The 56,443-nt window shown below is 58.9% G+C and carries 59 protein-coding genes and 1 other RNA gene (2 of these 60 running past the window's edge); 7 read left to right on the top strand and 53 right to left on the bottom strand.

Translation table 11 applies throughout. The annotated features are described in order from the left end of the window. The 22 genes from JFN90_RS08750 to JFN90_RS22625 all read right to left on the bottom strand — a co-directional run. Positions 1 to 35 carry the 5' end (the start) of a CBS domain-containing protein gene (locus JFN90_RS08750; protein ID WP_199394732.1) on the bottom strand. It extends 2,587 nt beyond the left edge of the window, so only the first 35 of its 2,622 coding nucleotides appear in the window; it begins with the start codon at positions 33 to 35; its stop codon lies beyond the left edge, outside the window. Then, positions 35 to 835, bottom strand: coding sequence for an AmmeMemoRadiSam system protein B (amrB, locus tag JFN90_RS08745; protein ID WP_199394731.1), 801 nt, complete (start codon positions 833 to 835; stop codon positions 35 to 37). The genes JFN90_RS08750 and amrB overlap by 1 nt, the downstream gene beginning before the upstream one ends. 65 nt (positions 836 to 900) lie before the next feature. Then, positions 901 to 1,560, bottom strand: a complete 660-nt coding sequence (scpB, locus tag JFN90_RS08740; RefSeq protein WP_236018917.1) for an SMC-Scp complex subunit ScpB — start codon at positions 1,558 to 1,560, stop codon at positions 901 to 903. Between the two features lie 52 nt (positions 1,561 to 1,612). Further along, on the bottom strand, positions 1,613 to 2,461 hold the full coding sequence (locus JFN90_RS08735; protein WP_199394730.1) for a segregation and condensation protein A: 849 nt from the start codon (positions 2,459 to 2,461) through the stop codon (positions 1,613 to 1,615). Positions 2,462 to 2,615: 154 nt separating this feature from the next. Then, positions 2,616 to 3,599, bottom strand: a complete 984-nt coding sequence (trpS, locus tag JFN90_RS08730; RefSeq protein ID WP_199394729.1) for a tryptophan--tRNA ligase — start codon at positions 3,597 to 3,599, stop codon at positions 2,616 to 2,618. A gap of 34 nt (positions 3,600 to 3,633) precedes the next feature. Beyond that, on the bottom strand, positions 3,634 to 4,317 hold the full coding sequence (locus tag JFN90_RS08725) for a site-2 protease family protein (protein WP_199394728.1): 684 nt from the start codon (positions 4,315 to 4,317) through the stop codon (positions 3,634 to 3,636). A gap of 381 nt (positions 4,318 to 4,698) precedes the next feature. Further along, positions 4,699 to 5,595 (bottom strand): DMT family transporter, encoded by an 897-nt coding sequence (locus JFN90_RS08720; RefSeq protein WP_199394727.1) that lies wholly within the window; start codon positions 5,593 to 5,595, stop codon positions 4,699 to 4,701. Positions 5,596 to 6,345: 750 nt separating this feature from the next. Continuing rightward, an RNA gene (locus tag JFN90_RS08715) (hammerhead ribozyme type II) lies at positions 6,346 to 6,411 on the bottom strand. 81 nt (positions 6,412 to 6,492) lie between these two features. After that, entirely contained in the window at positions 6,493 to 8,100 is a 1,608-nt protein-coding gene (locus JFN90_RS08710; RefSeq protein ID WP_199394726.1) for an IS630 family transposase, read from the bottom strand. A 409-nt stretch (positions 8,101 to 8,509) separates the two neighbouring features. After that, the gene (locus JFN90_RS08705; protein WP_199394725.1) at positions 8,510 to 8,680 is read right to left on the bottom strand and encodes a hypothetical protein; all 171 of its coding nucleotides are present in this window, start codon (positions 8,678 to 8,680) and stop codon (positions 8,510 to 8,512) included. A gap of 25 nt (positions 8,681 to 8,705) precedes the next feature. Next, positions 8,706 to 9,029 (bottom strand): hypothetical protein, encoded by a 324-nt coding sequence (locus JFN90_RS08700; protein WP_199394724.1) that lies wholly within the window; start codon positions 9,027 to 9,029, stop codon positions 8,706 to 8,708. A gap of 171 nt (positions 9,030 to 9,200) precedes the next feature. Beyond that, the gene (locus tag JFN90_RS08695; RefSeq protein ID WP_199394723.1) at positions 9,201 to 9,998 is read right to left on the bottom strand and encodes a Mor transcription activator family protein; all 798 of its coding nucleotides are present in this window, start codon (positions 9,996 to 9,998) and stop codon (positions 9,201 to 9,203) included. Beyond that, positions 9,999 to 10,595, bottom strand: a complete 597-nt coding sequence (locus tag JFN90_RS08690; RefSeq protein ID WP_199394722.1) for a hypothetical protein — start codon at positions 10,593 to 10,595, stop codon at positions 9,999 to 10,001. It lies immediately after the preceding gene. Between the two features lie 2 nt (positions 10,596 to 10,597). After that, a complete protein-coding gene (locus tag JFN90_RS08685) occupies positions 10,598 to 10,756 on the bottom strand; it encodes a hypothetical protein (RefSeq protein ID WP_199394721.1) in 159 nt (52 codons plus the stop codon). Between the two features lie 310 nt (positions 10,757 to 11,066). Next, positions 11,067 to 11,576 carry a regulatory protein GemA gene (locus tag JFN90_RS08680; RefSeq protein ID WP_199394720.1) on the bottom strand — a complete coding sequence of 170 codons (510 nt, stop codon included), beginning with the start codon at positions 11,574 to 11,576 and terminating at the stop codon, positions 11,067 to 11,069. Between the two features lie 15 nt (positions 11,577 to 11,591). After that, the gene (locus JFN90_RS08675) at positions 11,592 to 12,011 is read right to left on the bottom strand and encodes a S24 family peptidase (RefSeq protein WP_199394719.1); all 420 of its coding nucleotides are present in this window, start codon (positions 12,009 to 12,011) and stop codon (positions 11,592 to 11,594) included. Continuing rightward, on the bottom strand, positions 12,011 to 12,136 hold the full coding sequence (locus JFN90_RS22385) for a hypothetical protein (protein ID WP_268898644.1): 126 nt from the start codon (positions 12,134 to 12,136) through the stop codon (positions 12,011 to 12,013). Before JFN90_RS22385 ends, JFN90_RS08675 begins: the two co-directional genes overlap by 1 nt. After that, a complete protein-coding gene (locus JFN90_RS08670; protein ID WP_199394718.1) occupies positions 12,133 to 12,393 on the bottom strand; it encodes a hypothetical protein in 261 nt (86 codons plus the stop codon). The genes JFN90_RS22385 and JFN90_RS08670 overlap by 4 nt, the downstream gene beginning before the upstream one ends. Then, the gene (locus tag JFN90_RS08665; RefSeq protein WP_199394717.1) at positions 12,393 to 13,340 is read right to left on the bottom strand and encodes an AAA family ATPase; all 948 of its coding nucleotides are present in this window, start codon (positions 13,338 to 13,340) and stop codon (positions 12,393 to 12,395) included. The genes JFN90_RS08670 and JFN90_RS08665 overlap by 1 nt, the downstream gene beginning before the upstream one ends. A gap of 101 nt (positions 13,341 to 13,441) precedes the next feature. Beyond that, positions 13,442 to 15,436, bottom strand: a complete 1,995-nt coding sequence (locus JFN90_RS08660; RefSeq protein ID WP_199394716.1) for a transposase domain-containing protein — start codon at positions 15,434 to 15,436, stop codon at positions 13,442 to 13,444. Then, positions 15,436 to 15,882 (bottom strand): hypothetical protein, encoded by a 447-nt coding sequence (locus JFN90_RS08655; protein ID WP_199394715.1) that lies wholly within the window; start codon positions 15,880 to 15,882, stop codon positions 15,436 to 15,438. Before JFN90_RS08655 ends, JFN90_RS08660 begins: the two co-directional genes overlap by 1 nt. A 151-nt stretch (positions 15,883 to 16,033) precedes the next feature. Beyond that, positions 16,034 to 16,318, bottom strand: coding sequence for a helix-turn-helix domain-containing protein (locus JFN90_RS22625; protein ID WP_199394714.1), 285 nt, complete (start codon positions 16,316 to 16,318; stop codon positions 16,034 to 16,036). A gap of 210 nt (positions 16,319 to 16,528) precedes the next feature. Here JFN90_RS22625 and JFN90_RS08645 point away from each other — a divergent pair, with 210 nt between their 5' ends. Next, on the top strand, positions 16,529 to 17,458 hold the full coding sequence (locus JFN90_RS08645) for a helix-turn-helix domain-containing protein (protein ID WP_199394713.1): 930 nt from the start codon (positions 16,529 to 16,531) through the stop codon (positions 17,456 to 17,458). Between the two features lie 455 nt (positions 17,459 to 17,913). On the opposite strand, the gene JFN90_RS08640 is transcribed toward JFN90_RS08645, so the two are convergent. From JFN90_RS08640 to JFN90_RS08630, 3 genes are all read right to left on the bottom strand, one after another. Continuing rightward, on the bottom strand, positions 17,914 to 20,877 hold the full coding sequence (locus tag JFN90_RS08640) for an AAA family ATPase (RefSeq protein WP_199394712.1): 2,964 nt from the start codon (positions 20,875 to 20,877) through the stop codon (positions 17,914 to 17,916). Further along, positions 20,868 to 22,133: a metallophosphoesterase family protein gene (locus JFN90_RS08635; RefSeq protein ID WP_199394711.1), complete on the bottom strand. Its 1,266-nt coding sequence runs from the start codon at positions 22,131 to 22,133 to the stop codon at positions 20,868 to 20,870. The genes JFN90_RS08640 and JFN90_RS08635 overlap by 10 nt, the downstream gene beginning before the upstream one ends. Positions 22,134 to 22,402: 269 nt before the next feature. Further along, entirely contained in the window at positions 22,403 to 23,188 is a 786-nt protein-coding gene (locus tag JFN90_RS08630) for a dienelactone hydrolase family protein (RefSeq protein ID WP_199394710.1), read from the bottom strand. Between the two features lie 253 nt (positions 23,189 to 23,441). Between JFN90_RS08630 and JFN90_RS08625 the strand changes: the two genes are divergently transcribed. Then, complete coding sequence (locus tag JFN90_RS08625) at positions 23,442 to 24,107, top strand: hypothetical protein (RefSeq protein WP_199394709.1); 666 nt, start codon at positions 23,442 to 23,444, stop codon at positions 24,105 to 24,107. Here the strand turns inward: JFN90_RS08625 and JFN90_RS08620 are convergent. The 6 genes from JFN90_RS08620 to JFN90_RS08595 all read right to left on the bottom strand — a co-directional run bounded on the left by JFN90_RS08620 (position 24,104) and on the right by JFN90_RS08595 (position 29,272). Then, positions 24,104 to 24,520: a hypothetical protein gene (locus tag JFN90_RS08620; protein WP_236018916.1), complete on the bottom strand. Its 417-nt coding sequence runs from the start codon at positions 24,518 to 24,520 to the stop codon at positions 24,104 to 24,106. The genes JFN90_RS08625 and JFN90_RS08620 overlap by 4 nt on opposite strands. 18 nt (positions 24,521 to 24,538) lie before the next feature. Next, positions 24,539 to 25,018: a YehS family protein gene (locus tag JFN90_RS08615; protein ID WP_199394708.1), complete on the bottom strand. Its 480-nt coding sequence runs from the start codon at positions 25,016 to 25,018 to the stop codon at positions 24,539 to 24,541. A 156-nt stretch (positions 25,019 to 25,174) separates the two neighbouring features. Beyond that, entirely contained in the window at positions 25,175 to 26,968 is a 1,794-nt protein-coding gene (ftsH, locus tag JFN90_RS08610; RefSeq protein WP_199394707.1) for an ATP-dependent zinc metalloprotease FtsH, read from the bottom strand. 454 nt (positions 26,969 to 27,422) lie between these two features. After that, entirely contained in the window at positions 27,423 to 28,280 is an 858-nt protein-coding gene (locus tag JFN90_RS08605; protein ID WP_199394706.1) for an NAD(P)-dependent oxidoreductase, read from the bottom strand. 109 nt (positions 28,281 to 28,389) lie between these two features. Beyond that, on the bottom strand, positions 28,390 to 29,046 hold the full coding sequence (locus JFN90_RS08600; RefSeq protein WP_199394705.1) for an endonuclease III domain-containing protein: 657 nt from the start codon (positions 29,044 to 29,046) through the stop codon (positions 28,390 to 28,392). Position 29,047: 1 nt separating this feature from the next. After that, on the bottom strand, positions 29,048 to 29,272 hold the full coding sequence (locus JFN90_RS08595; protein ID WP_199394704.1) for a hypothetical protein: 225 nt from the start codon (positions 29,270 to 29,272) through the stop codon (positions 29,048 to 29,050). Between the two features lie 139 nt (positions 29,273 to 29,411). Here JFN90_RS08595 and JFN90_RS08590 point away from each other — a divergent pair, with 139 nt between their 5' ends. Then, the gene (locus JFN90_RS08590; RefSeq protein WP_199394703.1) at positions 29,412 to 30,269 is read left to right on the top strand and encodes a PHP domain-containing protein; all 858 of its coding nucleotides are present in this window, start codon (positions 29,412 to 29,414) and stop codon (positions 30,267 to 30,269) included. 152 nt (positions 30,270 to 30,421) lie between these two features. On the opposite strand, the gene JFN90_RS08585 is transcribed toward JFN90_RS08590, so the two are convergent. The 11 genes from JFN90_RS08585 to JFN90_RS08535 all read right to left on the bottom strand — a co-directional run bounded on the left by JFN90_RS08585 (position 30,422) and on the right by JFN90_RS08535 (position 41,366). Further along, positions 30,422 to 31,243: a cytidylate kinase family protein gene (locus JFN90_RS08585; protein ID WP_199394702.1), complete on the bottom strand. Its 822-nt coding sequence runs from the start codon at positions 31,241 to 31,243 to the stop codon at positions 30,422 to 30,424. Between the two features lie 168 nt (positions 31,244 to 31,411). Continuing rightward, positions 31,412 to 31,948: a rubrerythrin gene (gene rbr / locus JFN90_RS08580; protein ID WP_199394701.1), complete on the bottom strand. Its 537-nt coding sequence runs from the start codon at positions 31,946 to 31,948 to the stop codon at positions 31,412 to 31,414. A 53-nt stretch (positions 31,949 to 32,001) separates the two neighbouring features. Continuing rightward, positions 32,002 to 32,682, bottom strand: coding sequence for an MgtC/SapB family protein (locus JFN90_RS08575; RefSeq protein WP_199394700.1), 681 nt, complete (start codon positions 32,680 to 32,682; stop codon positions 32,002 to 32,004). A gap of 3 nt (positions 32,683 to 32,685) precedes the next feature. Further along, on the bottom strand, positions 32,686 to 33,582 hold the full coding sequence (locus tag JFN90_RS08570; protein WP_199394699.1) for a GTP-binding protein: 897 nt from the start codon (positions 33,580 to 33,582) through the stop codon (positions 32,686 to 32,688). 16 nt (positions 33,583 to 33,598) lie between these two features. Next, entirely contained in the window at positions 33,599 to 34,483 is an 885-nt protein-coding gene (locus tag JFN90_RS08565) for a hypothetical protein (RefSeq protein WP_199394698.1), read from the bottom strand. 5 nt (positions 34,484 to 34,488) lie between these two features. Next, positions 34,489 to 35,664, bottom strand: a complete 1,176-nt coding sequence (locus JFN90_RS08560) for an SPOR domain-containing protein (protein WP_199394697.1) — start codon at positions 35,662 to 35,664, stop codon at positions 34,489 to 34,491. A 129-nt stretch (positions 35,665 to 35,793) separates the two neighbouring features. Beyond that, positions 35,794 to 37,893, bottom strand: coding sequence for an elongation factor G (gene fusA / locus JFN90_RS08555; protein WP_199394696.1), 2,100 nt, complete (start codon positions 37,891 to 37,893; stop codon positions 35,794 to 35,796). A 160-nt stretch (positions 37,894 to 38,053) separates the two neighbouring features. Then, positions 38,054 to 38,821, bottom strand: a complete 768-nt coding sequence (locus tag JFN90_RS08550; protein ID WP_199394695.1) for a type III pantothenate kinase — start codon at positions 38,819 to 38,821, stop codon at positions 38,054 to 38,056. Positions 38,822 to 38,948: 127 nt separating this feature from the next. Continuing rightward, positions 38,949 to 39,932: a biotin--[acetyl-CoA-carboxylase] ligase gene (locus tag JFN90_RS08545; RefSeq protein ID WP_199394694.1), complete on the bottom strand. Its 984-nt coding sequence runs from the start codon at positions 39,930 to 39,932 to the stop codon at positions 38,949 to 38,951. Further along, a complete protein-coding gene (nadC, locus tag JFN90_RS08540; RefSeq protein ID WP_199394693.1) occupies positions 39,929 to 40,759 on the bottom strand; it encodes a carboxylating nicotinate-nucleotide diphosphorylase in 831 nt (276 codons plus the stop codon). The genes JFN90_RS08545 and nadC overlap by 4 nt, the downstream gene beginning before the upstream one ends. 88 nt (positions 40,760 to 40,847) lie before the next feature. Beyond that, positions 40,848 to 41,366: a DUF4124 domain-containing protein gene (locus JFN90_RS08535; protein WP_199394692.1), complete on the bottom strand. Its 519-nt coding sequence runs from the start codon at positions 41,364 to 41,366 to the stop codon at positions 40,848 to 40,850. Between the two features lie 141 nt (positions 41,367 to 41,507). On the opposite strand from JFN90_RS08535, the gene JFN90_RS08530 reads away from it, so the two are divergent. From JFN90_RS08530 to JFN90_RS08515, 4 genes are all read left to right on the top strand, one after another. After that, positions 41,508 to 42,530: a cytochrome c3 family protein gene (locus JFN90_RS08530; protein WP_199394691.1), complete on the top strand. Its 1,023-nt coding sequence runs from the start codon at positions 41,508 to 41,510 to the stop codon at positions 42,528 to 42,530. A gap of 78 nt (positions 42,531 to 42,608) precedes the next feature. Further along, on the top strand, positions 42,609 to 42,923 hold the full coding sequence (locus JFN90_RS08525) for a hypothetical protein (protein ID WP_199394690.1): 315 nt from the start codon (positions 42,609 to 42,611) through the stop codon (positions 42,921 to 42,923). 400 nt (positions 42,924 to 43,323) lie between these two features. Then, entirely contained in the window at positions 43,324 to 43,869 is a 546-nt protein-coding gene (locus JFN90_RS08520) for a phosphatase PAP2 family protein (RefSeq protein ID WP_199394689.1), read from the top strand. A 15-nt stretch (positions 43,870 to 43,884) separates the two neighbouring features. Beyond that, positions 43,885 to 44,628, top strand: a complete 744-nt coding sequence (locus tag JFN90_RS08515) for a DUF72 domain-containing protein (RefSeq protein ID WP_199394688.1) — start codon at positions 43,885 to 43,887, stop codon at positions 44,626 to 44,628. 2 nt (positions 44,629 to 44,630) lie between these two features. Here the strand turns inward: JFN90_RS08515 and JFN90_RS08510 are convergent, their stop codons facing one another. The 11 genes from JFN90_RS08510 to JFN90_RS08460 all read right to left on the bottom strand — a co-directional run. Beyond that, positions 44,631 to 45,164 (bottom strand): intradiol ring-cleavage dioxygenase, encoded by a 534-nt coding sequence (locus JFN90_RS08510; RefSeq protein WP_236018915.1) that lies wholly within the window; start codon positions 45,162 to 45,164, stop codon positions 44,631 to 44,633. A 30-nt stretch (positions 45,165 to 45,194) separates the two neighbouring features. Then, on the bottom strand, positions 45,195 to 45,740 hold the full coding sequence (locus JFN90_RS08505) for a YaeQ family protein (protein ID WP_199394687.1): 546 nt from the start codon (positions 45,738 to 45,740) through the stop codon (positions 45,195 to 45,197). Between the two features lie 52 nt (positions 45,741 to 45,792). Further along, on the bottom strand, positions 45,793 to 46,464 hold the full coding sequence (locus JFN90_RS08500) for a YkgJ family cysteine cluster protein (RefSeq protein ID WP_199394686.1): 672 nt from the start codon (positions 46,462 to 46,464) through the stop codon (positions 45,793 to 45,795). A gap of 210 nt (positions 46,465 to 46,674) precedes the next feature. Then, positions 46,675 to 47,223, bottom strand: a complete 549-nt coding sequence (pyrE, locus tag JFN90_RS08495) for an orotate phosphoribosyltransferase (RefSeq protein WP_199394685.1) — start codon at positions 47,221 to 47,223, stop codon at positions 46,675 to 46,677. Then, positions 47,220 to 48,647 carry an amidophosphoribosyltransferase gene (purF, locus tag JFN90_RS08490; protein WP_199394821.1) on the bottom strand — a complete coding sequence of 476 codons (1,428 nt, stop codon included), beginning with the start codon at positions 48,645 to 48,647 and terminating at the stop codon, positions 47,220 to 47,222. Before purF ends, pyrE begins: the two co-directional genes overlap by 4 nt. 32 nt (positions 48,648 to 48,679) lie before the next feature. Further along, complete coding sequence (locus tag JFN90_RS08485) at positions 48,680 to 49,504, bottom strand: phosphoribosylformylglycinamidine synthase subunit PurQ (protein WP_199394684.1); 825 nt, start codon at positions 49,502 to 49,504, stop codon at positions 48,680 to 48,682. A gap of 93 nt (positions 49,505 to 49,597) precedes the next feature. Next, positions 49,598 to 52,588: a phosphoribosylformylglycinamidine synthase subunit PurS gene (locus JFN90_RS08480; RefSeq protein ID WP_199394683.1), complete on the bottom strand. Its 2,991-nt coding sequence runs from the start codon at positions 52,586 to 52,588 to the stop codon at positions 49,598 to 49,600. Beyond that, a complete protein-coding gene (locus JFN90_RS08475; RefSeq protein WP_199394682.1) occupies positions 52,572 to 53,660 on the bottom strand; it encodes a mechanosensitive ion channel family protein in 1,089 nt (362 codons plus the stop codon). The genes JFN90_RS08480 and JFN90_RS08475 overlap by 17 nt, the downstream gene beginning before the upstream one ends. Beyond that, complete coding sequence (gene purB, locus JFN90_RS08470) at positions 53,653 to 54,948, bottom strand: adenylosuccinate lyase (protein ID WP_199394681.1); 1,296 nt, start codon at positions 54,946 to 54,948, stop codon at positions 53,653 to 53,655. Before purB ends, JFN90_RS08475 begins: the two co-directional genes overlap by 8 nt. A gap of 183 nt (positions 54,949 to 55,131) precedes the next feature. Continuing rightward, positions 55,132 to 55,902, bottom strand: a complete 771-nt coding sequence (locus JFN90_RS08465; protein ID WP_199394680.1) for an MBL fold metallo-hydrolase — start codon at positions 55,900 to 55,902, stop codon at positions 55,132 to 55,134. 116 nt (positions 55,903 to 56,018) lie between these two features. Beyond that, positions 56,019 to 56,443: the final stretch of an ATP-binding protein gene (locus tag JFN90_RS08460; protein WP_199394679.1), read on the bottom strand. Its footprint extends 1,651 nt past the window's final position; 425 of the gene's 2,076 nt are visible here — the last part of the coding sequence; its start codon lies off the right edge, out of view; it ends in the stop codon at positions 56,019 to 56,021.

Raw genomic sequence — 56,443 nt, 5'->3', positions numbered from 1 at the left:
AAATCGGCGTTGATGTGGGTGGTAATTATCTCCATCAGGAAACCATGAGGGCGGCGTAGGCAACGACGCTGCGCTGGTCGCCGTTCACCTCGCCGCTGTTGGTGTAGTGCACCAGGCGGCAGGCACTGGCTCCCATGATCTTGGCCGCGACCAGGAGTGCCGTGGCCGGGATGACGCCGCACATGGTGATGTTTTTCTCGCGGCAGACCTTCAGGAGCCCCTCCGGGTCCATGTCGGCCAGCCTGGCCAGCGCCTGGTCATCCTTGACCTTGGCAGCGGCGGCGGATTCGTAGTGGGTCATGTCTGAGCTGGCGACGATAAGGACATCCTCGCCGTAGGCGGCGATGGCGTGGGCGATCCCCTCACCCACCTGGGCTATGGAGGGGAAATCCGGCAGCGCGAGGCAGAGCGCGGCGATGGAGACACCGGGATTGCGGTACTGGAGAAAGGGGACCTGGACTTCCAGCGAGTGCTCGAAGCGGTGCGCCAGCGGGTCCTCCCGGACCAACGGGGCGTTTTCGAGGATGAGTTGCGACAGGCGCCGGTTCACCGGCACCGGCCCCAGCGGCGTGAGCCATTCATTCTCGGGGGCGAGCGCAGCGGCGACGCCGGCGCCGGTGTGGTTCGGCCCGAGGATCAGCACGGTGTCAGGCACCCGGACCGCAGCGTAGACTTTGCCCGCCGCCTTGCCGGAATAGACGTAGCCCGCGTGCGGGGCGATGATGCCGATCGCCAGCTGCGTTTCCTGCTGCGGCATCATCTCTGCGAGCTCCTGGCGAAGCTGATCCGGGTCGCCGGTGTAGAACTTACCAGCCACTGCAGGTTGCCGTACCATATGAGCCTCCTTTTGCGGAAATGCTAATGAACAGCGCACCAGGCAATATTCTAACTCAGCAGCGACTACCCTTCAACGGAGTCCGAGGAGTCAACGAATTCGACAGCATCTGCGCCAGCCACGGAGTCAGCGGAATCGGCGGAGTCGGCGGAAAGCGCTGTCCCCAGCGGCAGTGCCGGTTGGTCGGCGAAGGGATCAGGGGGCACCAGTTCGTGGATCTCCTTGAGGCTGGGGAGCTGGTTCAGATCCTTCAGGCCGAAGAGTTCGAGGAACTCACGGCTGGTACCGTAGATGAGCGGCTTACCGGGGACGTCCTTCTTGCCCATGATGCGCAGCAGCTTCTTTTCCAGGAGGCTCTTCATGACGCCGCCGGAATCGACGCCGCGCAGGTACTCGACCTCCGCACGGGTGATGGGCTGGCGATAGGCAACGATAGCGAGGGTTTCCAGTGCAGACTGGCTGAATTTGACACCCTTGGTCTTGTTGAGCCGGCGAATGTAGTCGCCGTGCTCCGGGCGGCTTCTCAGCTGGTAGCCGCCGGCAACCTGGGTCAGCACGATGCCGCGCTCGGCGGCCTCGTAGTCCTGGATCAGCTCGTCCAGCGCGGCGCGCAAGTCGGCCCGGTCGTACTCCTCCAGGATGCCGGCCAGACGGTCCAGCGTAAGCGGCTGGTCGTGGACGAACAGGATGCTTTCAACGATTCCTTTTAGCGACTTTCCCGACAACAGATTCCTCCGTGATTCTAAAAGACAAAAGCGGGCGAATGATTATTCGCCCCTACAGGTCGTTGTTGTCTTCCGCAACATCATCGCCCTTAGCTACCGCCTCGGACTCACCCTCTCCTTCAGCCTCCCCTTCCTCCTTGGCAGCCAGATGGAGCCAGATGGAGCCGTGATTGTCGGTTTGCACCACCTTGATCAGCTTCAGCTTGCAGAGTTCCAGGATGGAGAGAAAGGTGACCACGAGGAGATCGCGGGTCATGCCGGTGTTGAAAAGAGAGTCGAAACAGACAGTCTTTTCGGCATGCAGGACCGAGAGCACTTCGCCGATGCGATCCGCGATGGAGATGCCGTCGGCGACCACGTCGTGGAAGGTATCGACGGAGACGCGGGCCAACACCTTCTGGAAGGCCTCGATCAGCTCGAAAAGTTCGACGTCGGCCGGTTCTTCTGCTTGGTCGAGTTCGCCCAATTCCGGGGAGTCGAACTTACGGGCAAAAATCTCGCGCCCCAAGAGGTTGCGGCAGTTGAGCATCTGCGACGCGTCGCGGTAGCGCTGGTACTCCAAGAGGCGCCGCACCAGTTCCGCGCGCGGGTCCTCTACCTCAGCGTCGCCGTCCTCCTCCGGAGTGACCGGCAGAAGCATGCGCGACTTGATCTGCAGCAGCGTCGCCGCCATCACGAGGAACTCACCCGCGATGTCGAGGTTGAGGTCCTTCATGATCTCCATGTAGTCGAGGTACTGCCTGGTGATGGCAGCGATGGGGATGTTGTAGATGTCCACCTCGTTCTTCTTGATGAGGTGGAGCAGGAGGTCCAACGGTCCCTCGAACTCCTCGATCTGCACCCGGTAAGACTGCTCCAGGGCTTCGGAGAAAAGGTTGCTTTGCATCTCTTCGAGCGACAAAAGTTTCTCCTAAAAAACTAAAAGCAGTTACGCAAAGAACACGGAGCATCCGCGAAGAACGCGATGAAAAGCTTCAGGGGTTATATTCCGTTTCTCTTCGAGTGCTTTTCGGATGCATTGCGCCCTTTGCGTAACGGCTTTAGACTCACCTTTCTTAGACTTTCAATGCAGCGCGGGCCTCGTCCATGGTCTGCTTGGCGACGACTTCGGCCTTGCGGCTACCTTCGGCGAGGACCTCATCAACCAGGCCCGGCTTCTCGGTCAGCTCCACGCGCTTCTCACGGAACGGCGCCAGGGTGTCGACCATGGCCTGGGCCAGGATCTTCTTGCAGTCGACGCAGCCAAGCTGGGCGCTACGGCACCCTTCCACTATCTCGGCGCGCTTGTCGGCATCGACATAGAGGGAGTGCAGGGTGAAGGCGACGCAGCGGTCGGGCTCGCCCGGATCACGCTTGAAGGGGCGCAGGGTGTCGGTAACCATGGACATGACCTTCTTCCTGGTCTCCTCGGCGTCGTCGGAGAGGAAGATGGCGTTGCCGTAGCTCTTGCTCATCTTGCGGCCGTCGATGCCCAGCACCTTCGGGGTCTCGGTGAGCAGCGCCGCCGGCTCCGGGAAGACCTCGCCGTACAGGTAGTTGAAACGGCGGGCGATCTCGCGGGTGATCTCCAGGTGCGGGATCTGGTCCTGGCCGACCGGCACGCGGGATGCCTTGTACACGATGATGTCCGATGCCATCAGCACCGGGTAGCCGAGGAAACCGAAGGTGGAGAGGTCCTTGGTGGTCAGGTTGTCCTGCATCTCCTTGTAGGTCGGGTTGCGCTCCAGCCAGGAGACCGGGGTGATCATGGAGAGGATCAGGTTCAGTTCGGCGTGTTGCGGCACCCGGCTCTGCTTGAAAATCACGCTCTGCTCAGGGTCGATTCCGAAAGCGAGCCAGTCGAGCACCATCTCGGTGATGCTGTCCTGGATACCGTCCGTGCTGGCGTACTCGGTGGTCAGCGAGTGCCAGTCGGCGGCAAAGAAGAAGCACTCGAAGTTGCGCTGCAGTTCCATCCAGTTGGACAGAACCCCGTGGTAATGCCCCAGGTGCAGCTTTCCAGTCGGTCTCATGCCGCTAACGATACGGTTGTTGCTCATAGAATCGAACTCCTTTTTGGTTTCTGGTCCCGCTCTACCCTTTCATCATCAACTTGGTGACACCGAAGACCAGGTTCGCGTAGGGACCGGCCAAGAGGTGCACGCCGAAGTTGAGGGCGGGTGCAATAACATAACTAAAAGCGTTGGTCAAAAAGACCAAGGCCACGATGATGATCATGCCGAAGGGCTCCACCCTGGCCAACGCCATGGAAGGACCGTACGGCAGCAGCCCGACCGCGACCCGCCCGCCGTCCAGGGGAGGAACCGGGATCAGGTTGAACACGCCGAGCAGCAGGTTGATGTAGACCGAGAACGCCAGCATCAGGGTGATCGGATCAGCGAAGGCGGCCATCATGGAACCCTCGGCGGCGCCCTGCGTGCCCGCTATGACGGCGCGCATGACGATGGCCGAGGCGGTCGCCATGCAGAAATTGGTGATGGGGCCGGCGGCGGCGACCCAGATCATGTCCCTCTTGGGATGACGCAGGTTGCCGAAGTTAACCGGCACCGGTTTGGCCCAGCCGATCCCGACCACGAAGATCATCAGCGTGCCCAGGATATCGAGGTGTTTCATTGGGTTAAGCGTCAGGCGCCCCAGGGACCTCGCCGTGCCGTCGCCGAACTTGTCGGCAACCCAGCCATGGGACACCTCGTGGCAGGTAATTGCCATCAACGCGGGGACCAGCATAATGGACAACTTGATGAAGAACTCTTCCATGTCTTCCTTTAGGCCGGGTTAGCTACAAGCCCTATGTCTCTAGCAGATCGGTGTCGGAAAGTCAACGATAGCAGGCGATTGGGAGTGAGTAGACTAGACGGCCGGGTCGTTCACGAGGAGGTGCACCGCACAGCAGTACCCCAGCGCAAAGGCTCCGGGAGAAGTCCTCGTTAGTGGAGTTAGCTGTCCTCGAAGCACTGCACGTGAACAAGCGTCCCCCCCTTTGCAAAGGGGGGACAGGGGGGATTTAGCCGAGGTAGCCAAGACATCGAGACTTGCAAAGGGAGTTCAAATCCCCCAGCTTCCCCCTTTGCAAAAGGGGGAAGCTGGATCAAGCTGAGAAGAGCTTGGAGGGCAATCTTCTCGAGGATTGTGATGACTTTATACTTCTGTCACCGTCTCGTGCCGCGCCTCGTGCCCCCAAAGTTGGAGGATTAGGCCGCCGAAGAGCAGAACCGCGCCGCCGAAGCCTTGGAGGGGGGTGATGCTCTCGCCGAGCAGGACAATGGACAGGAGCACGGTGATCAGCGGTTCCAGCATGCTGATGATGGAGGCGTTGGTGGCGCCGATCAGGCGCAGGCCGGCGAAGAAGCCCATGACGCCGAACAGGGTGGGGAAGACGGCGATACCGACGATGGAAAGCCAGCCGCGCGGGGTAAGGTCCAGGATCAGTTCACCTTTAGCGGCGCCGTAGCAGAGAAAGGCAAGCCCGGCGGCGGTGCAGACCCAGAGCGAGGTAACCATGGGATCGATGTTCTTGAGGATCCGGTTACCGATGATGATGTAGCAGCTGTAGATGACCGCCGCCCCGAGCACCGAAAGCACCCCCTCCAGTTGCGCCCCCTCGAACGAGGCCCCCAGCAGCAATACCAGCCCGACGGAGCAGACCACGAGCGCGATCCCTTTGGGGGCATTGAAACGCTCGTCGCCCACGATGAGGGCGAGGATGGTGACCAAGGCGGGATAGGTATAAAGGAGCATCCCGGTGAGCGAAGCGGGGAGGAAGTGGATGGCGTTGGCGTAGAGCCCGGACATGCCGCCGTAGCCGACGGCGCCCATGAGGATCAGCTGCATCGCGGTCTTGCGGTCCAGGCCGCACTTGACGCCGCGGGCGCGCAGGATAACGAAGAGGAAGATGCCGGCGAGCAGGAACCTGCCAGCCAGAACCGTGCTGATGTTGGCGCCGCCGACGAAGGCGCTTTTTATAAGAATGCCGAGCGTGGCAAACCCCGCCGCCGAAGCGGCGATGAACCAGGCTCCACGATGTTTGTTATTCATCAATAAAGATCCTCTGGGTTATAGCTCCTCCCCCCGGAGGGGGGAGGCTGGGAGGGGGGAAGTTGTCGCAACTAAAGGTAACTGTAACGCGAAAACAAATTGTATAAGTTAGGCAATCTGTTTTTGTTATTTTTGCGTGTCATTTAAACGGCTTGGGGCAGAAAACGCACTTGTCCCTAGCAAGCGGTCATCTGCCCCTTTATATTACAAAATCACCTTTCCTACAACTGCCATGCTTTCGCCTTTTAACGGCGATTCAATCGCTCGATAATCCCTCTTTAAACCTAGATTTCAAACACTCTGACCACAGCTTTGACACAACTGGGGTCAACTGCTATAGTCCCTTCATGGAAACGTGGGACGGCATAAGTACTGGCTATTGGCTAACGGCAGTGGTGATGGCCCTTATCACCCTCTTGTTCATAGTTTGGGTAGCTGGTTTTTGGCTCGGCTGCATCATCTTTTTCCTACTCTTTCTGCCCTTATCCTTATTTCTGTTCCTTCCGGTGTCGATACTCGGCGGCATCATGGGTGGGGTTGTCGGTTGGGCTTTTAAAAAACTACATAAACGCAACGTCTATCATCTATCTTAGCCATGGACATTTTCTTTCTAATATTCCTTGCTATCGTTACTTTTATCGCACTCTTTTGGGTTTTTGTGTACCCGGCCCTTTTGCTTGTAAGTTCCCTATCCGCAATTTTGTGGGGTGGTTGGAACGGCCTTAAAAAGCCCCACAGCTCTTGATTGTCCCTAGGCTAGCTCATCAGTTCCAGGCCGTCACACCCGGAAGACAGGGGAAATCCTCTGTTTCGCCATTCGATTTGACCCTCTTGGTTATAAAGCTGGGGCCACACATCCTGCAGATTGATCCTTCGACGTACCATTTCAAATGCTCATTACATCTTCTTGAAAAGCCCCCCTACTAGCTTCTCCAAATCGAACTTTTCCCGATCCCATATCTTATCACCCGCCCTCTTAGGGTTGTCTCTGTAGTACTGGTTTCTTTCCTCAAAATGCTGGGCGATGGCATCTTGCATTTCTTTGACCGACTGGTAGTCACTGTTACAGATCACCGCACGTTTCATACCGCAGAAAACAGCTTCTATGACGTTTAGGAACTGGGAATTAGCAGGCAAAGGAACAACTTCAATAGCAGGCCCGACGCGCATCTTGTTGTGTTGCGAGATCCAGCCTTTGAGCAACCTTGACGAGTGCACGCCTATAGCATCCCAAGTCAAAAATATCCTCGTGCACGTCGAATGCTTCGTAACAAGCTCTTCAAGTAGAGCTATTAGCGCTTCGCTGCCTTTGCTCGGGGTAAATAGCCAAGTCACTTGGTTGGATAAGGCCTCAAGACTTGCTACGAATTGCACCGTACCTTTGGAAGGCTGAACTGCGGGGATAATCCGAGTCTGCTCTTCGAGGCCCAAGTATTTGCCGCCATATTTCTTAACCTTATACGGCCCGACCTCATCTATAAAAAAGAATCGTTCACCGGCCACAAGCCCCCTGAGCGTCTCAAGAATACGCTCAACCTTTGCCTTATATTCAGGATCAGGGCTAGTCAAGACCGTGCGGGCGTGTTTCCAACTATACCCCGTACCCTTGATGATGCGTAATAATATGTCTTTGGAGATCGGACAGCCATATTCCTTCTGATACGCTTGTGCGATGGCCCCATAGGTCCAACTGCTTCTATTGATTCCATAAAGGGATGGCATCTTATGCAGTATGTCAACGATCCTGGTCGTCCTCAGCTCCCTTACGTCAATCCTGGCTTGGCTGAATGGCTTGGTTTGGATGAAATCTAGCCGTTTGGCGTTGAATTCGTGGAGCCATCTGTAGATGGTCCGCTCAGCGGCATTCGTTGCCAAACCGATTTCCAGCATACTCTTACCTTCACTCATCATCAATATGGCAGTCGCCTTGGCACTATGCTTCTTATGGTTCCCAGCCTGATACCGCTTCAGACGATGTCTTTCATCCTCCAGGAGCGACGATTGCAACTTCAAGGGAGTCCGCTGGCTGGCGAGATCACATATGCGTTTGAAGGCGTGAACAAAAGGGGCTTTTGCTTCTTTGGATATGAAGGCACTTGTCGCAATGATCTTTCCGACTTCTACCAATGGGGCGAGTGTTTTACCTGTTACAATATCAATTGTCACCGATAACGTGTACCGTGTGCGTTTTTTCTTTAATTGTGGATTGTGACCGCTTTTTAGGCTGTGATTGCCATATTGAGGTACTAGCCCCTCAATTCCTTTATCCCTGTAGACTCTCAGCCACCTGTAGAAAGTCCTTAGTGTTATGTTCTTAATCGTGCAGTAGTCATTGGTTGCCGCGTTGACCCTGAATTCGGAACCCAACCTTTTGGCTTCGTGCTTGAGAAAAACGTTTAGATATTCCTTCACAAGAAGAAAACGTGCCTCAGCACGTATTCTTTGAAAATCCGGAAGGTCTCTGACCTTCTCTAATTCGACACAGTATCTAATCCTTGGATCCAAAAAAACCTCCAAAAACAACAATGAAAACATTATATATGGCCTTTCATAATGCTGAAAGGGTTTTATCTTTGCTATGTGTTATCCAAGGCAACTTCCCATAGGAGCTATCGGGAATTCTGTGATTAATATCCTAGCCCCGTGACCGCTAGGGCGACTTTATTTTGAATATCTATCCCTTCCATTCTCGGTTCATTATTTCGCCCGATTAGCGGCACATAGCCGGGGTCTCTCGGGCGGTGCCCCTGGTGGCCCATCAGACCCGTCCTCAGTAATTCATGGGGGCGGGGCTGCGTCCTATGGTCCACCTTGTCTCGGATCGCAGCGGCTCAATCTTTTGCCGCTCTATCAAGAAGGCTTGAAGCGCTCCGTTTAGGCCAACTTGATAAGAGTTGCAGTCCTGAAAGGTCGATCACCGACCGTCGAGTGTTGATTGAATCATGTGGTCGGCAAGGCTCACGCCCATCTTCCTACAGATAGCGACAGTCTCACGGTCCATCTTCTGTTCGCAGATGTAATCCTTTACAGACTGCGGAATGTTAGGGTCGGATAGCTTCAGCATTTCATCGTTGGTAAGTTTCATGAGATCTCCTGTTGTATATGGAGCGCTACAGCTCCGGCTTTAATCCTGCGTCTTTCATTTTCGTTGCCCAATACTCCAGAGGCTCCACCTGCAAAAGGCGGCAGCACTCCAACTCCTCCGTAGTCAACGGGGCGCGAGCTTCGGCCTCTTTCAACGCCTGCTTTTTGATCTTTTCGCGCTGGTCGCGGGGGATGCCCATGAGCCTGGCAACTTTTTCTTCAGTTCCAATAGAGGCATCAGCGTTCAGTGCCACAGCCCGAGAACTGAATTTCGCCTCGATATATGCATGCTCGTTAATCCCCATCTGCTTGCATATTCTTTCCTCCTCTCTCGTCAATGCCAGTCCCACTTATTACCTCCTTTTTCACGGTTTTGTTGGCAGCGTCTGCTGCATTTTGCCTTTGCTGTCGTTGTTGTCTTCTAAAAAAGCTTGGATTTCCGTTCAATATTGTCCAATCAAAGCGTAGTGACTGTATTTTGTTGGCCCATCCCCTCCTTCCCATTTCTATCCTCCTAGCCCTTACCGCTTCACCTCAAGCCGTGCCTTCTCAAGGCAAACAGCGGCAGACTGAAGCAGCTTGCCAACCTCCTGGTTCTTCTTGGTGTACGTTTCCGCCATCCGCAGAACCCGCGCCTGCAAGCCATAGAGGGCCTTTCTGACTTTTTTCTGAGGGGCAGGCTCACCGCCATTTTCCGCTCTCATCTTGCGCACGATGGCACTTACGGAGACATGGGTTATGCCAAAGCGTGTAGCTATGTCCATGACGGCCTCTCCTTTCTGGTACAAAGACCAAATCTGGGTGTCCCGCTCCGTCTTGCAGGTTGCTTTCGAGGGGAAATAGATACTCTTCCCTTGCCACTTCGCGCAGAAAACTGCGGCGAGGCCCGGTGCTGCTTCTACCGCGTCTGCCGTGGCAACTCCATGCTTGATAAGCATCCTTGCCAGTTCCATTGTGAAGCACTGAGCTGGAGCATCAGCGGTCCGCCTCGGCGGTACCGTTTCTTTTTGAGTCTCCTTAAGGATGTTGTAGGCGTGAACCTGGCTGATACCATGCCGAGCGGCCAGCTCCCTCACCGACTCTTTCCCGTTCTTAAACTCATCTCTAATAGCTGAGTTTCTATTTTTTGCGGTCTCTACCGTGTACTTCGGGAAGTAGACATTCTTCTTTTCGAAAAGCCGCATTACCCTTCCTGCGAACTCATTCCCACCACGTTGAGCCACTTGCCGATCTTCGCCGTAACGTATCAGAATTGCCGCTGCTTCTTCAGAGAGAGTGTTAAACAGGCTCTGCCATTTGTCCTCGTAAGATTTAGCCAATTACTTTACCTCGAAGCCACGAGCCTTTAAGGCTCGGTTGTCATTGTAGCGGGGAGAAGTCCGCCAGCCGCAATTGAAGCAGCGGTAAACATCCTCATCCCTTTCATCGAACTGTCTCTCCCTATCGTTCGTCATGTAACCATCACAGCGCGGGCAGCGCCCCGTCAAGATTGCTCGCCTTGCCCTTCTTTCTGGTGGATCTTCGAGATACACCGGCGGCCTTGTTTCTTCTCGCACCTCACTTTCTTCGTTCATGAACACGTCGGCCAGAAACTCATCAAGCTCGTCATCGTTCAAGCCGGAGGGGTCCATGTGGCTAACAGGCTGAACCTCTTCCCCCCGCTCAACCTGGTGCATAGCATCGTCGCCGTGCAACACCTCCTCGATGACGAGCGCTAAAGAGCAACTAAGGGGCAATCCAGGTGTCGGCTCCTGGTCGTGCAGTCCGTTGCAGCCGGAACAGCGGAGATCTCCGGAATGCGAATCAGAATGGATGCGGTTTGCATCGCAGGCATTGGGGGAGAGCCACGAACTAAGCCGATGGCAGTAAGAGGTGTGAAGCTTTATCCATTCGTCAGCATTGAAAACCATGTGCATCTTTAGCGCTCCAGCAGGCGCTTGATGCGCTTGTCGAGGGCTTCTATTTCTTCCGCCTGGCTATCAACGGCATTGACGAGGCGGTCGTACGACTCCTTGTCCATGACAACCAAACCAGCTTGCTCGAAGCAGTGAAGCACACGGGCGATTTTCCCCTTCATAGCACCCCTCCTCATAAAATTGGCCTCGCCCATCAGTGCCGGGGCGGCCATATCCGACAGACCGGGATTTCTCCCGGTTTCGCGTCAACTATTTTTCGTCTAACCCCATCGCTCGGCGGAGTCGCAGCCTATCCGCTTCCGGCAACTTGGCTGCGCTCTGGCGGAATGACAGGACCCGCCGCACAAGAATGACAAGAAACTCCAACCACCCTCTTAACCAAGAACCGCATTTAAACCCCATTTAAATCCCCCTGTATCCTGTTTTCCCTGTCATCCCCAGCCCCTCGTATGCCTCAGCGCTGACAGCGGCTCAAATCGCCTTTTTCGCCCTTTTGGCTTTGCCCGCCGCTTTCGTCGCCTTCATCGCCTTCATCGCCTTCAGAGCGTTCAGCACCTTCCCGGCTCCGGCAACATCGAGGAAGCGCAAATCAGAGATCTTGGCGATGCGCTCGATAAAATGCCTGAGCGCCATTGCCCGTTCGGCTGGCTTATCCGTCCGACTCACAGCCTTCCATTGCGCCTCAATCTTCTTGAGCTGTTCCGCGCTCGCCATGCCGGGCCGGTCGCCAAGGTCGTCAAGCCGGTTCCTCTTATCGACTGCGCGCTGCCACACCCCGGAGTCAACTGCCACGGTCTCCATATCTTCTATAAGCACTCCCGCCTCGGCCTGGGTAAGGTCTTTGCTGCTCCTGGCACCGAAAAGCTCACGCAGCAAATCGCGGTATTCATCATTAGTGATCGCCATAGCGTTCTTCAGTGCATGGATCTTCTTTATTTGTGCGGTGGTGATGGGTGCTTTGTTCCGTTCATTCGTTCTCATCGCGGCCCTCCTCTCTCAAAGCGGCTGAAGTACCCATTTCACGCGACCGATGATGAAGCCCTCTTTGACCTCGTTGAAAGGGATACTGAACTCTGGGAACTCGGCATTATCTGAACAGCAGACAATAGCCTTAGCGCCCACATAGATACGTTTAATGGTTTTCCCCTCGGGAGGAAGCCACACAGCGTAAACTTCCCCACTTACGACTTCCCTTTCGTTCGTATCAATCCAGACATACGAACCGTTTTGGATCGTGTGGCCCATCGACCTGCCTGTGAATTGAAAGGAGGCAATCCCTGGGGTGCGCAGTTCCCTAAGTAGCGTGGCGCTGCCTACTCCGGAAACCTCAGCGCCGTCCTTCTCTACCTCAACGACGGGTTGACTCACTGCCAGTGCCTTAGCCGCCTTCTGTGCCTTGGTTGCGCCCTTGTCCATTAGAACCTGCACCCGTTCATGGCGATGTGGTAGCCAATCCGTGCCGCCCTTTTCGTGGACCACCGGCGCTCGTGCCTGAATGCCAGCTTTGCCACCAACTCTTCTATAATTCGCTTTATTTTCATGCTTTCAGGCTCCTTTCGTATTTTTGATATGCGAGGTCAACTGAGCAAAGAGCGTCCTCAGCTCTCAGTGCCAGTTCATTGCACAGTTCGGAAATCTCCGTTATGTGAGGGATATTTTCGCTTTGTTTCGAGCCCTCTGTGGTGACGATGGCCAAGTCAAGAATGGTGGTAAAGGTAAACATCGCCCTGGTCGCCTTGTGGGCCTCAAAGATCCGTGTCTCAAGTTCGGAGAGGTTCATTTTCCCAGCCTGTTCCATTACGCTTCTCCCCCCAAGTCTCGCCATGCTGCTGCAATATGCTCTTGCGTCGACGCTCCGCTTCCTGCCAGCAGCGAGGCAAGCCGCAGGGTCTTAACCAGCCCCCTCAGCGCGCCCGGCTTCTCGCTGATCCCCTTCAATATCGCAAGTTCCTTCTGACCGGTAATGCCGTATCGCCCGGCTATGGCGGTAACGTCCTGGCTGCTCGCCTTGGTCAGCCGTAGCCTCTTGCCTACCCGGCTGAAGAGCTGCGCGAAGTTTGCCGCCCTGGCCCCGCCCGTCAGCCGGGTGTACACCGACTCGTTACCGCAAAGCACCACGCCGACGCCGGTTGCATCGTGAATGGATCGGATGGCCTCGATAGCGGCCACGGAAGCGAATTGAGCCTCATCAATAATCAGAAGCCCACCTGTCCCTTTAATCTTCTTGCAGATCTCGCGGGCAAGGCGGTTGGGCCAGTTGGACCGGACGCCCATTACGTCCCCGATCTCCTCCAAGGCCGCAGCGAACGTCGCGGTATCGGGCCGCATGGTGACAACCCAGACGTTCGGATTAAGAGAAGCGTAGCGCTCGATGGTCATGGTCTTGCCGACACCGGCCCCGCCGTAGATGGCGCAGAGGTCGGCAAGCAATTGTGCTAAGTTGAGCGTGGCCATGATTTTCTTGCTGGTCTCGGTCTCGATATAACCGGAGTCGGCAAGGGGCGCGGCTACGCTGATTTTGCGTTCCCGGCTGGCAAGCCAGCGCAGCACCTTTTCAGCAACGGCCTCGTTGTCCCCCTTGTACTTCCCCTGAAGCCACTGATTCAGTGAGCTGGTGGAGATTCCCGCTTCCTTCGCGGCCTTCTCCTGCGACATTCCGGCCTGCGCGAGGTAGGCGGTGAGATGTTGTCTCAATGCATCCGGGTCCGCGTACTGCTCTTTGAGCCTTGCAAGTGTCTCTTCCATCTGTTAATGTTCCTCCTCTGTTGTGTGTATCTCCCTGGCAGGGGAGAGTGAAGAGCCGGGGCGGCTACCTCGGCTTTTCTTTTGTAAAGGCTTGACGCTGTTTAAATGACGGGCCTACGTGCTTCCGCAATCTCTTTAATCCTTCTCTGTAAATTCTCCTCCATCTCCGGTGGCAGTCCCTGGCTGTCATCGTTGACGGCGATTAGTGGTTCTTCCGCCCTGGTCTGCCTGGCAGTCAGCATCCGTGTAACCTTTCCAGCCTTCGGCTTTTCTGGGTCCGGTACGGTGACGGCCTGTGCTCTTGCATTGGCAGCGGATATGAAGCCTTCCTTCTCTGCTTTCTGTTTCACGATCTTCTTGAGGTGTCCCATACCCCTCGCAACTTCCTTGGCAGCGGCCGCATCCTTAAAGCCGCCTTTGATGGTCGCCTCTGCGTAGCAGATCTCATCACCTGAAAGGGTTTCCACAAAAACGCCCCCGTGCATGTCGGCGGGGTCGAATCTCACTGTTACCTTTTGTCCCATACGAGCTGTAAGCGACTCATGCCAATAACGGTTCCGACCAAATGACGCCGCGCCAGCTTTGAGGGTTATGCTTGCATCGGCGGCGCTTACCGTTACAACCTCGGCAACGCACATGCAGTATTTGCGCTGTTTCTCGGTCGCTTTGGTGATTACTGCGTCCGAGTACAGCTCGTTGAATACCTGGTCAAAGCTCTTACCCTTTACCGCTTCGCCTTGACGATCCGGGCGCGCGTTGATCTCGTTGACGAATGAACGGAACTGCTCCTCGATCTCCTCAATGGGTATCGGGCGGCCCTTAGTGCCGCGTCCGATGAACACCGGCAGAGCGGCAAAGTCGAGGTAGCCCCCGATTCCATGAATCCTTTCGACCGGCTTACTTCTGCCGTGTCCGGGCAGGGTGTATTTCAACTCACTACCGATCAGCGGTATAACCCCTAGCGGGTCAGTGTCCTTGATCTTGAAGCGGTAGCGGTTTGGGACTCCCCCGCTGATTTGTTTCGAGGTTGCCGCTCGTGTATTGTCCAGGTAGATGTAACGGGGAACTCCCCATTCCGTAATTAAGTCAAGGGTCGCCAGCCGTATCAGCTCCGAGTTCTCGCTAACGTCCATCCGCCATGACAGCACCTTTGAGGAGCGGATATCCTGCCAGCTCCATACAGTGGGCTTGCCGATTACGCCGTTGCCGAAATCCGCCCACAGCCCCACCTCAAATCCGTCGCCGTTGATCGCTTCCAGGACATCGAACATTTCTTTATTGCGCTCCATGGCTGGGAAGCATTTTTCAACTGCCTCCATTCCCTCACGGCGGTACTTCACCACCATCGGGTCGATGTGCCGCTTGATCCAGTTCTCAACGGTCCTCTTTACCGGGACCGTCCATCCGTTCACCTTTGCAGCGTTCTCCAGGCGGCGGAAGCAGGCCGCTATGGACGGTGGGCTCCCACCCGGCACTCTCCGCAACCAGTCGCGTTTGAAGTACGTCCATGCCTCCGGCGTAAATTCCGCTTCCACGGTACAGCCCACATGCTGGCTGGCCAGGACGGTAACGCGGTCAGTCCGGCCAACGAGCTTGCTCTTCTTGACCCAATTTCGGATTGTCTGCGGGTGCTGGCCGAATTCCAGCGCCGTTGTTTCGATAGCAGCCTTCTCAGTCATGCCCTGGCCATGCCTGCGCTCTTCAAAGGCCATCACCGCCTTTAGGCGCTGTACGCCCTTGTCGCGCTGTTTGTTGGTTCTCTTGGCCAACTGGTCCCAGAGAAATTCCCGGTCTTCTTGAGTGTCAAGCGGCTGTTCCGCTAGGGCCAACAGCTCCTTCTTGTGCTCCTTACGCAGCTCTTCAAGCTTCGCGGCCTGCTTTTGCTGTTTTTCGTACGCATTTACTGTGGTCTGGTCGGCTTTGGTGAGGAGCCGGAACGGATAGAAAAGAGTATTGTTGTTCTCAACTATGCGAACCTCAGCTTGGTCCTTGATGCCAGAGTAGCGCCGGCGGACGGTCGTATCTTTCCCGCAGCCCATTACCTCAAGCTGCTTCGCGGAATATGCTTTTGTCGGTCGTCCTGGTCCTTTGCTCATCAACCGGTGATCCTTACCTTTTTCAGTTGCTTCAGCTTCGAGGCAAGCTCACTCATCTGCGATTCAAGACGGCCTATCTCCGCCTGCCTGACCTCATCGCCTGCGTACACCTTGCAGCCACGTTTACGGGCCAGGAATTCAGTAATGGCAAAGGTCTCGCAAGCCACTTCAAAGGCGGCGGCATATTCAAGAGGAAACCGCCACGCCTCGCGACTCTCGGCGGTCCAAGCGTTGAGCATCGAGATTGAAATGTTGTGCCCCACCAGCTCGCTCATCCTAGCGCAAACCTCGAAGCGGCTTTTGGTGGTCTGTTTGAGGGCGGTGGACAGGAGGTGTCTTATCTCGTTGCCGGTGTCCAGACTGGCCGGGGTCGGCTCTACCGGGCGCGGCAGCTCGAACAGCTCATCGAGAGTCATCTGACGCGGATCGTGGCTGTTCTTTCTCATAACGCCCTCAGCACCTGTTCCAGATCCTTCCGCTCCCGAGCTTTCATGATTTCCCTCCCTGCTGCTTTAATGAACGTCCCGATTGTGACTGAAAAGGTGGGTTCTGTGATATGTCTAATCAACAAGGTGCGGTAGACATTGAAGCCAAGAATTATTTGTGGTACTTTTCCGGTCGCGGGTACCGGGGAGAATGCTTTATGGGTCTCCCGTCCTTGCCGTACCGCTCTGGCCATATCTCTTGCGGTAGCATAACAAGCCGGTCAGCTATGGCTTTCTGCATCTTCGGATAGGATACGTTCTTGGTCAGTTTGACAGCATCCTTTGTGACGCCGATCTCTTTGCCGAGTCCGGTTAGCGTATAGCCCTTCAACCGTAATTGGTACTTGACCCATTCCCACCGCAAGGTGGATTCTTTTGGAATGTCAATTATCCTCATGGGCCTATACATAACAAGTACACTTTGCAATGTCAACAAGTTTTGTTTGCATCACCTGCCAAATTTTCATTCGGACACCCAAGCGAGAGGGCGTCTTGCAAACAATAGTTGTGATTATAATGCGTTACGATGGATGCGCCACCCATGCTTTAGTTGGTTGCGCAATGCGTGACCGAAAGTTTGATTTGGTGGTGCAACTAAGGGGGGTAAATGAACTTTGCTACTCGATTGAAAGAAGCGCGTGAATCGTTAGCTTACACACAACAACAAATGGCTAAGGCTGCATCTGTGAGCGTACAAATGTGGCAAGCTTACGAGGCTGGACGTAGCGTCCCAGGTGGAAAACCCCTCATGGAGATCGCTAGGCTTGGCCTAAACGTGAATTATTTATTAACGGGAGTGGGGCCGCTTCGATTTAACGAAGAGGAGATGAAGAAACCTGTTTGTGAAGAGGCACATGAAAAACTTAGGGAGCGCATCGAATATCGTTACAGGCTAAACCGGTTCAAAGAATACAACATCAATGGCATCACCAATGATGAAGTTGATAGGTATTTAAATTACAAATACTACCCCACAAAAGAACAGCTTTATGAATTGTGCCAAAGGGCAGGCTCCCCTTGCTTTGATCCTGAATTTATTGAAAAAGTCACTAGTGTAGATCCTGCTGAAATGCGCAAATGGCATGATAAACAGGCCTATTTTTATGATCTAGTATCTACAGGCAAAGGGCCAATGGCAGAAAAAATTAAGCAAATACGTGGAGAGATGGCACTTCATGAGTTTGCAAAGAGATTTGCTCATAATGAACAAGCGATTTCTAAAGTAGAGACTGAAATTAGAGCAATCGAAGAGGGGGAAAGAGAACCCCACTGGATTATGTTATCTCAGATATGTCATGAGTTTGGCATCAATTCAGCTTGGCTAATAGAAAATGAAGGGCCAATGCTAAAGAAAGAGGTACAGTCAGTGCAAAGCGTTGAACCGACTCTAAACATAGCAACCCTGACTGAGATCCTTACGGAAGCTGAAGTATATGAGTCAGCCAGTCCTGGAAGCCTGGTTCCCGGCAAAAAGGCCAAGATCATAGCAGAGCTGTACGAAATGAGGCTGAAGAGAAACAAGAAAATTCCATCCTGAACGCTCTAGATTCGCTGATAATGTACCCACTGGGTACAAAATTGGTGACATTGCGGATTTTCTTGATTGGATTCGGCAGGCGTATTGAGGCAGTGATATCGGCAAATTGAGGACTTTACCAAATCGTGGAAGTCCTTTTAAATGCCCTTTGAAAGGTTTTAAGAGGATTTGATAGACTTCTGTTAAATATCACGTTCACCTTTCGCAAAAGAAGCTTTTCCCAACAATCGACTCGCGAAACGTTATAATTTCCCTTTCGCATACCACACGCACATGCGCGGGTGTAAAGTTGGCTCGTGCGGTCTCAATGCTCAAGATTCCCACAACTTATCCCAAACCTGAGCACAACTCCCACAAGTCGATCCCTAATATTATCAATTACATATTCACCTTTCCCTTAACAAGGTAACTGAGCCCCCTCCCTACCCCTCCCCCTCCGGGGGAGGGAACTTCAGTTAATCCAACTGGATAGTCTGATCGGTGATCTCGGTGAAGCTGACGTCGTGGCTCACCAGGAAGAGTTGGTCGTACCAGTGCTCGGTAACTTCCTCCTGGCCGACATCAATGGCGCGGAAGGCCTTCGCCAAGTTCTCGCGTCGCTCAGCATCGAGATTAGAGGTGGGTTCGTCGAAGAAGGCGATGCGGGCACCTATGGTCTGCAGCAGGGCCAGGCGCAGGGCGACCACGGCGCTCATCATCTGGCCACCTGAGAGTTGGTCGTCGCTACGCTCCCTCATGGCGCCGTCCACCATGTCCTTGAGGACGATCTGGTAGTTGTCGCCCCACAGGAGCTCCTCGTCTGACTCGCAGATGCTGCGGTAGATGCGGTCGGCCCGGAAGCTGATCTCTTCGCGGAACCTCTCGGAAAGCTGCGCGGAGACGTTCTTGAACACCTGGTTGCGCAGGAACTTGACCAGGTCCGCCTGATCCTTCAGTTTCTCGATCGCTGCCAGCTTCTGCTCTATTTCAGCGGCAACAACGCGCAATGCTGCGGTTTCCCCCTCCAGCCGTGACACCCCTTCGGCAATGGCACCGATCTCGGATGTGAGCCTCGTCGCCGTCATCACCAGCTGTTCACGCTCGGTCTTCGCCGCCTCGTGCTGCTCAGGACGATAATCGGCCACCAGCTTAGCCAGCTCCTCCTGTTTGTCAGCCAGATTTGAGAGTATCGTTTTCAAGCCCTTTTGATATCTCTCCAGCGTCTCCTGGTGTTTACCCAACTCTTCCGCCGACTTCTGGTTGGCTATGTACTCATCACGCGCCGGCTGGAATCGGACCAGTTCCTCCTCCGCGTCTTTCACGCTCCGCTCCACGTCGGCAAAGGTGGCGATCTCGGTTTTGCGGGCACCGACCTCCGTCAGCAATGTGGTAAGCCGGGTGTTGTGGCGCGCTACTGATTGTTCGCGCTGGACCGCCCTTTCCTGGGCGGAGGCGAGCTCGCGCTCCTTCTGGCTGTGTGCCTCCCCCCGCGCGGACAACTCGGCCAGTTTGCGAGCGGATTCCTGAACCGGTTCGGCCGCCTGTTTCACGCGCTGGTCCAGGGCGTTTTCCAGCTTGGCGATCACGCCCTGCCAGGCGTCGGTGGTCTGTGCCAGCGCGTCCCGGCGCTGTTGTGGGGCCGCAGCCAAGTCAAGTTCCAGGGAAGGCAACTCGGAGGGTGAAACCGTGGCAACGCCGGCAGTTGCCAGCCACTCTTCAAGCGGAACACGAAGTGCCGGCACGGCGATCTGGGCGTAGTTGCGGCTGAATTCCTCCTCCTGCTTAGTCCGCTCCCGCCCAGCCTTGGCGAGCTCAAGGGCCACCTGCTCCATCCCCGCCAGTTCGCGAGCAGCCTGCTGCGCGACGCTCACCTGGACCGCAAGCTCAGCGGCCTCCCGGTCGAGCCCGGCGATCTCGTCATCCAGGGCGGCAATGCGGGCTTCAAAGAGATCGGCCGGATCCGCGCCCTGGAGGTTCTGACACGGCTCCTGGAAGAAGGGGCAGGCGCCGGCCCCGATCTTGTCGCGCCCCTCGACTAGCGAATGCCTGCGTCCGGCCAGTTCCGACCGCTGCGTCTGGATCTGCTCCAGCCGTGCCTGACGCGCGGCCAACTGCTCCGCCTCGGCCTTCAGGGGCGCGCTTCCCGCCAGGACACTCTCCCGTTCCCTAATCTGGCGATCAATCTCTTCGATCCGGCTGAGGGCGACGTTGAGGTAGGGCAGCGTGGCCTCCATGTTGTGCATGGGGAGCTTGCGGAACATGAGTCGGCTCTGCTCCGCTGCAGTCAGTCCCTGCGCCGCCACGGCCTCCAGCTTTTTCTGCTCCACCAGGGCCGACGTCAGGGCTTCCTGGTCAAGCTTCAGGCGTTTCCGCTCCTCGGCCATCGAAGCCTTGGCGAGATCAAGCTCCCGGCTCTCACCGTCCAGCATCGCCTGTACGGTTCCCTGTTCCTTTTCGAGATCGGCAAGCTTCTTTTCCAACTGGTGCTTCTGCTGTTCCTGCTCGCGCAAGGCCTTGAGTCGTACTTCAGCCGCGTCGTATCCCTGTTTCCCGGCGGTCGACGCTGCGACCACAGCCGCCGCTTGCCGCGATTGTTCGACCAGGAGTTGCTGTGTGGTGACGTAGTTCTTGCCGGACTCGACCCGCTCCTGCAGCCCCTGCACTTCCTGCTGGACCGACTGGATCGCCTCCTTTTTGGACTCCAGCGTGTTCAGTAAGATCGAGGCCTGATCAAGCGCCGCCGTCTTGATCGCCAGTTCTGCCTGCTTGATCTCGCCCTGCGTCCGCAGGCTAGCCAGTTCCTCTTCCTTGGCGGGGAGGACGGCGACCTGCTCCGACTTGCTATCCACCTCGGCCTGCAGCACATCGAGCTTTGCCTTAATGGTGCTGGTCAAAACCTTCGTTTTGTCTTGGGTCTTGCGCCAGGCATCGATACCGAGGATCTCGTCAAAGGCATCCTGACGCTTGGCGGGCTGCTTGATCACGAAGGGGCCGAGGAAGTCGTTCTGGAATGGGCCGATCACCAGCTTGAACTGCTCCGACAACGGCCGTGCGCCGGAGAGGCCGAGCAGTTGCGCGATGCGCGCCTCGGTTTCCTCCATATTGGCGTGTTCCTCGACTTCGAACTCGCCGCCAATCTCTTTGGCCAAAAGCCACTTGCCGGCGGCACCCACGGTCCGCGTCACCCGGTACAGCTCGCCCGGCGCCGGCTCGAACACCACGCCGATTTCGCCGCGCTTGGTGCCGATGGTGAGGAAGCGTTCCGCGTTGGAGACGAAGTCCTTGGCGTCGACGCCGAACAGGGCGTAGCCGATGGCCTCAAAGATGGTGCTCTTGCCGGAGCCGTTGGCGCCGGAAAGGACGTTGATCCCCGGCGAGAACACGAGTTCCTTCTCGCGGTGCGACTTGATGTTCTTGAGATGGACCGAGACTATGCGCACTGGTCACCTCCGGAGGAAAGCAGGCTCAGCAGCTCCTCGCCTTCCACGTCGCCCTTGAGCACCAGGTCCCGCAGCGCCAGGCTCAGGCGCGTCAACTCGTCCACGCGCCCCTGGTACTGGCTGTTGGCTCCGATCAGCTCGCCTAGGACGTCCCGCTCGATCTCCGCGAGGCTCTTCTTAACCTTCTCCTCCCCTCCCCCGCCTGCAACCAGCGAGAGGTGGTTCTTGATCTCCAGGTGCAGCGGCTCGCAGATCTCACACAACGATGCGCGCAGGCGGTCGCGGCTCAGCTCGAAGGGGTGGAAGCCAACCTTGCCCGCCAAGCGGACCTCGATAAGCGGGGCCCGCTCATCCCGGCAATCGGCGAGCTTCTCAGCCATCTGGCCCTTGAATAGTTCCAGGGCGTCGGTGGCGTTGCCTGCGCCGTCCAGGTTGGCGGTTACCACCAGCATCGGACGCGGCGTGGTGCGGCGGAATTCATGCCGCACGGTGCCATCCTCATCGAGCGCGGCCAGGTAGTATCCCTTGTCGTAGCGCTCCTCCCCGAAGTTGACGCAGTCAGGCGAGCCGGGGTTGAAGGCGTAGGGGCGGCCATCGGCATCGTTGACGATGTACGGCTTGTGGCCGTGGCCGAGCGCAACGTAGTCAAAGCAGGACGCCAGGGGCTGAGCTTCCTCCGGTTTGATGTTGCCGATCTCCACCGGAGAATAGGTCCAGACACCGACGTGAAAGAGCAGAATGTTTCGTTTGGTGGCGATGGCGTCGCAGATGCGCGGCACATGGTTGCCCGCCTGGGAACCGATGTACCCGAGGCCGTAGATATTGACCCCTTTGACCTCGGTATGTCCCCCACTCCCCTGCTCGGGATCAAAGGGGTCGAAAATGTAGCCGCCGTCGGCGCTCCTTGAAGGGCGCAGCAGGGAGATGTAGCCAAGCTGCGAGAGCGCTTCCATCCAGGAGACACTGTCGCGGCGGTGGATCCAGTCGTGGTTGCCTTCAACGGCGAGACAGGGGATGCCGGCATCCTTCAGGGGCTGCAGGATCTCGATGGTCTTGGCGAAGGTTCTGGGGAGGATCTGGCCGGTGTGGAACAGGTCGCCGCCGATGAGGACGAAGTCGACCTGCTCGCGCACCGCGTCGGCCACGATGGCGGCGAAGGTGGTGAAGAAGTCCTGGTAGCGCTGGGCGTCACAACCGAAGGCGCGGTAGGTCTTGCCGAGATGGATGTCGGAGGTGTGGATGAAGCGAACGGGCATGCGTGCTCCGGGAAAAGTAATTGCACAGGTATACCGCCGCCCGCGGGGGCAAGTCAAGCTCTCTAACCCGGCAGCTTCTGCCTAAACTCGAAGTACCACGGCCACGGCTTCAAGGGCAGTCCGGGCGAGGCGCCCTGTCGTTGTAGTAGCCGGCCAGCAGGGAGCCGAAGGGTCGCCCGGCGCCGGACTCGGTGAAACCGCCCACCACGAACTCCTGACTGGGCGCACTTCACCTTGAGCCAGCTCTTGGTCCGTTGCGCGTCCTGCGGTCAGGGTGCGCCGAAGATCTCGTTGAAGAATATCTTCATCGCCTCGAAGGAGCGCCGGTCTGCCTTCTCGTTGTAGGCGGCTCCCTTGCTGTTGTCGTTGCCCGACTTCGGATTGGTGAAGCTGTGCACGGCGTTGCCGTACATGTTCATCTGCCAGTCCACCTTGGCATCGCGCATCTCCTTCTGGAAGGCGGCGACCTCATCGGGTTTCACGTAGGGGTCGTCGGCACCATGCAGCGCTAGCACCTTGCCGCGTATGTTCCTGGCATCGGCCGGGTTCGGAGTGCTGAGGCCACCGTGGAAGCTAACGGTGCCCAGGAGGTCGGCGCCGCTTCTGGCCAGCTCCAGTGCGGCGGTGCCACCGAAGCAATACCCCATAACGGCCAAGCGCTTCGGGTCGACTTGCGGGAACCCTGCCAGCTTCTCGAGTCCCGCCGCGGCGCGAGCGCGGATCAGGCTCCGGTCGTTGCCCCGGTACTTGGCCGCTTCCTTGGCTGCCGCCTCCGGACCGACCGGGCGCACGCCTTTGCCGTAAATGTCAGCGGCAAAGGCGACGTACCCCAGCTTGGCAAGTTGCTCGACACGCATCTTTTCATAGGCGCTGACACCGGTCCACTCATGGATCACGAGCACCCCGGGCCGCTTCACCTTGATGGCGTCGTCATAGGCCAGGTACCCCTCTAGGATCGTGTCACCCTGCCGGTACTCGACGTTATGCCCCACCACCGCGGCGCTGGCTCCCTGGGCCACCAGTGTCATCATTAATGCTAGAAGGTATTTTTTCATGATTTCCTCCGCGCTGCCACAACCAATGAGATAGGTTGAGGCAGCTGAAATGGAATGGGATCCACTCTCATTAGCAACAGAGCTGAGTGTCTTCATTTTACCAAAAACGCGCCCCCCTGCGCGCCCTCTTATCACCTTTTACTTGCTGCGGCTTGGCTGACAGCCGACGTTGTTTTTGTTCGACCACGCGCGTTGACACCTACATCACATTAAGTACGATTATCCAATCGCAACAGCATAACAGGAGCCTGTCATGAGACAACTGAACTCACCTCGTCCTTTGGGTCAGCTGGCAGTAGTCCTCATTGGGATTTCCTTGACGGGATGCACGTCCTGGTGGGGCGGGCGGCAAGGAAGTAGCGCGTCCCTGCAGACTGTGCAGGATGACCTGCAGTACGCACAGCAAAAGACCCAGGAAACACGCAAGGCGCTCGACGACGTGAAATTTGCCGACGCGGCCGACCTGCCCCGGGCTTATCGCGCTTTCAGGGAAAGGGTGAACACCATGACCGGCGCCGGTGAAAAGCTGGTGCAGCACGCCAATGGAATGCACTATCAGGGGAACTCGTACCTCGTGGAGGGGGAAAAATCAGCCGGGCAATGCCGCTACCCGAGACTGTCGCGCAATGCACGGTTGCCGCGCATGGAGTTGGGCGACGCCTTCGAGCCGATCGCGGAGCAGGGGCAGGCGTTGCAGCGCGCCTACCGCGCCTTCGAGTTCGACATCAATGCCATCGATGAGCACCTGTCCCGGGAGTTGAGCGAGCAAGGGGTACGGGACATGGAACTGTTCATGCGCAAGAGCGAAGTGGACGGGGACAGCCTGTTGTATGAACTGGAAGCGGAGTTGTCGGTGGTAGACAGGGCCCAGCGGGCATACAGCGAGACTACGGAAGGAAAGGGAGCAGGCACTCCCTAGAACTTGTCACCCTTGTCGGCGTTGAGGGGGAGCTGGCAGTGCAGGCACTTGCGCAGGTAAAGCAGCGCCATCCCCTGCATGTGGTAATAGTTGCGGCAGCGTGGGCACCGGGCGGTTGCGGAATAGAACATCACGCAGAGCAGCACGGCGAACCAGGCGAAAAACACCGGCATAGAACCGCTGAAGGAATGGGTAATTTTCTGGGTCAGGTACATGGTGGGGAGATAAACGATGAGAACCATCCAGAGACACCAGCGGCGCTTGCGCACGGCGGCCAGTCCGCGGGCAATGGCAGCCGGGTCTGTGGCTGCAGCAGCCTCGGCACCGTCGGCAGCTTGTGCAGTTCCAGCAGCTTCAGCAGTTTGATCTACTTCGGCTGCGGCAGCGGCCCCTTCGACTTCGTGATGGTCCAAGCGAACCTCCCTTAGCCTTTAGTGCTGGACGCTTTCCCGGTACTTCATGGTCAGCCCCTTGAGGAAATTGCGCAGCATCTGGTCGCCGCAGGGCTTGTAGTTCTCGTGTTCCTTGGCACGGAACACCGCGCTCAGTTCGGATTTGGACACCGGGAAGCTGGCCAACTTGAAGATCGCCAGCATCTCATCTTCCTTCAGGCTCAGCGCAATACGGATCTTCTTGAGGATGTCGTTGTTGGTCAGTTGCTCGGATGACGGTGCCGCTTTGTCATCTGCCCCTTCACGCTTCCCCCGCTTCAGGGCGATCAGGCCGTCCAGGAATGCCTGCAGGACCTCGTCGCCGCACTCGCGGAACCCCTCCTCGTCTTCCTTCTTGACCAAGCTGGTGATATCCGCCTGCCCCATCTTCATGCCCGAAAGCCGGAAAGCCTCTACCACAGCCTGGTTGTTGAGGTTCAGCGCGTAGCGCAGTCTGCGGAAAACATCATTGTTGGTCATCGGGTACTCCTCGGTTCGAATGGGCCTGGGCCAGGCTCTTTCATAACATCGATCGGCTGGGGGGGCAAGCTTTTGCTGCTGGTGGGAAAAGCGAGGGGGGACAGGCGCTTGGTGCAGAGCGCGCCGGTCCCCCCGGTTGTTTTCAGGCTGGAATGTTTAGGCTGCCGCGGATACCGGCTCGTCGCTGTCGTCGTCCCCGGATCCGAGGATCGCATCGATCTCGCCGGCATCGAGAGTTTCCTTGACGACCAGTTCCCGGGTCAGCCGCTCCAGGGTATCCATGTTTTCCTGCAGCAGGGTAACGACGTCCTGGTAGCAGCCGCTGACGATGGAGCGGATCTCGTTGTCCATCTCCCGCGCGGTGACATCGCTGAAGCCTTTCTTCCCACCGTTATCGGTGTTCTCGTTATGCCCGAAGGCGACCGGACCGAAGGCACGCGACATGCCCCATTCGCTGACCATCCTGCGCGCGGTGTCGGTGGCACGCGCCAGGTCGTTGCCCGCCCCGGTGGTAGTGGTGCTGTAGATCAGCTCCTCGGCGGCGCGCCCCCCCATGAGCACCTTGAGGTGGGCGACCAGCATCTCCTTGGTATAGCAGTAGATGTCGTCTTCGGGAATCTGCACGGTGACCCCCATCGCCCTTCCCCTGGGGATGATGGTCACCTTATGCACCGGGTCGGCGCCCGGGGTCAGTTTCGCCACCAGCACGTGGCCCGCCTCGTGGTACGCGGTGGAAAGCTTCAGTTTGTCGGAGAGGACCATGGACTTCTTCTCGGCACCCATGAGCACCTTGTCCTTGGCCAGGTCGAAATCGATCATCTCCACCACGCCCTTGTTGGAGCGCGCGGCGAGTATGGCGGCCTCGTTGACCACGTTGGCCAGGTCGGCGCCGGAGAAGCCGGGGGTGCCTCGGGCGATGACCATCAGGTCGACCTCGTCGTGCAGCGGGACGTTCTTCGCGTGCACCTTGAGGATGGCCTCACGCCCCCTGATGTCCGGGGAGCCCACAGTGACCTGGCGATCGAAGCGCCCTGAGCGCAGCAGCGCCGCGTCGAGGATCTCGGGGCGGTTGGTGGCGGCCAGCACCACGATGCCGGAGTTCACCTCGAAGCCGTCCATCTCGACCAGCAACTGGTTCAGGGTCTGGTCGCGTTCGTCGCTGGCGCCGCCACCGGCTGCGGCGTCACGCTTGCGGCCGACCGCGTCGATCTCGTCGATGAAGACGATGCAGGGTGCCGCCTTCTTGGCCTGCGCGAACAGGTCCCTGACTCGCGACGCACCCACGCCGACATACATCTCGACGAATTCCGAGCCGGAGATGGAAAAGAAGGGAACGTCGGCCTCACCCGCGACCGCACGTGCGATCAGGGTCTTGCCGGTGCCCGGAGGGCCCACGAGGAGCACGCCGGTGGGCATCTTGCCGCCCAAGGTGGAGAACTTCTCCGGATCTTTCAGAAACTCGACCGTGTCCAGCAGTTCCGCCTTGGCCTCCTCGGCACCGGCCACGTCACTGAAACGGGTGGTCGATTCTGAGTAGTCGACCACGCGAGCACGGCTTCTCCCCATGCCGGTGAAGCGCCTCAAGATGACAAACAGGAAGATGCCGATGGCCACCAGGAAGCCGATCTCGAACCAGTTCGGCCCGCCGGAAGGAGGTGTCGAGGAAAAATCGACCTTCTTCGCGATGAGCAGATCGCCCAGGTAGGCTCCTGCCGGGAGAAAGAGGTTGAACTTCTCGCCGTTTTTAGCGTTGGCGGTGATCTCGTCGCCGACGATCCTCACTTTGGCTATGTTGCCGCCCGAGACTTTCTGAATGAAGGTTGTGTAGCTGATTTGCCTGCTCGTATCCGCGTGTGATTGTTGCCAGGAATAGAGGCCATAACCGGCCACGGCCAAAAAGCTCAAAGACAGACCCAACAACAGAAGCTTCTTGTTTCTCGTGTTCCCCATAGTTCTCCCATTACTACTGAAGTAGTAATAATGTTACGGCTTATACAATCTTATATGTAGCTATGCGAACCGTAACAGTGAAAAGTGCTTATTGTTATTGCAGCATACAAATAACAATTGGCACTTGCTAAAAACAATAAAGGTCGTTTCTAAAAAATTTAATATCTATTTTTACTGCATCCGGAAGTTTTTTGTACACACAATTTTTTTTCATTTATAAGTGCGGGAATGGGAGCGATTGGGGGAGATGGTGGAGACGGGGTGGTTGTTGATTTTAGGCAGGGTATGGGGGCGAGAAGCAGCGCAAATCCCCCCTGTCCCCCCTTTGCAAAGTGGGGAACGTGAGGCTCGGACGGTGCTCGTAGGGGAGTTCACTCATATAAATCGCGGAAGTTAAAAAAAAGAGGCGCCCTTCTGGGGGCGCCTCTTGGGGCAACAATTAGTAGTACAGCGGCTACTTGCGCAGCAGTTTCACGATGGCGGAGAAGTCCTCTTCGCCGCGGCCGTCCTTCACGGCCTGATCGTAGATCTCGGAGACGGTCTTCGCGGCGGGAAGATCGAGTCCCAGTTTATCGGCCATCTCCAGTACACGGCGCATCTGCGAGTCGACGTATTTGAGCGCCAGGTTGCGGCTGAAGTCGCCGCGCGCAATGGAGCGCCCCTTGGAGTGGAACAGCGGCGAGGCAACCCCGCCGGAGTCGAGCACCTCGAGGATCTTGTCGGGTTTGAAGCCCATCTTCTCGCCGAAGACGAGGCCTTCGGAGAGGGACTGCATCATCTCAGCCTGCAGCAGGTTCACGATCAGCTTCATGCGGGTCGCGTCGCCGATCTTGCCGATGTGGATGATGTTAAGACCGAAATAGGAGAACGGCTCGCGGCAACGACCCAAAAGGGCCTCATCGCCACCGGCCAGGATGGTGAGCAGGCCGTTGGCCGCGTGCTCCTTGCTCCCCCACACCGGCGCCTCCAGAAACATGACGCGGCGCGCCTTCGCTTCCTCGGCCATGCGCTCGATGGTCTCCAGGCAGTGGGTGCCCATGTCGACTAATATGGTGCCGGGATCGATCCCTTCCAGGACGCCGTTCTCGCCGAATACCAGGTACTTGCTCTCGGGTACGATCACGATGACCAGGTCCTGCCCCTTGGCGGTCGCCATCGGCGATTCGCCGACTTTCACGCCCAGCTTGGCAAGCTCTGCCATCGCATTCGCGTCTTGGTCAAACACCGTTAATTGGTAGTCCGACTTGGCAAGGTTAGCTGCCATGTGAACGCCGACGGTGCCCAGACCGACGAAACCTATCTTCTTAAGCATAATCCCCCCAGAGTGGCTGATGCTCTGCATCAGCGGATAGCATTTTTGCTTAGTTCACAAAAACTCAAGGCCCCATTATACTCAAAGAGCGAGTTTGTGCAACACTGTTTTATCTTGATTTAGCAACTGACACCCTGTCGCACAGATCGTACAACGGACAAGTCGAGCATCTCGGTGAAAGTGGCGTACACTGGTTCTGGCCGAAAGTTACCAGAAGATCGTTGATTATGATCCAGTACTCCGCAGGCAGCTTCTCTCTCAGCGCAAATTCAGTCTGTTCGGGCGTGCGGGTCTTGACGTAACCCCAGCGGTTGCAGATCCGGTGCACGTGAATGTCGACGCAGATGCCGGGTTTGCCAAAACCGAGGGTGAGCACAAGATTCGCCGTCTTCCTCCCTACCCCCTTGAACTTCAGCAGCGTTTCCAGGTCATCCGGCACCGCTCCCCGGTACAGGTCGCACAAAGAGCGCGAAATTTCGAGAATCTGCTCGGCCTTGACGCGGTAGAAACCGACCGGGTAGATGACCGCCTCGATCTGCGGCACATCCAGGTGGACCATCTTTTCAGGGGAATCAGCCAGCGCAAAGAGACGGGCCGAAGCCTCGGCTGTGGTCTGGTCACGGGTCCGCAGCGAGAGGATGCAGGAGACCAGCACCTTGAAAGGATCCTTCCCCTGCGTGGCGACGATGGTCACCGCAGGACTCACCCACGCCTTGACCGCCTCGGTGAGGATCGCTATCGCCTGGTGGACCTGGTTGTCCTTCATGTCACAACCTGTTGTTGATCACACGCATTACCAGTACGCCCATGATGGAAGCAAGAAGCCCTACGCATACCAGCAGGATGCCGATGCTGCGCCCCTCCCCCCAACCAAGCAGATCCTGGTTCTTCATAAACGCTATGAGCCCCAAACCGGTGAAAGTGAGAATCCCCCCTATGATGAACGTCGACAGTGCGAATACCGCCCCTGCCATACCCTTGCTCTTTGCCACACACACCTCTGTCAGTCTTTAAAAGTAATGCTTCCTTATACAAGATGGCACCAGTCAAGGCAACTGCTAACTGCGTCCTTCCCTATTGCACAAACGGGAGAACCCCCTATAATGGCCTGATCAAATTCGAGGGAGTTACATGAGAGAACTGGTAGATCTGCATTTGCATTCGACATTTTCCGACGGGGTGCGCACCCCGACTGAACTGGTGGCCATGGCCAAAAGACTGGAGCTCAAGGCAATCGCGCTGGCGGACCATGATACGGTGGACGGCATCGACGAGGCCCTTGCGGCAGGCGCGGCCGCCGGTGTGGAGGTGCTGCCCGCTATCGAGTTTTCCGTCGCTTTCGGTTCCTTCAAGGACGTCCACCTGCTCGGATACCTGCTCGATCATCACGATGCGCAATTGCAGTCGATTCTCAAGGAGTTCAGGGACCGGCGGGAGGCCCGCGGCGACGCCATCGTGGACCGGATCAACGAGAAGCTGGCCACTGAAGGGAAAGCAGCCATCTCCAGCGCGGAGGCGGCCGCCCTTGCCGGAGGGGCACTGGGACGCCCCCACATCGCGCAGGTCCTGATGGGCAAAGGGTACGCCCGCGACATGCAGGACGCCTTCGTGCGCTACCTGCTCCCGTGCGACGTCCCCAAGCGCTACTTCCCGATGGAAGAAGCCCTGGCGACGGTGCAGAGACTCGGCGGGGTGGCGGTACTCGCCCATCCCACCACCATCACCAACGACCGCGACACGCTGACCGGGATCATCGACCAGCTCTGCGCCATGGGACTGGCCGGCGTCGAGGCCTTCAACAACGTCTGCAACGACCAGGAAAGCGCCTTCCTGGTATCCAGCGCCGTGAAGAAGGGGCTCATCTGGACCGGCGGCTCCGACTACCACGGTATAGAGGAAGGGATCAGCATGGGTACCGGAAAGGGGAGCATGGCCATTCCCTACAGCTGCGTGGAAGCCTTGAAACGGGCGCAAAGCCAGAGGGCCTAGAGGCTCAAAAAACAAAGGGGCTGAGGGCTAGGGGTTGGGGGCTGGAAAAACCGAATGGTTTCCGCCCCCCGCACCTACGCTCCCAGCCCCTTCTTTTTTATGCGCCGGTCCCTAGTCCCTAGTCCCTAGTCCCTAGTCCCTAGTCCCTGCCTCTAGTCCTTAACCGGCTTATAGCTCAGCACATCAAGGTCGCTTTCGACGTCCGTGACACCCTCGACCGATCTGGCCAACTCGACGGCTTCCTCGATCTCCTCCTCGCTCTGCACGTGACCGGCCAGGGTGACCACCCCATCTTCACAACTGATGCAGAACTTCAGAGCACGGGCCAGAGACGACTTGAGCAGCTCGGCCTCGACCCTCTTGGCGATGATCAGGTCTTCGAGCAGCGCCATGGACTCCTCCTCCCCTTCCTTGAGGCGGGCATCCTTGGACGCGGCGATGACGGCTTCAATCATGGCGTGCTGGCTGGCAGCCTTGGTGTTGAAGATAAGGTCGTAGTTCAGCGGGTCATTCCAGTCGCGGTCGAAGTAAAAATGGATGAAGCCTCCCAACTGGTGGTCGCTCCTCCTGATCAATTCGCGGGCCAGATCCGGATCGATCCACTCCCTTTCGGCGAACTTTTCCACGCGATCTTCAAACTGCCCTATGAAACGGACCCGGAGGACGTTGGTCAGCACCTTGATGAGATCCTGCGCGCCCCTGCCGTAAAGAATCACGTTACCCTTCTTGGCGCAATCCAGCAGGATGAGCTCCATGGTGGCAAGATGCGCGGCTTGGAGGCGGTCCTCGGCGGTCCGGTAGGAGGGGGGCTTCTCGTCCACCCTTTCCAGGATCTCGGGGGTGAGGCCGTATGCAGGGGCCAGTTCCTCGATCTTTACCCGGTCAACGAGGGTGTACTTGAGCTTCTTTGCCAGTTCCTTGGCAATGGCGTAGGCGCCGGTACCCATCTCCCTGGAAATTGTGATGATTGCCATGCAAGCCTCCTTTGCTAATGAGAAACCGCCGCATCATAGCATGTAAAGTCGGTCGTATACAAGGGATTTTGCGATCCGGGATGAACTGCACGCAGCGTAGAGGCAGGCCCAACGGGGGTGAAGCGAAACAAAGGCGGGGGAGAGCAGCTCTCCCCCGCCCCGGCAGGGTTAGTAGTTCTCGACAACACGCTCGAAATACGCCTTGGGGTGATGGCAAACCGGGCAGATATCCGGCGCAGCGTTACCCTCATGGATGTGGCCGCAATTACGACACTTCCAGCTGGTGGGAGCATCTTCCTTGAAGACGGTCCCCTCTTCTATCGAGGCAAGCAGCGCCTTGTAACGCTCCTGGTGCGCCTTCTCTATGGCGGCGATGCCGTCGAACATCGCTGCGATGGCGGTGAAGCCCTCTTCCCGGGCCTCCTTGGCCATGCGCGGGTACATGTCGACCCACTCGGCGTATTCCCCAGCCGCCGCTGCCTTCAGGTTGGTGATGGTGTCTCCGAGGCCGCCGAGTGCCTTGAAGTGTAGCTTGGCATGCTCTTTCTCGTTCTCCGCCGTTTCGAGGAACAGTGCCGAGATCTGCTCATACCCTTCCTTCTTGGCCACCGCCGCGTAGTAGGTGTACTTGTTGCGCGCTTGCGACTCGCCGGCGAATGCTTCCTGAAGGTTCTGCTCTGTCTTGCTTCCTTTAAGTTCCGCCATGCTCTGTTCTCCTTTCCCTTGTTGCCTGCTCTGAATAAAGGGGCATCTCGCGATCAGTCAATTCCGATCCTCTTGACCCCTTCCACTACGCTCAGCCGCGCCATGAGGTCGGCCGAGTTGGATTTCTTGGGCTGCTTGACCTGGAACTCGAGGAAGATCACGCCATGCTCGATATCCTTTTGCAGCTTAGCGTCCACTCTCTGGATGCCGGCACCGCTGAGAGTCTGGTAGACCCGGCTGACGAAGTCGGCGCGATCCTCTCCCCACACCTTGACCTGTACGTAGGTATCGCGGGTCAGCCTCTTCTCCACTTCTTTCAGTAACAGGAGGTTCGCCAGGGCCACCAGCGTTACGGACACGGCGAGCCAGAAAAGGCCGATGCCGCAGGAGACGCCAAGGGCAGCCGCGACCCAGAGGCAGGCGGCGGTGGTCAGGCCGCGGATCGAGGCGCGCTCCCTGATGATGGCGCCGGCGCCAAGGAAACCGATGCCGGTGACGACCTGGGCGGCCACGCGCCCGGGATCGACCCCGACCGCTCCACCGGTGAAGTTACCGAAGATGCGGTAGATCTCGATGGAGGTGATGGTGAAAAGACACGAGCCGAGCGATACCAACAGGTGGGTCCGGAACCCTGCGGGGCGGCCGTGGATCTCGCGCTCAAGGCCGATCAGCCCTCCGAGGAAGGAGGCGAGTAACAGGCGGCACAGCAGGTAGATGTCGAAGTCGGGACCCAAGGGCTACTCCTCGGAAAGGCCGAGCGACAGGGTCAGCACCACGGTCTTTTCCCGGTCGCCGCTACGGATGGTGAGCGGGACCCGGATCAGGTCACCCGCGGCCACGGGGTCGCCGGCAATCTCGAGAGAGAGCGGCTCTTCTTCGGCAGATGGCGCCGGCGCTGCAGGGGATTGCACGGGAGCGGGCGCGGCTGTGGGGCGCGCGGACGCGGGTGCGGCAGGGTGAGCCTCCACCGCGGGGCGTGCCGGAGCTGCGGCCGGTGCCGGACTTTCCACCATGTGTTGCAGCGCTTCGCCGCTGGCTATGGCGTCGGTCCCTTTGGCGCGCAGCCCGGTCAGGACGCTCTTCACCAGCGCCATTAGCCCCTGCAGGACCCCCTCGCCAGTCTGGCTGCTGGTCTTGAAGCTCACCAGCCGCGACGGGTTCAACTGCTGCTCCAGTTCGGCTACGGCAGAGGCGTCGGCCAGATCGCTCTTGTTGTATTGAAGGACAGTGGGGATGGAGGTCAAGCTCTGCCCGTAGCCCTTCAGGTACTCGACGAGCTGCCCCAGCGCGGCCTGGTTGTCAGCCAGCCGCTGCGGCGCGGAATCGGCGACGAAGACCACCCCGTCCGCTCCCTTCAGCACCATCTTCCAGGCCGCCGGGTCGACCAGCGGCCCCGAGACGGTGTAGAGGTGAAAGCGGACCCGGAAGCCGTCGACGTTGCCGTCACCTGGCGGAGTGAAGTCAAAGAACAGCATGCGCGCGCCCTGCACGCTCATCACCTTCAGCGCGCCGCGGAACTCCGGCTTGAGTTTATTGAAGACGTGCCTGAGGCTGGTTCCTTTACCTGCCTGACCGGGCCCGAAAAAGACTATCTTCGCGTTGATTTCACGCTTTGCCTGGTTCACCAGAGCCATTCGAGATCCCCCTGAGTTACCGTTTTTCCTGCTTGATCGTCAGGATCTTGCGCGCCTGAGTCGAGATAATGGTGTTGACGTTCTTGCTTTTGGCGAGGCCGGCGAGATCCTTCTCGCCCAAGCTTGGCAGAAAGCGCAGTGCTTGCGGTAGAGGCGTCTTGTGATTTTCCACCAGCGCCTTCCTGATCTGAGCGTTCTTGATCCATTCCTTGTTAGCGCAGATGACCCGCATGATCTCGTCGTTTTGTACCTGTGACTTCGCGACGGTAAGCACCTCCGACTCGGTCATGCGCGGGTTCTTGATTGCCGCTCCGGAGACCAACTTGTTGTTGTCCTTGATCAGGATGGCGCGCCATTCCTTGTCCCCGGTCATGGCCATCTTGATCTTGTCGCTCACCCCCATTCCCTGGGCCATCTGGTACTTGGACTGGTACTCCTCCTCGTCGATGGGTTCGTCGTCATCGGGAGGGATGGTCTCGTCAGCCTCCTCCAAGTCGTGCTCTTTGCGGGGCGCCGCGGGTTGCGGAGCGGCGGCTGCACCCTGCGCCCGGAGAAAAGCGGCGGCTTTCTCGCTCAGGCTCGGGTGCCCGGCCAGAAGCGGGGCAACCTCCTGTTTCCTGCCGTGCAGCTGCACCAGGGCGTCCAGGATCTGAGGATGCAGCTCGCCATCGGAGAGGATTTGCTCCAGCACCGGCAGTTCCAAGGAGCGTAGCGATCCCATCGCCTGCTGCTTCACCTCCTGGTCCGGGTCGTGGCAGAGGTAGTACAAAAGCAGTACCAGGTCGCCCGGGGGGAGTGGCACCCGCCCCGATGCGGCTTGCAGCCGGTTCTCCCTGGGCTTGTCGGCCCCGATGTACGGGGCCGCCGCCGCGGTTATCCTGAAGGTGACTTTGGACGACACTGAGCTTATTTACCTGCCTTGACGACCTTCGCGGAAAGGCCGGTCTTCTTGAGGTTCGCCGCCGCCTTCTCGGCGCTGGTCGGATTGGCGAAGCTTCCGCCGCGGACCTTCACCACCGTCACCGGGATGTTGGCCTTTTTGAGCACCAGTCGGACTCCCTTGTCATAGAGACGGTCCTGCTCCGTGGCAGCCTTCCCTTCCCTCATGAACGAACCGGCATAGACCGAGTAGCGGCTCCCTTCCTTGAGCATGAACGCGTTGGGTGCCACACCTTTCAGTCGGCCCAGTTCCTCGGCGGCCTCGTCGCGGCTGGCGAAATCTGCCAGGAACAGGCGGTGCATCGGCTCGCCCTTATGGGTTTTGCTGGTAACAACCGGCGTGACGCCGGCCTTCTTAAGCTTCGCGGTCACCGAAGCGACCTCGCTCTCGGCGACCTCGCTGTCCAGTTCGAGGGCGAACGCTCCCGGCTTGACCTTGGCCTTGGCAGCTGCCTTGGTCGCCGGTTTGGCAGTCTTGGCCTCTTTATTCTCCTGTGCGGGCTTCGCCTCCTTGGCGGCGGCGGGTTTCGCCTCTTTGCCTGCGGGCCTGGCCTCTTTGCCAGCGGCGGCAGGTTTTGCTTCCTTGCCGGCGGCAGGCTTGGCTTCTTTCGCAGCCACGGCAGGCTTGCTCTCCTTGGCAGCGGCGGCGGGAGCGGCAGCAGGCTTGGCCGGCTGCGCCGGTGCCGCAGGCTTCGCAGCCGGAGTTCCAGGTTTGGCAGCCGGTGCCGCCGGATGCGCAGGCGGTGCGGCGGGGGAACCCGGCTTGGCTGCAGGCGCAGGTTTCGTCTCCCCTGCCTTGGCGGCCTCACCAGGCTTGCCCGGAGCTGCAGCCGCAGGCTTGCCTGCCGTGGCAGTCTCTCCAGGCTTGGCCTGAGCTCCAGCACCAGGCGTGCCGGCCGTAGCCTTGGCGGAGGTCGGAGCATCAGCAGAGGGAGCGCGCGGCGGCAGCGGTTTCTTGACCAGCGCCGGGGCAGGCGCGGGCGGAGGTGCGGACGCCTCATCCCGAGGCTTGATCAAACCGGTGAAGAAGTAAAGGTACGCAAAAAGACCGATGAGCAGCAGCAAAAGCAGAAGGAGTCGCTGTTGGGAACGCTTCTTGTGGTCTACGGTTTCATCTTCATCGGGTGTAAATTCCTTCGCCATCTGGCTCATCCTCCTGGTCTTGTCATTCGAATCAAGCTGCCCGGCAAGCCACATTCCGCCAAGGCTTCGTGGGGCGTGCCCACCGTAGCCTTGGCGAAGGTGGGCCGGGCAGCCTATTTAAAAATTCTGTTAAGCACTCTTATGGTTGTTGTTCTTCTGGTCCTGCGCCTCGGCGATAATCTTCTGGGCCAGGTGGCTCGGGACCTCCTCGTAGTGGGAGAACTCCGAGGAGAACATGCCGCGGTCGCTGGTCATGGAGCGCAGGTCATTGGAGTATGTCAGCACCTCCGACATGGGCACCACGCTCCTGATGATCTGCGAGTTTGCCTTCGGCTCAACCCCGACCACCTTGCCGCGCCTGGAGTTAAGATCGCCGATCACATCGCCCATGTTCTCGTCCGGCACCGTGATCTTCATGTTCACGATAGGCTCCAAAAGGACCGGCTTGCACTGCTCCATCGCCTTCTTGAAAGCCATGGAACCGGCCACCTTGAAGGCCATCTCCGAGGAGTCGACGGTGTGGAAGGAGCCGTCGAAGAGGGCCACCTTGAAATCGACCACCGGGTTACCGGCCAGGAAGCCTTCCTTGGCGGCCTCCTGGATCCCCTTGTCGACCGCCGGGATGTACTGGCGCGGGATCACCCCGCCCACGATCTTGTCCTCGAACTTGTACCCCTCGCCGCGCGGCAGCGGTGCGAGTTCGATCCAGCAGTCGCCGTACTGGCCGCGCCCGCCGGATTGCTTCTTGTATTTCCCCTGCACCTTGGCCGAGCCGCGAATGGTCTCGAGGTACGGTACCTTCGGTGTCTTCAGGACGACGTCGACGCCGAACTTGCGCTTCAACTTCTCGACCACTACTTCAAGGTGCACCTGCCCCATGCCGGAGATGATGAACTCGCGGGTCTGGGGGTCACGGTGGCTCTCGATGGTCGGGTCTTCCTCGATCATGCGCTGCAGGGCGCCGTGGATCTTGTCCTCGTCGTTCTTGGTCTTGGGCTCGATGGCGTACGAGATCACCGGCTGGAGTGACTGGGCCGGCTCGTAGACAATCGGCTTCGACTCGTCGCAGAGCGTGTCGCCGGTGACTGTCTCCTTCAACTTGGCCACGGCGACGATGTCGCCGGCCACCGCCTGCTTGATCGGGTGCTGTTTCTTCCCTTCCAGCTCGAAGATCTGGCCGATACGCTCCTGGACCCCCTTGCTGGAGTTGTAGACCAGCGAGTCCGAGTTGAGCACGCCCGAGTACACGCGGAAGATGGTGATCTTGCCGGTGTAGGGATCCGAGGTGGTCTTGAAGACCAGCGCCGAGAACGGCTCGCTCTCGGAGGGGGCACGTTCGATGACTTGCTCGGTCTTGGGATCGAATCCCACCGACTTGGTGCGATCCAGGGGCGATGGGAGGAAGTCGCAGATGCCGTTCAAGAGCTGCGCCACGCCGATGTTCATGGCAGCCGAGCCGCAGAAGACCGCGGTGAAGGTGCTGCGCATGGTACCGACCCTGATGCCGTCCAGGATCTCTTCTTCAGAGAGCTCGCCTGTGTCGAGGAACTTCTCAGTGAGTGCGTCGTACGCCTCCGCCACCGTTTCGACCATCATCTCCCGGAGGCGCTTCGCCTCGTCGAGGTGTTCGGCCGGGATCTCACCCTCGGTGAACTTGCCGGAGAGGTCCTTCTGGTAGCGGTACGCCTTCATGCGCACCAGATCGATGACCCCTTCGAAGTTCTCCTCGGTGCCCAGGGGCATCTGCACCGCGACCCCCCTGGCGCCCAGCGCCTTCTCCATGTCGTCGATGGCGCGCAGGAAGCTGGCCCGCTCGCGATCTATCTTGTTGACGAAGGCGATGCGCGGGATCTCGAACTCGTTGGCCCACTGCCAGACCTCCTCGGTCTGGACCTTGACGCCGGAGATGGCGGAAAGGATCACCACCGCGCAGTCGAGCGTCCTCATGCAGGCGCGGGTATCGGCGATGAAGTTGCCGTAACCCGGGGTGTCGACGATGTGGATGGAGTGCCCGCTCCACTCGCAATGGTCCAGGGAGGAGGTGATCGAGATGCGGCGCTTGATCTCTTCGGGCTCGAAATCCATGGTGGAGCTGCCGTCGTCGACCCTCCCCAGCCGGTCGATCATGCCCGTATCGAACAGGATCGCCTCAGCCAGCGAGGTCTTGCCGGCACCGCCGTGAGCTACAATACCGAGGTTACGCAGTTTTGCCGTTTCATACCGTCCCATAGTGCCCTCCCTTTAGAATGAAGATCATTAATGACCTACGCTTCAATGAGAAACCGACTTGAGTAAAGCAGACGAAACAAACAACGAACTACCAACTACCTGGTTGAACTCTCAATGGATTGTCGCGTACCTCCCTCACCCGCCTGCGCGGCGTGTGACCCTAGGGCTTGTTCCTCTTGTAGATGATGCGCAGCCCCTCGAGGGTGAGGAACTCGTCCACCGCCTCTATGGTGCTCGATTCCGGTGCGATGAGCGAAGCAAGGCCGCCGGTGGCGATCACCTTGACGCTCTCCTTCCCCTCGGCCTTCATGCGCTGCACGATGCCGTCCACGAGCCCCACGTAGCCGAAGAAGATGCCGGCCTGCATCGAGTTCACCGTGTTCTTGGCGATGATGCTCGGCGGGCGGGCGATGTCCACCCGCGGCAGCTTGCTCGCCTTCTGGAACAAGGCCTCCATGGAGATGGCGAGACCTGGGGCGATGGCTCCGCCGCAGTACTCCCCCTTCTTGTTGACGTAGTCGAAGGTGGTGGCGGTGCCGAAGTCCACGATGATGAGTGGCGAGCGGTACTTCTCGAAGCCCGCGATGGCGTTCACGATGCGGTCCGCCCCCACCTCTTTCGGGTTGTCGTAGTGGATCGGCATGCCGGTCTTGATGCCGGGCCCCACCACGTAGGGGGTGATCTTGAAATACTGGCGCGCCAGTTTCTCCAAAACGCCGGTCAGGGTCGGCACCACCGAGGAAACGATGATGTCCTTCACGTCCGAGAAGACGATGCCCGACAGGCGGAACAGGTCGTGGAACAGGATGCCGTACTCGTCGATGGTCTTTGACTTGTCGGTGGAAACCCGCCAGTCTTGAACCAATCGTTCCTCATCGTAAATCCCGAGAACGATGTTGCTGTTCCCGACGTCGATCACCAAAAGCAAAGAAAACCTCCCAACTGCGCCTCACGCAAAGCCGCAAAGGCGCCAAGCAAATACCAGAAACTAACTGAGAATGTCACACCACAAAGACTTTCTATTCTTTGCGCCTTTGCGGCTTGCGTGAACTGATTTAAACCAGCGCGACGTCGCCGGAGAGCACGGTCTCCACCTTGCCGTCGGACAACTGCACCAGCAACGCGCCGAAGGAATCCACCCCCTGCACCATGCCCACGAACTCGCGCTCGCCCTGGCTTACCTTGACATTGCGCCCCTTGATCGCGGAACGCTCCAGCCACTCTGCACGCACCGGACCTTCCCCCTCGGCCAGGAACACCTCGTACAGGCGATCCAACTCCAAGAGCAGCGCACGGGTGAAGGCGAGCCGGTCCACCTCGGCGCCCCCTTCCTGCAACAACGAAGTGGCCGGGTGGCGCAAAAGGGACTCGGATATCGACGACATGTCCAAGTTGAGGTTGACCCCGATGCCGAGCACCACGAAGTTCACCTTCTCGGTCTCCGCATTCATCTCGTTCAGGAGCCCCGCCACCTTCTTGCCATTGATCAGGATGTCGTTGGGCCACTTGATCTGCGGCTTCAGCGCGGTGCAGCTTTCGATGGCGCGGGCCACGGCGACCACGGAGAGAAAGGTAAGCTGGCAGGCGGCCATCGGTGCGATGGCGGGACGCAGCACCACCGAGCAGTACAGGTTGACGCCGGGGGGCGACAGCCAGATGCGCCCGAGCCTCCCCTTGCCGGCGCTCTGGGCGTCGGCGATGACCACGGTCCCTTCGGCAGCGCCTTCCTCGGCCAGCTTGAAGGCGACCTGGTTAGTCGACTCGGTTTCCTTGAGGCAGATAATGCTGGAGCCGATCCTCCTGGTGTCGAGGCCGGCTGAGAGATCCAACTGGGTGAGAACTTTGGGTGAAGAGAGCAACCGGTAACCCTTGGAGGGGACGGCTTCGATCAGGTATCCGCTGGCGCGGAGCCCCTTGACGTGCTTCCAGACTGCGGTTCGCGACACACCCAGGAGTCGGCTCAGCGCAGCGCCGGAAACCACCCCGTCGCCGGAGCGGAACAGCTCGATTATCCTGCCGTCGACCCCGGAGTCTTTCAAACGCCCTCCATCAGCATTGAAATGTCGGTCGCGCGTACCGAGTGGGTGAGCGCACCGACCGATATGATGTCCACACCGGTCAGGGCTATGGACCTGATCGTTTTCAGGTTCACCCCCCCGGACGCCTCGACCAGCGCCCTCTTATTTATTATCTGCACCGCCTCGGTCATCTGCTCCAGGGACATGTTGTCCAGCATGATGATGTCGGCACCCGCTGCGAGCGCCTGCTTCACCTCGTCCAGCGTCTCGGTCTCCACCTCAATTTTCAGGGTGTGCGGGATGTAGGCGCGCGCGGCGCGCACCGCCTCGGCGATGCCCCCTGCGGCGGCGATATGGTTTTCCTTGATGAGCACGCCGTCGTAGAGGCCGGTGCGGTGGTTGGTCCCCCCACCTACCCTAACCGAATACTTCTCCAGCACACGCAGCCCGGGGGTGGTCTTCCTGGTGTCGACGACGCGGGCGCTGGTCCCTTCCAGTTCCTTCACGTAGGCGGCGGTCTGGGTGGCGATGCCGCTCATCCTCTGCAACAGGTTCAGAGAAACCCGCTCCCCCTGCAAGAGCGTGGCGGCGTCCCCCTCCATCACAGCGATGATGTCGCCCTTGTTGAGCCGCGCACCATCCTGAAAGTGCGCGGTGAAGACGATCTCAGTGTCGAGTTTGGCAAAGACGCGACGGGCCACCTCGATGCCGGAGAGGACCATATCCTCCTTGGCGACAAGCCTGGCGCGCATCCGGCGCGGGTTGGCGACCACGGAGAGGGTGGTGATGTCGCCGGTATGGATGTCCTCGGCGAGTGCGTTGTCTATTATGTTATCGATTTGGTTCATATAATCCGGATTCTCCCTAAGTTAAGCGGCAGTTTTTTATAGCACAGCTTAACTAGGCCCGCAACCGCTAATAAATTCCGCCAGGAAGCTACTGACGCCACTCTACGGGCACCGCGGCCTGGGCGGCGGCCAAGTCGAGCGCTGCGATACGATTGAGCATCTCGCTGATCTTGGCGTCCACGGTGGAGACCTGCGCCTGCATGGCGTTAATGGCCTCGCGGTCCCGGGCGCGCTGGAAGATGGTGCGCTTGCGGCGCAGTTCGACCAGTTGCTGCTCCAGCCCGGTGCGCTGGTCCTGAAGGGCCTTCAACTCGACCCGCAGCTCCTTGAAGCGGTTGCGCCACCAGCGCTCGTCGTGCCCCCCGGGCTTCGCCGTGACAGTGGGTGCCGGGCGGGAAACGGCATTGGCGTCGGGAGACACGACAGTCGGCGCGGTATCGGAAACCTCGACTCGGTGTGCCTTCTCGCGATATTGCGTTGGGATGTGGTTGCGGTTGTCGGTGAAGTGAACGACACCCTCGGCGTCGGTCCACTGGTAGAAGGCGGCGGGAGCAGCGGTTGGCGTGAGCAAAGAAAGCAGCAAAAGGGAGAGCCAAATCGTTTTCATCTTCCCTCCTATGACAGGGGCCTGAACGGCCAAACATAAAAAACAATCAATAGTTTTGAATTGACGATGCCCTTTGCGATGTGTATATTATCCCGGCTATTGCCCTATGGATAGCAAATAAACAGCCAGAAGGAGTGTACCATGCAGTTTCGCCTCGCCTTGCTAATGGTTCTTATCGTCTGCGCGTCACCCATTGCGCTTTTTGCCAAGGAGACCAAGGACGTCAAGTTTCCTCTTAAGAACGGGGACGCCGTTGTCTTCAGTCACGATGTGCACCTGCTGAAATATAGCAACAATTGCAGGATCTGTCACAACGCGATCTTTGATCTTAAGGCGAAGCGCCACTACACCATGGCTGAAATGGAAAAGACCAAGTCCTGCGGTGCCTGCCACACCGGCATCAAGGCTTTTAGCGTAGCCGATGAAAAGAGCTGCGTCAAATGTCACAAGGGCAAGCCGCGCAACGTAGAGTTTAAAGTCAAGGGTCTGGGTCAGACCACCTTCAATCACTCCGTCCACCTCGCTAAAGTCAGTGACGGGTGCAAAGCCTGCCACAACGGCACCGTGATCACCGGCAAAGATCGCCGCGTGACCATGGCCCAGATGGAGAAGGGCAAGACCTGCGGCGCCTGCCACAACGGCAAGCGGGCCTTTACTGTCGCCGGCAACTGCGGCAAGTGCCACGCCGGGATGAAGCCCCGCGAGATCACCTGGAAAGCCAAAGGGGTGACCGACGCCAAGTTCAGCCACGACTTCCACCTGGAAGCCTTCAGCTGCAAAGACTGCCACACCAAGCTCTTCGCATTCAAGGCCGGCGCCAAGCACTTCTCCATGGCCGAGATGAACAAAGGCAAGTCCTGCGGCGGCTGCCACAACGGCAAGGAAGCGTTCTCCGTGGCCGGCGATTGCAACAAGTGCCACAAAGGCTACAAGCCCGGCAACGTCATCTTCAAGAACGAGGGCGGCGAAGTGAAGTTTAGCCACGACTTCCACCTGGAAGCTTACAAGTGCGCTGACTGCCACAACAAGATCTTCCCGATGCAGGCTGGCGCCAAGCACCACACCATGGGCGACATGGAGAAAGGTCAGTCCTGCGGCGCATGCCACAACGGCAAGGACGCCTTCACCTCCAACGGTGACTGCGACAAGTGCCATAAGATGTAACCAGCAGCACACCACGAACACCAAGGCGGGACCGAAAGGTCCCGCCTTTTTTTATGCCCGCAGCAGGAGCTCGTCAACGTGACCAGCGCCCCTTCGTACCGTATCGACATCGCTGGAAAGCTTCGTCAGGTCGCTCCTGAATTTTTCACCGCTAACGGTAAAACGAACGACACCGCATTTTCATTTGGTGTGCCCTGCTGCAAATCATCTCCCCTCACCTTTAGCGTTGGTGGCGTGCCGGGCAAGCTAAACGAGGTCGTGTTTAAGAAAAACATGGTCACGTTTAAATTAAACATGGTCACGTTTAAATTAAACATGGTCACGTTTAACTTGAGCAGGGTCGTGTTTAACAAAAACAAGGTCGTGTTTAAGATAAACAAAGAACCTCATTAGAGTGACACCCCCTCATGGAGATCAAAATGGGGGGCAATACGCCACGATACAGCAGGAAAATCCGAAAAACCGGGGGCAACGAAATAAAACAGCCTGCCCACACAATCGAAGATCTCTATTATGAGGAGGAACAAGACCGGAATTGAAGCACGTAACGCCTATTTTAAATTACAGCGGCCCTTATTTATTTTAAATGCCACCTTACATTAGAAAAAGCAGGTCTGCTTTATTTTAAATCACCCTCCACATTAACATCTGACGCCTTTTCTGCCTCCACCCCGCCTCCACCTTGGCCCATGCTGCTGCATCGGGTATACTTGCCGAGTTTGAAAGTTTTAACCTCATTAACAACGAGGTCACATTGCCCGCAGTAGGTGAGACAACGAGAAGGAGGCCGCACATGTCACCGTCACGCTCGTTCCTGGTAATGCTGGTCCTTTGGTTCTCGCTGTTCAGAGTCTCGACAGCCTCTGCCGATAGCGCTCTCATCGGCCACACCGTCATGGCTGCCATACCTGTGTCCGCCATCGCGATCGCCTTCTTCAAGCACGACACGGAAGGAGAGAAGCAGTGGCTACGTAACCTCGCCGCCAACCAGGCCCTCACCTCGGTCGCCAGGCTCGGCTTCAACGAGACCGATTGGGGGCGTCGTCCCAACGGCCATCCCTATGGGTTTCCATCCGGCCACGTCGCGTTCGCGGGATCCGGCGCCGCCTTTCTCAGCGAACGCTACGGCTGGCAGTACGGAGTGCCGGCCTGGCTCGCCACAGCCTATGTGGCCTATAACCGCGTCGACAACAACGATCATCGCTGGCGTGACGTCATCGCCTCAGGCCTGCTCTCCTTTGGGGTAGGCAAGCTCTTCGTCACCCCCGAAAACGCGACCCACATAGCGCCGGTGATCGGACCGGACTGGCTGGGCATGCGCTGGCAGCGTTCCTGGTAAGGAGGAGGTACCGTCATGGCTAAGCTTTATCTCGGCTGCAGCGGTTTCAGCTACAACCACTGGCGCGGCAACTTCTACTCGGCGGAACTCAAGACCAAAGACTGGTTCGAACACTACCGGTCCGTCTTCGACACCGTCGAACTCAACGTGACCTTCTACCGCACCCCCTCTGCGGCTATCTTCAAGCATTGGCACGACGAGAGCGAGCCCAACTTTTCCTTTGCGGTGAAAGGGAGCCGCTACATCACCCACATCAAGAGGCTTCACGATATCGAAACGGCCGTATCGAGATTCTTCACGCCGACCCGCGAGTTGCAGGAGAAACTGCAAGTCGTCCTCTGGCAGTTCCCACAGCAGTTCAAGATCGACCTGGGGAGACTGGAAAAGTTCCTGAACCTGGTGGTGCCGTACCACGGTAGGCACACGTTGGAGTTCAGGAATGAAAGCTGGCTGACCGACGAGGTAGTGAGCCTGTGCAAGAACCGCAACGTGTCACTGTGCATGGCGGACCATCCGGTCTTCATCGACGCGCCACCGATCACCGCGGACTTCGTCTATATCAGGCGGCATGGCATGGAGGGGAGTTACAACGGGTTCTACACCAGGGAACAACTGGAGAAGGACGTGGTGAGGATCAGGAAATATTTAAGCCGCGGTTTGGACGTCTATATCTATTTCAACAACGACATGGGCGGCGCCGCGCCGCAAAACGCAAGAGAGCTTGCAGCGATGCTGCAGGCTCCCCTCGACAAAGAATGACGCTACCTGCTCCCCTTGCCGGGTCGGACCAGATCATCGGTCCGGCCCTCCGATTTTCCCTCGCCCTTCCCTTCCGGCACCAGCACGAGGTCCAGTCGAGCTCCTTTAGCCCAACGCTTTGGATAGTGCTGCGTCACCAGTCCCTCGAAGCCCTTCACGTCCGCCAGGATGTGGATGTGAGGCGGGCGGTTGGCGTAGGGGACGGCCGGAAATGTCTGCAGGCGATAGCGCCCTTTACTGTCGGAGTAAACAGTGGCGCGGTAGGCATCGTCGTAACGGCCGTCGGGACCGGCCTGCCAGAACTCGATGCGCGCCTTGTTGATCGGAGTGCAATCGGCGGAGGAACGGACCGTACCGCTCAGGAGGTAACCGTTTCCGATAGTGTCGCGCACAGGCGCGTTGGGGCGGTAGAAGGGGCCGATTTCGTCCCACGGTGTCGGTGGGCAGGACTTGGCAAAGGCGCTAAGTGAAGCGGAAAGGATGAAGAGCAGCATGAACGGTGGAATGAGAATGAGAAGGTGCCTGGAAGTAGCCATGGCGTCTTCCTCCATCTCCCCGCTCAAGGACTAACGAGGGGGGCCGCAGATGTTTTTTAAGCTGGTCTCGATGGTCTGGCCGTCATAGGTCAAGTAGATGTTGTCCTCTGTGACAGTTATCGACCAGTTGATCACCCGATTCAGCTTATCACAAAGCTGCCCCAGGAATGTGAAGTCGAGGCAGATCACGGTCAGGTTCTTAACCTGCGCCAGCTTTGGCTGATGCTGCGTGAGCCAGCGGCTGACGTTGGCACCGAAGGTGAACAGGAAGGCGCGCTCGACGTGGCGGCAGGACTTGGCGAGTCGTTCCGGATCAGGCTGCCCCACCTCGACCCAGAGCTTTACCCGCCCGTCCGGCCCCTTGCTCCAGAGATCAGGCTCGTCGCCCGAGCCGATCCCCTTGGTGAAGGCCAGATCCTCCTCGTAGCAAAGCGCCAAGGCCAACAGCCGGGCCAGCAGCCGCTCCGCGGTCTCGGAGGGATGTTGGGCGATGGTGGTCTGGATGTCGGCGTAGACCTGGCGGTCCAGGTCCGAGAGTTGCACCGACGCGCGGTATATGGTGGAGGGTAAAGCCATCAGTAATTTCCTTTCAATCTTTTATGTCCACGTCCACTGTAGGGGCGAATAATCATTCGCCCGCCGTCCCCGCCCAAGCATTCCAATTGAACCCTTCGAAGTCGATCATCAGCGCCAGCGGAATCAAGGTATCCAGCTCACTCACCCTCTGCCCGAGCAGCTTTTGGGTGAAGTCCCGAAACAGCGCCACCTCCGCGCGGAGGATGGCATCGAAGGGTGCAGTAAGAGCTGGCAGTTGCAGCGGATCGACCTCGGTGAAGTTCATGGTGCACCACTCGTCGTGCATCACCTCCCCCTCCGTGTCAACCAGCGGGATGCCGTGCAGGCGGCAGGTCATGGGGCGGTGGTCGTAGACCAGGCAGCGGCCATCATCACCAAGGAGCACGCAGGGCGTCTCGTCCTCGTCCGGCATGAGCAGTTCCCAGTCCTCTTCGGGGCGGTAGTTCAGCACGAAGGGATGGTCGAATTCCGGCCACTCTTGCTGCATCATCGCGAGCCGTTCCCGGCACTTCGACAGCACCGCCGCTCTGACCGCAGTTGGCAGCAGGTCGAAACCCTGCTTCAGGTAGTACGCATCGACCAGGGTGATGTCGAAAGTGCTCCGGCAGCAGCCTGAGCAGCCGCTTTGACAGGCGATGTGCTCGGGGTAGGCCGCCGTGCAGCGGGCAAACCAGTCGTCCACCTGGGCCAGCAGTTCATGATTTCTTTGCAGGATCTCTTTCATAAAACCTTAAGTCAAAAGCGGAACACAGAGGGCACAGAGGATCACAGAGGTCACGGAGAAAAACAATGCGAGGGGGAAAGACGAACCTTAAGGCCTCTCCTCTGTGACCTCTGCGCACCTCCGAGTCCCCTGTGTTCCGGGGTACGGGTTAAAAACAAAGGCGGCAATAAACAATTGCCGCCTTCAGGATAAGCACGTATCGATCAACTGCTACGCGAGGATCTCGGCCTTGGTGAAGATCGACTTCAGCCAGTACCCTTCTGCCTCGATGTTCTCGCGGCCGCCTTCCTCACGATCCACCAGAGTGACCACACCCAGAACCACCAGACCTTCTTCCTCGGCACGCTTGATCGCCTTGATGGAGGAACCGCCGCTGGTCACGACGTCCTCGACGATGACCACCCTGGCGCCGGGCTTCAGGTTCTTGCGCCCTTCCAGCCATGCACCGGTGCCGTGCCCCTTGGGCTCCTTGCGGATGATGAAGCCCGGGACCGGTTTCCCTTCAAGGAAGCTGACCACTGAGGTCGCGGTTGCGATCGGGTCGGCACCCAGGGTGAGCCCCCCTACCCCTTCAACACCTTCCACGCCCTTGATGGCCTCGAAGAAAAGCTTGCCGGTCAAGTAGCCGCCCTCGGGGTGCAGCGTGGTCTGCTTCCCGTCAAAGTAAAAATCGCTCTGACGACCGGAAGCCAAGGTCACGTTCCTCTTCTCGTAGGACAGCTCAATGATGATCTTCTTCAGTCTTTCCTTTTCGGTCATTTCTCGGCAGTCTCCTTTTCGAATAGTCCCATCTGCGGCTCTTGCTGGTCCATCAGACGCGGGAATTTAACCGGGTATCCCCCGGTAAAGCAGGCGGTGCAGAAGTTGGCGTTATCGGCGCCGACGGTAGACATGAGACCTTCTTCGGAGAGGTAACCGAGAGAATCGGCGGTTATGTAACGGCGGATCTCGTCGATCGAGTGCGACGAGGAAATCAGTTCCTTGCGGTTGGGGGTGTCGATGCCGTAGTAGCAGGGGTAGCTGGTCGGGGGCGAGGAAATGCGGACATGCACCTCGGCCGCGCCGGCGTTCCTGATCATCTTGACGATCTTCCTGGAGGTGGTGCCGCGCACGATGGAGTCATCGATGACCACCACGCGCTTGCCCTTTAGCACCTCGCGCACCGGGTTCAGCTTGATCTTGACGCCGAAGTGGCGGATGGCCTGCTGCGGCTCGATGAAGGTACGACCGACGTAGTGGTTGCGGATCAAACCGAGCTCGAACGGGATGCCGGATTCCTCGGCGTAGCCCAGCGCCGCGGGGACGCCGGAATCCGGAATCGGGATGACGATGTCGGCATCGACCTTGTGTTCGCGGGCCAGCTGGCGCCCCTGCTCCTTGCGCACCTGGTACACGTTCTTGCCGAAGATATGGGAGTCGGGACGCGCGAAGTAGACGAACTCGAAGATGCAGGGAGTCGGCTGTACCTTCTTGAGCGGGAAGAATGAGGTCATGCCGTTCTTGTCGATGACGATAACCTCGCCCGGCTCGATCTCGCGGATGAACTCGGCGTCGATGAGGTCCAGGGCGCAGCTCTCGGAGGCGACCACGTAGGCGCTCCCCTGGCGACCAAGGCAGAGCGGGCGGAAGCCGTTGGGGTCGCGCGCCGCCACCATGCGGCTCTCGGTCAGGAAAAGGAGGCAGTAGGCGCCCTGGATCCTGTTCAGGGCATCGGTGATGCGGTCGAGCAGCGAGTTCTGCTTGGAGGTGGCGAGCAGGTGGACGATGATCTCGGTATCCATGGTGGTCTGGAAGATGGAACCGTAGGCCTCCAGCTCGTCCTTGATGATCTGGGCGTTGACGATGTTGCCGTTGTGGGCGATCGCGATAGAACCGCGGGAGTAGTCCACGTTGATGGGCTGTACGTTCTTGATCACCGAGGAGCCGGTGGTCGAGTAACGCACGTGGCCGATGGCGGAACGGCCGGGCAGCGTCTTGAAGATTTCGGGGTTGCCGAACACGTCGGCTACGAGCCCCATGCTTTTATGTGCGTGCAGGCTGCTTCCGTCCGAGGAGACGATGCCGCAACTTTCCTGTCCCCTGTGCTGCAAGGCGTAGAGCCCGAGGTAAGTGAGGTTCGATGCCTCCGGGTGGTTGAATACACCGAAAATGCCGCACTCTTCTTCGGGCCTGCGCATCATCATTTCTTCCACGACTGCTCCTTATAAAAATGGTGCTAGAAGTTCTCTTTGACGTACTTCGCCGCGTTCTTGAAGAAGATCAGGCCTGCGCCTTCTTCCGGCAGTTCCTCGCGGGTCCAGCGCGGGTGCTGGGTGCGGTGCACGAATGCTTCCGGGTGCGGCATGAGCCCCATGACCCTGCCGGTCTCGTCACAGATGCCGGCGATGGCGTTTAGGGAACCGTTCGGATTCTCGGGGAACTCCATGGTCGGAGCCGCGTAGTCCTTCCCGGAGTACTTCAGGCAGGTGAGGTGCTTTGCCTCGATCGCCTCCAGGGTCTTGGCATCGTCCACCAGGAACTTACCCTCGCCGTGGCGCACGGGAAGGTAGACGCCCCCTTCGATGCCGCGGGTGTAGAGCGACGGAGAAGCCGGATCAACCTTCAAGTAGCACCAGCGATCCTGGAAACGGCCGCATTCATTGTAGGTCAGCGTCGCGGTCTGGTTCAGGTAGTTGCCGCCAAGTGCCGGGAGCATTCCCATCTTCACCAGGAGCTGGAACCCGTTGCAGACGCCCAGGATCAGCTTGCCGTCCGCGATGAAACGGGTGATCTGGTCTACGAGGCGTTCCTCTTTGCCTTCCACCGTCGCGTAACGCAGGCGGTTGGCTTGGGCCTTGGCGCTGCCTAGGTCGTCGCCGTCGAGGAAGCCGCCGGTCAGGTTCAGGAAGTGGTAATCGTCCAGGCTCACCTCACCGGTGAGAAGCTCAGCTATATGGGCGATGCGCGCCTCGTCGAAGCCGCCCAGCTTGCAGGCGTGGGCCGCCTCGGTTTCGCAGTTGGTGCCGTTGCCTGTTATGACAAGCGCTTTAGCCTTGGTCATCAATAAGTCCTCTATCGGATGGTTAGTAGCGGGGCACAACGGTCCTCATTATTGCACAACCCGCTTTTTTTCTGCATATAAAAGATTCGCTATCTACAGGTCCTTGAGCGGCTCCTGCCAGGCGGCTTTCAGCTCCGCGTTGGCGGCGTTGACGACCACGTTGCCGGTAAGGCCCTTCACCTTTAGGGTCGGCTCGGCGGTCACCGCGCCGATCTTGGCGAAGGTGGTCCCGGCCATGGCCTTCTCGAACTCGGCCGCCTTCTCGGCGCACACCGTCACCAACAGGCGGGAAGCGGACTCGGAGAAGAGGAGTACGATGTCGCTCCTGTCCGCTGCTTCACCCTGGTATGCCACCTGGGCAAGATCAAGCTCCATACCGAAGCCGCCGGCGAAGGCGGACTCGGCCGCGGCAACAGCAAGGCCGCCGTCGGAGAGGTCGTGGCAGGAGGCGACCAGGCCGGCCTTCAGTGCCGCACCGTAGGCGCGGTAGGTGGCGAGCGCCGCCTGAGCGTCTACTTTCGGCACGTTGTTGCCGACAAAGCCCTTCTGCGCCAGGTACTCGGAAGCGCCCAGCTCGTTGGCGGTGGCGCCCAGGAGGTAGACCTGGTCGCCGGCTCGCTTCACGTCCATGGTGACGGCGAGACGCGCGTCCTCCATCTTGCCGATGACCGAGAAGAGCAGGGTCGGCGGGATGGAGATCTTGGTGGTGCCGTCGTAGAAGTCGTTCTTCATCGAGTCCTTGCCGGAGATGAGCGGCATGGAGAAGACGGTGCAGTAGTCGTAGAGCGCCTTGTTGGCGCGCACCAGCTGGGCCATCTTGTACGGGCCGTCCGGAGTCCGCTCGGACAGGACCGGGTCGCTCCAGCAGAAGTTGTCCAGGCCGGCGACGAGGTCGAGCGAGCCGCCGACGGCGACGTAGTTCCTCAAGCCCTCATCGATGGCGTTGGCCGCCATGTCGTAGGCGTCGATGTCGCTATAGCGCGGGCAGATACCGTGACCGACCACGACCCCCTCGAAGGAGTCGAGGATCGGGCGCACCACCGCGGCATCGGAGGGGCCGTCGTTGTCGACGCCGGTGAACGGCTTGACGACGGAGCCACCCTGGACCTCGTGGTCGTAGCGACGCACCACGCTCTCCTTGGAGCAGATGTTCAAGGAGGAAAGAAGCGCCTTGACGTCGGTCGTGTAATCCGCTGCCGGAGCGAGCTTCGGCTCCTCGTGTACCGGTTTCTCCCAGCGCGCCGGGATCTGCATCGGCGGCAGGCCCGCGTGCATGAAGGAAAGCGGCAGGTAGGCGACCGTCTTGTCGCCGTAGAGCATGTGGAAGATGCCGGAATCGGTGAAGGTACCGAGCACAGTCGCCTCGACGCCGTAGCGCTTGGCCATCTCCATGAACTCGTCGATCTGCTCGGGCGGGACGGCGAGACTCATCCGCTCCTGCGCCTCGGAGATCAGGATCTCCCAGGGAGCGAGGCCCGGGTACTTGAGCGGCGCCTTGGAGAGGTCAAGCTGGCAGCCGCCGCACTCCTCGGACATCTCGCCAATGGAGGAGGAAAGCCCCCCTGCCCCGTTGTCGGTGATGAAGCGGTAGAGCGCCTTGTCGCGGGCGCGGATCAGGAAGTCGAACATCCGCTTCTGGGTGATGGGGTCGCCGATCTGCACCGCCGAGACCGGCGAGTTCTCGTTCAGCTCCTCCGAGGAGAAGGTGGCGCCGTGGATGCCGTCCTTGCCGATGCGGCCGCCGGTCATCACGATCAGGTCGCCCGGGATGATCTTTTTCTTGTGCGACGCCTCGCCCTTGATGGTGGCGGGCATGAGGCCCGCGGTGCCGCAGAATACCAGCGGCTTGCCGGCGAAACGCTCGTCAAAGACCAGCGAGCCGTTCACGGTCGGGATGCCGCTTTTGTTGCCGCCGTGCTCGACACCCTCGACCACGCCCTCGTAGATGCGGCGCGGGTGCAAGAGGCGCTTGGGGAGTTCCTTCTCGTAGAAGGGATCGGCGAAGCAGAAGACGTCGGTGTTGAAAATGAGCTTGGCGCCCTTGCCGGTGCCGAACGGGTCGCGGTTGACGCCGACGATGCCGGTCAGCGCCCCGCCGTAAGGATCCAGTGCGGACGGGGAGTTGTGGGTCTCGACCTTGAATACCAGGGACCAGTCGTCGTTGAACTTGATGACGCCCGCGTTGTCCTTGAATACGGAGAGGCAGTAGTCCTTGTCGCCCTGCGCCGCGCGGACGTCGGCGGTGGTCTTCTGGATGTAGCTCTTGAACAGGGAGTTGATCTTCTCGGTCTTGCCGGTGCCGTCATCGTAGGTGACGTCGGCGGAGAAGATCTTGTGCTTGCAGTGCTCCGACCAGGTCTGCGCCAGCGCCTCCAGTTCGACGTCGGTGGGAGCCGCGCCGAGCCCCAGGCTCTTGCGCTTCTCGACCACCTGCGGGTCGCGGTAGTGCGCCTGGATGATCTTCATCTCGTCCAGGGTGAGCGCCAGCACGCCGTCGCGGCTGATGCGCATCAGTTCCTCGTCGGAGACCTCGAGGTTGACCGTGTTCACCTCGACCTTGGCCTCGACCTGAACCTTGGGAACGAAGGGGGCGACGCCACCCTGGGCCTTGAAGGTGGCCGCGTCGAAGATCTGGTAGCGCTGGATCAGCGTGTTGCACAAAAGCCCGGTGGCGATCTTCTCGGCGTCTGCCTGGGAGAGCTTCCCGGAGATCAGGTACTGCACGGAGGTGTAGACCCCCTCCCCTACCGCCAGCGGACGTCCCAGCAGGTAGCCGATCGCTTCGCCTGCGGTGCGGCCGACGTTGTCGGTGACGCCGGCACGGAAGCCGACCTCGACCAGGTAGTCGAAACCTGCCGCGGCGGGCTTGTCGATCGAGTAGTTCTGGATGACCGGATCGCTGAAGGGACCCGCGGCAACCTGGGTCAACTCCTCGGCGGAGAGTGCAGCGTCGACCGTGTACACGTCGATGGTGCGCACTTCAGCCACTTCGAGATGGAGGAAGTGCGCGATCTCGCGCTTGATGCGCTCGCCGCGCGGGTCGCGAACTTCGTCCTTAAGGGTGATCTCAATCCTGTGGGGCATTGTTAGTGTCCTTTTCGTGGATAACCGTACGTGTCGGGTACGGGATGGTGATGCCGTTGTCCTGGAAGCACTGCAGGAGAGCGCCGTTGATCTGGTCGGTGGCCGCGACGGTGTGGGTGTAGTCGGCGACCCAGAAGAACAGCGAGAGGTTGAGCGCGCTGTCGCCGAAGTTCATGAAGAAGGCTTCCGGCTTGGGCTCCTTGACCACGTCGGGCACCGAGAGCGCGGTCTGCACCAGCAGTTCTTTGGCGCGCGCCACGTCGCTGTCGTAGCCGATACCGATGTTGACCCGCCCCTTCACCCGGACGTCCGGAAAGGCCATGTTGACCAGGGTCGAGTTGCACAGCTCCGAGTTCGGGATGATCAGGAAGGTGTTGTCCGCTCCCTTGATCTTGGTGCTCCTAAGGCCAATGTCGATGACGTCCCCCACCTGGGCGCCCAGCTGGATGCGGTCGCCGATGCGGAAGGGACGGTCGATCATGAGCGTGAAGCCGGAGACCATGTTGGCCAGGGTGTCCTTGGCGGCGAGACCGATGGCGAGAGAGCCGACGCCCAGGGCGGTGACCAGCGACAGGATGTCGTAATTGAAGTGTTTCAGGGTGATGATGAGCGCGGTGACCACCAGGAAGATGGTGCACAACTTCTCCACCAGCGGCATGATCTGGCGACTCACCTCGGCACCGGCCACCCGCGCCCCGTACGCCTTCAGGAGTTCGTCCAGCACGCGGTAGGCAATGACGGTGAGGATGGTGATGTTCACCACGAACAAAAGCCCGGCCGCGGCGACGCCGACCTTGTCGTGCAGCGGCAGGCGCTTGATGGCCAGGTACAGGCCGGCGCAGTTGACGAGAAGCATGGCGGGTCCGGAGACCCGCTCAAGGATCCTGTCGTCGAGGTCCGTCTCCGTGGCGGCGCACAGGCGGGTGCCGATCTTGGCGATCAGCACCTGCAGGAACCTGGAGAGGAGGTAGAAGACGGCGATGATGCCGACCGATATGAGTGCCTGCTTAGCCCAGAAGAGATAGAACGGGTCCATCTCGTCCGGTTTTAGGTAGTAGAGGATGCTATCCACCAAAGACCCTCGTGAAAATAGTGTCGACGTGCTTCATGTGGTAACCGAGGTCGAATGCTTCCTTGATTTCCTCGGCGGGCAGGAACGAGGTCACTTCCTCGTCGTTTAAGAGCTCGGTCTGGAAGTCCTTGCCCTCTTCCCATACCTTCATGGCGTTTCTCTGCACCAGGGCGTAGGCCTTCTCGCGGGAGGCGCCGGCCTCGGCGAGCTTCAGGAGCACGCGCTGGGAGAAGATCAGGCCGCGCATCTGGTTCAGGTTGCGCATCATGTTTTCCGGGTAGACCACCAGGTTCTCGATCAGGCCGATGGCGCGGTTCAACATGAAGTCCAAGGTGACGGTCGCGTCCGGGCCGATGATGCGCTCGACGGAAGAGTGGGAGATGTCACGCTCGTGCCACAGCGGCACGTTCTCCATGGCGGAGACCGCATAGCCGCGAACCAGGCGCGCCAGGCCGGTCAGGTTCTCGGAGAGGACCGGGTTGCGCTTGTGCGGCATGGCGGAGGAGCCTTTCTGCCCCTTGCTGAAGTATTCCTCGGCCTCGAGCACCTCGGTCCTCTGCAGGTGCCTGATCTCGACGGCGAACTTCTCAATCGAGGAAGCGACGATGGCGAGGGTGGTGAAGTATTCGGCGTGACGGTCGCGCTGCAGCACCTGGGTGGAGCAGGGAGCCGGCTTCAGGCCCGCCTTCTTGCAGACGTACTCCTCGACCTGCGGGTCGATATTGGCGAAGGTGCCGACAGCGCCGGAGATTTTGCCGTAGGAGATGGTCTCGAGGGCCGATTCCATGCGCTTCAGGTTCCTGGCCATCTCGTCGTACCAGAGCGCCATCTTGAGGCCAAAGGTGACCGGCTCGGCGTGGATGCCGTGCGAACGGCCCATCTGCGGGGTCATCTTGTGCTCGTAAGCGCGGGTCTTGATTACGGCCATCAGGCGCTTGATGTCGGAGATAATCAGCTCGCCGGCTTCTTTAAGGAGCATGGCGAAGGAGGTGTCGAGGATGTCGGAGGAAGTGAGCCCCAGGTGAACGAAGCGGGAGTCGTCGCCGATGTAGTCGGCAACGGAGGTGAGGAACGCGATGACGTCGTGCTTTACGGTGCGCTCGATCTCGTCGATGCGCGCCACGTCGAAGCTCGCCTTGGCCCTGATGCGGGCGACCGCCTCTTTCGGGATGCGCCCCATCTCGGCGTGGGCCTCGCAGGCGTAGATCTCTATCTCGAGCCACTTGGCATAGCGGTTCTCGGGTTCCCAGATGCGGGTCATTTCAGGACGGCTGTAACGTTCAATCACGAATTCTTCCCCCTTGCTGATTTGTCTGAATTTTTATGGCAAAAACAGGAGCATCCCCTCTAAAGGGGACTGGCTCCGCGAGGTGCCTGTCCCCCTTTTTACCAGGGACGCCCCAAGTAGCCTGTCCCCTTCATCAGGGGCAAAAGGGGACAGGCACCTTACGGAGCCAGTCCCCTGCGAAAATTACGCAGAGAATACGCCGCTGACCTGGTGCTGGCACCCCAGAAAGAGGTCCGGCCCGCACAGGTTCTGGCGGCTCAAAAGCCCGCGCGCGGCGGCTAGCGCCAGCGCCGGGTCGTTGTTCACCTCGGAGAGATGGGAGAGAAAGACACCCTGCAAGTCGCCGTGCAGAAGTTCCTCCAGAAGGTTCGCCCCCTCGGCGTTGGAGAGGTGCCCGTGGCGGGAGCGGATGCGCTGCTTGAGGTGCCAGGGATACGGTCCGTCCTGCAGCATCTGCTCGTCGTGGTTGAATTCCAGCACCAGCGCGCGGCACCCCTTGAGCTTTTCCTGGGTGAGCCGGGTGGCGATGCCGAGGTCGGTGGCGAAGCCGATGCACCCCTCGCCGCTCTCGATCCGGAAGCCGACCGGGTCGCAGGCGTCGTGCGTCACCGGGAAGGGATCGATGGAGATCCCCTTGAAGGTGAAGCATGCGCCAGCCTCGAACTCGATGCACTCGGTCTTGCCGATCACGTGGTGCGCCGCCTGCAGCATGCGGCTGGAGCCGAGCACCGGGATCTTCAGGCGCCGGGCCAGCGTGCCGACGCTGCGGATGTGATCGGTGTGCTCGTGGGTGACCAGGATGCCGTTTAGCGTGGCCGCGTCGACGCCGATGGAGGCGAGCCGGTTAGTGGTCTCCCGACCGGAGAGGCCGGCATCGATCAGCAAACGGCAGGAATCGGTTTCCAGAAACAGGGAATTCCCCTTGCTGCCACTTGCCAAGAGGCTGAGCCTCATGCATCCCTCCAAACTAGCGCGAATCAAGCCCCACAGGGGACTCATGAACGGCAGAAAAACCTTATTTTTATACAGGAATTGGCGGGGAGATTCAAGATGAAGTTGCTGAGATTTGATTAACGCAAAAGCCTGCTGTAGTCCGTGCTTCCCTCGTTCAGCCCGGGGGCGACGGGGAGCAGGATGTGGAAAGTGGAACCGGGGAAGCGGTCCGGGTTGTAGCCGGTGGACTCGACCCAGATCTCGCCGCCATGCATGTCGACGATCCCCTTGGCGATGGAGAGGCCGAGACCCGCCCCCTTGGCCTTGAAGGCGACCTTGCCGCTGGAATGCTCCTGAATGTTGCCCACCTCGTAGAACTTGTCGAAAACGCGCAACTGGTCCTCACGATCGATGCCGATACCGGTGTCGGTGACGGTGATCTCCAGGAACAGGTGGTGCTCCCGCCCCGCCGCGCTCTCGTCGCTGCCGGCCGGCCCGCGCAGCAGGTACTTGGCCGAGGTGCTGACCGTGATGCGGCCGCCGTCGGGGGTGAACTTGATGG

This window comes from Geomonas propionica (assembly GCF_016458235.1).
Taxonomy (GTDB): Bacteria; Desulfobacterota; Desulfuromonadia; order Geobacterales; family Geobacteraceae; genus Geomonas; species Geomonas propionica.
This window is presented reverse-complemented; position numbering and strand designations above follow the sequence as displayed.

Coding starts and splice junctions, on each gene's coding strand:
- JFN90_RS08720 (WP_199394727.1), bottom strand. CDS start 5,595: ATGAATAACAAACATCGTGGAGCCTGGTTCATCGCCGCTTCGGCGGCG.
- JFN90_RS08485 (WP_199394684.1), bottom strand. CDS start 49,504: ATGACCAAGGCTAAAGCGCTTGTCATAACAGGCAACGGCACCAACTGC.
- amrB (WP_199394731.1), bottom strand. CDS start 835: ATGGTACGGCAACCTGCAGTGGCTGGTAAGTTCTACACCGGCGACCCG.
- JFN90_RS08530 (WP_199394691.1), top strand. CDS start 41,508: ATGCAGTTTCGCCTCGCCTTGCTAATGGTTCTTATCGTCTGCGCGTCA.
- JFN90_RS08535 (WP_199394692.1), bottom strand. CDS start 41,366: ATGAAAACGATTTGGCTCTCCCTTTTGCTGCTTTCTTTGCTCACGCCA.
- JFN90_RS08520 (WP_199394689.1), top strand. CDS start 43,324: ATGTCACCGTCACGCTCGTTCCTGGTAATGCTGGTCCTTTGGTTCTCG.
- JFN90_RS08660 (WP_199394716.1), bottom strand. CDS start 15,436: ATGAGCAAAGGACCAGGACGACCGACAAAAGCATATTCCGCGAAGCAG.
- JFN90_RS08675 (WP_199394719.1), bottom strand. CDS start 12,011: ATGGACAAGGGCGCAACCAAGGCACAGAAGGCGGCTAAGGCACTGGCA.
- JFN90_RS22385 (WP_268898644.1), bottom strand. CDS start 12,136: ATGAAAATAAAGCGAATTATAGAAGAGTTGGTGGCAAAGCTGGCATTC.
- JFN90_RS08505 (WP_199394687.1), bottom strand. CDS start 45,740: ATGGCTTTACCCTCCACCATATACCGCGCGTCGGTGCAACTCTCGGAC.
- JFN90_RS08630 (WP_199394710.1), bottom strand. CDS start 23,188: ATGAAAAAATACCTTCTAGCATTAATGATGACACTGGTGGCCCAGGGA.
- JFN90_RS08615 (WP_199394708.1), bottom strand. CDS start 25,018: ATGACCAACAATGATGTTTTCCGCAGACTGCGCTACGCGCTGAACCTC.
- JFN90_RS08655 (WP_199394715.1), bottom strand. CDS start 15,882: ATGAGAAAGAACAGCCACGATCCGCGTCAGATGACTCTCGATGAGCTG.
- JFN90_RS08705 (WP_199394725.1), bottom strand. CDS start 8,680: ATGAAACTTACCAACGATGAAATGCTGAAGCTATCCGACCCTAACATT.
- JFN90_RS08560 (WP_199394697.1), bottom strand. CDS start 35,664: ATGGCGAAGGAATTTACACCCGATGAAGATGAAACCGTAGACCACAAG.
- JFN90_RS08625 (WP_199394709.1), top strand. CDS start 23,442: ATGAGACAACTGAACTCACCTCGTCCTTTGGGTCAGCTGGCAGTAGTC.
- purF (WP_199394821.1), bottom strand. CDS start 48,647: ATGATGATGCGCAGGCCCGAAGAAGAGTGCGGCATTTTCGGTGTATTC.
- nadC (WP_199394693.1), bottom strand. CDS start 40,759: ATGAACCAAATCGATAACATAATAGACAACGCACTCGCCGAGGACATC.
- JFN90_RS08510 (WP_236018915.1), bottom strand. CDS start 45,164: ATGGCTACTTCCAGGCACCTTCTCATTCTCATTCCACCGTTCATGCTG.
- JFN90_RS08680 (WP_199394720.1), bottom strand. CDS start 11,576: ATGAGAACGAATGAACGGAACAAAGCACCCATCACCACCGCACAAATA.
- JFN90_RS08585 (WP_199394702.1), bottom strand. CDS start 31,243: ATGGCAATCATCACAATTTCCAGGGAGATGGGTACCGGCGCCTACGCC.
- JFN90_RS08515 (WP_199394688.1), top strand. CDS start 43,885: ATGGCTAAGCTTTATCTCGGCTGCAGCGGTTTCAGCTACAACCACTGG.
- fusA (WP_199394696.1), bottom strand. CDS start 37,893: ATGGGACGGTATGAAACGGCAAAACTGCGTAACCTCGGTATTGTAGCT.
- JFN90_RS08635 (WP_199394711.1), bottom strand. CDS start 22,133: ATGCCCGTTCGCTTCATCCACACCTCCGACATCCATCTCGGCAAGACC.
- trpS (WP_199394729.1), bottom strand. CDS start 3,599: ATGAGCAACAACCGTATCGTTAGCGGCATGAGACCGACTGGAAAGCTG.
- rbr (WP_199394701.1), bottom strand. CDS start 31,948: ATGGCGGAACTTAAAGGAAGCAAGACAGAGCAGAACCTTCAGGAAGCA.
- JFN90_RS08465 (WP_199394680.1), bottom strand. CDS start 55,902: ATGAGGCTCAGCCTCTTGGCAAGTGGCAGCAAGGGGAATTCCCTGTTT.
- pyrE (WP_199394685.1), bottom strand. CDS start 47,223: ATGACCGAAAAGGAAAGACTGAAGAAGATCATCATTGAGCTGTCCTAC.
- JFN90_RS22625 (WP_199394714.1), bottom strand. CDS start 16,318: ATGAGGATAATTGACATTCCAAAAGAATCCACCTTGCGGTGGGAATGG.
- JFN90_RS08480 (WP_199394683.1), bottom strand. CDS start 52,588: ATGCCCCACAGGATTGAGATCACCCTTAAGGACGAAGTTCGCGACCCG.
- JFN90_RS08725 (WP_199394728.1), bottom strand. CDS start 4,317: ATGGAAGAGTTCTTCATCAAGTTGTCCATTATGCTGGTCCCCGCGTTG.
- JFN90_RS08590 (WP_199394703.1), top strand. CDS start 29,412: ATGAGAGAACTGGTAGATCTGCATTTGCATTCGACATTTTCCGACGGG.
- JFN90_RS08685 (WP_199394721.1), bottom strand. CDS start 10,756: ATGAAGGGGAAAATCGCCCGTGTGCTTCACTGCTTCGAGCAAGCTGGT.
- JFN90_RS08605 (WP_199394706.1), bottom strand. CDS start 28,280: ATGCTTAAGAAGATAGGTTTCGTCGGTCTGGGCACCGTCGGCGTTCAC.
- JFN90_RS08500 (WP_199394686.1), bottom strand. CDS start 46,464: ATGAAAGAGATCCTGCAAAGAAATCATGAACTGCTGGCCCAGGTGGAC.
- JFN90_RS08570 (WP_199394699.1), bottom strand. CDS start 33,582: ATGGCTCTGGTGAACCAGGCAAAGCGTGAAATCAACGCGAAGATAGTC.
- ftsH (WP_199394707.1), bottom strand. CDS start 26,968: ATGGGGAACACGAGAAACAAGAAGCTTCTGTTGTTGGGTCTGTCTTTG.
- JFN90_RS08665 (WP_199394717.1), bottom strand. CDS start 13,340: ATGGAAGAGACACTTGCAAGGCTCAAAGAGCAGTACGCGGACCCGGAT.
- JFN90_RS08690 (WP_199394722.1), bottom strand. CDS start 10,595: ATGCACATGGTTTTCAATGCTGACGAATGGATAAAGCTTCACACCTCT.
- JFN90_RS08645 (WP_199394713.1), top strand. CDS start 16,529: ATGAACTTTGCTACTCGATTGAAAGAAGCGCGTGAATCGTTAGCTTAC.
- JFN90_RS08600 (WP_199394705.1), bottom strand. CDS start 29,046: ATGAAGGACAACCAGGTCCACCAGGCGATAGCGATCCTCACCGAGGCG.
- JFN90_RS08670 (WP_199394718.1), bottom strand. CDS start 12,393: ATGGAACAGGCTGGGAAAATGAACCTCTCCGAACTTGAGACACGGATC.